Source organism: Flavobacterium sp., assembly GCF_035292545.1.
Lineage (GTDB): Bacteria > Bacteroidota > Bacteroidia > Flavobacteriales > Flavobacteriaceae > Flavobacterium.
In genome coordinates, this window is the sequence record NZ_DATDPV010000040.1 from 57,672 (window position 1) to 115,342 (window position 57,671).

49 protein-coding genes and 3 tRNA genes (2 of these 52 cut by a window edge) are annotated in these 57,671 nt (G+C 34.6%); 20 read left to right on the forward strand and 32 right to left on the reverse strand.

Annotation, left to right across the window (positions count from 1 at the left end; genetic code table 11):
- On the reverse strand, positions 1-3,289 hold the 5' portion of the coding sequence (locus tag VI621_RS06915) for a T9SS type B sorting domain-containing protein (RefSeq protein WP_324217649.1). Its footprint begins 2,534 nt before the window's first position; the window shows 3,289 of its 5,823 coding nt (coding positions 1-3,289); the start codon lies at positions 3,287-3,289; the stop codon falls past the left edge of the window.
- A 349-nt stretch (positions 3,290-3,638) separates the two neighbouring features.
- On the opposite strand from VI621_RS06915, the gene VI621_RS06920 reads away from it, so the two are divergent.
- The 4 genes from VI621_RS06920 to VI621_RS06935 all read left to right on the forward strand — a co-directional run bounded on the left by VI621_RS06920 (position 3,639) and on the right by VI621_RS06935 (position 9,416).
- Positions 3,639-5,831, forward strand: coding sequence for a B12-binding domain-containing radical SAM protein (locus VI621_RS06920; protein ID WP_324217650.1), 2,193 nt, complete (start codon positions 3,639-3,641; stop codon positions 5,829-5,831).
- Positions 5,832-5,938: 107 nt separating this feature from the next.
- The gene (locus VI621_RS06925) at positions 5,939-6,424 is read left to right on the forward strand and encodes an acetyl-CoA carboxylase biotin carboxyl carrier protein subunit (RefSeq protein ID WP_324217651.1); all 486 of its coding nucleotides are present in this window, start codon (positions 5,939-5,941) and stop codon (positions 6,422-6,424) included.
- Positions 6,425-6,428: 4 nt separating this feature from the next.
- On the forward strand, positions 6,429-7,871 hold the full coding sequence (gene accC, locus VI621_RS06930) for an acetyl-CoA carboxylase biotin carboxylase subunit (RefSeq protein ID WP_324217652.1): 1,443 nt from the start codon (positions 6,429-6,431) through the stop codon (positions 7,869-7,871).
- Positions 7,872-7,874: 3 nt separating this feature from the next.
- Positions 7,875-9,416: an acyl-CoA carboxylase subunit beta gene (locus VI621_RS06935; RefSeq protein WP_324217653.1), complete on the forward strand. Its 1,542-nt coding sequence runs from the start codon at positions 7,875-7,877 to the stop codon at positions 9,414-9,416.
- A 124-nt stretch (positions 9,417-9,540) separates the two neighbouring features.
- Here the strand turns inward: VI621_RS06935 and VI621_RS06940 are convergent, their stop codons facing one another.
- From VI621_RS06940 to VI621_RS06960, 5 genes are all read right to left on the reverse strand, one after another.
- Positions 9,541-10,350 (reverse strand): hypothetical protein, encoded by an 810-nt coding sequence (locus tag VI621_RS06940; protein ID WP_324217654.1) that lies wholly within the window; start codon positions 10,348-10,350, stop codon positions 9,541-9,543.
- Positions 10,351-10,467: 117 nt separating this feature from the next.
- Positions 10,468-11,010, reverse strand: a complete 543-nt coding sequence (locus tag VI621_RS06945) for a YfbU family protein (protein ID WP_324217655.1) — start codon at positions 11,008-11,010, stop codon at positions 10,468-10,470.
- Positions 11,011-11,500: 490 nt separating this feature from the next.
- Entirely contained in the window at positions 11,501-12,814 is a 1,314-nt protein-coding gene (gene rimO / locus VI621_RS06950; protein ID WP_324217656.1) for a 30S ribosomal protein S12 methylthiotransferase RimO, read from the reverse strand.
- 202 nt (positions 12,815-13,016) lie between these two features.
- Positions 13,017-14,555, reverse strand: coding sequence for an OmpP1/FadL family transporter (locus VI621_RS06955; protein WP_324217657.1), 1,539 nt, complete (start codon positions 14,553-14,555; stop codon positions 13,017-13,019).
- A gap of 83 nt (positions 14,556-14,638) precedes the next feature.
- Positions 14,639-15,592 (reverse strand): hypothetical protein, encoded by a 954-nt coding sequence (locus VI621_RS06960; RefSeq protein WP_324217658.1) that lies wholly within the window; start codon positions 15,590-15,592, stop codon positions 14,639-14,641.
- 99 nt (positions 15,593-15,691) lie between these two features.
- On the opposite strand from VI621_RS06960, the gene proS reads away from it, so the two are divergent.
- The 6 genes from proS (at position 15,692) to typA (ending at position 19,985) form a co-directional block, all read left to right on the forward strand.
- On the forward strand, positions 15,692-17,170 hold the full coding sequence (gene proS / locus VI621_RS06965) for a proline--tRNA ligase (RefSeq protein ID WP_324217659.1): 1,479 nt from the start codon (positions 15,692-15,694) through the stop codon (positions 17,168-17,170).
- A gap of 78 nt (positions 17,171-17,248) precedes the next feature.
- Positions 17,249-17,320 (forward strand) — tRNA-Glu (locus VI621_RS06970).
- A 47-nt stretch (positions 17,321-17,367) separates the two neighbouring features.
- A tRNA-Glu gene (locus VI621_RS06975) sits at positions 17,368-17,439 on the forward strand.
- A gap of 47 nt (positions 17,440-17,486) precedes the next feature.
- Positions 17,487-17,558 (forward strand) — tRNA-Glu (locus tag VI621_RS06980).
- A gap of 158 nt (positions 17,559-17,716) precedes the next feature.
- Positions 17,717-17,968 carry a 30S ribosomal protein S20 gene (rpsT, locus tag VI621_RS06985; RefSeq protein WP_144265612.1) on the forward strand — a complete coding sequence of 84 codons (252 nt, stop codon included), beginning with the start codon at positions 17,717-17,719 and terminating at the stop codon, positions 17,966-17,968.
- A gap of 220 nt (positions 17,969-18,188) precedes the next feature.
- Positions 18,189-19,985: a translational GTPase TypA gene (gene typA, locus VI621_RS06990; RefSeq protein ID WP_324217660.1), complete on the forward strand. Its 1,797-nt coding sequence runs from the start codon at positions 18,189-18,191 to the stop codon at positions 19,983-19,985.
- Positions 19,986-20,086: 101 nt separating this feature from the next.
- Here the strand turns inward: typA and VI621_RS06995 are convergent, their stop codons facing one another.
- From VI621_RS06995 to VI621_RS07080, 18 genes are all read right to left on the reverse strand, one after another.
- The gene (locus VI621_RS06995; protein WP_324217661.1) at positions 20,087-20,521 is read right to left on the reverse strand and encodes a hypothetical protein; all 435 of its coding nucleotides are present in this window, start codon (positions 20,519-20,521) and stop codon (positions 20,087-20,089) included.
- Between the two features lie 176 nt (positions 20,522-20,697).
- Positions 20,698-23,091: a T9SS type B sorting domain-containing protein gene (locus VI621_RS07000; protein WP_324217662.1), complete on the reverse strand. Its 2,394-nt coding sequence runs from the start codon at positions 23,089-23,091 to the stop codon at positions 20,698-20,700.
- A 38-nt stretch (positions 23,092-23,129) separates the two neighbouring features.
- On the reverse strand, positions 23,130-28,181 hold the full coding sequence (locus VI621_RS07005; protein WP_324217663.1) for a T9SS type B sorting domain-containing protein: 5,052 nt from the start codon (positions 28,179-28,181) through the stop codon (positions 23,130-23,132).
- Between the two features lie 29 nt (positions 28,182-28,210).
- Positions 28,211-30,520: a choice-of-anchor L domain-containing protein gene (locus VI621_RS07010; protein WP_324217664.1), complete on the reverse strand. Its 2,310-nt coding sequence runs from the start codon at positions 30,518-30,520 to the stop codon at positions 28,211-28,213.
- 16 nt (positions 30,521-30,536) lie between these two features.
- On the reverse strand, positions 30,537-31,376 hold the full coding sequence (locus VI621_RS07015) for an ABC transporter permease (protein WP_324217665.1): 840 nt from the start codon (positions 31,374-31,376) through the stop codon (positions 30,537-30,539).
- 21 nt (positions 31,377-31,397) lie between these two features.
- Positions 31,398-32,294 (reverse strand): ABC transporter ATP-binding protein, encoded by an 897-nt coding sequence (locus VI621_RS07020; RefSeq protein ID WP_324217666.1) that lies wholly within the window; start codon positions 32,292-32,294, stop codon positions 31,398-31,400.
- 66 nt (positions 32,295-32,360) lie between these two features.
- Positions 32,361-32,762 carry a response regulator gene (locus VI621_RS07025; RefSeq protein WP_324217667.1) on the reverse strand — a complete coding sequence of 134 codons (402 nt, stop codon included), beginning with the start codon at positions 32,760-32,762 and terminating at the stop codon, positions 32,361-32,363.
- The gene (locus VI621_RS07030) at positions 32,752-34,581 is read right to left on the reverse strand and encodes a PAS domain S-box protein (RefSeq protein ID WP_324217668.1); all 1,830 of its coding nucleotides are present in this window, start codon (positions 34,579-34,581) and stop codon (positions 32,752-32,754) included. The genes VI621_RS07025 and VI621_RS07030 overlap by 11 nt, the downstream gene beginning before the upstream one ends.
- 199 nt (positions 34,582-34,780) lie before the next feature.
- Positions 34,781-35,020: a hypothetical protein gene (locus VI621_RS07035; RefSeq protein WP_324217669.1), complete on the reverse strand. Its 240-nt coding sequence runs from the start codon at positions 35,018-35,020 to the stop codon at positions 34,781-34,783.
- Positions 35,021-35,323: 303 nt separating this feature from the next.
- Positions 35,324-36,382, reverse strand: a complete 1,059-nt coding sequence (locus VI621_RS07040; protein ID WP_324217670.1) for a nucleoid-associated protein — start codon at positions 36,380-36,382, stop codon at positions 35,324-35,326.
- A gap of 141 nt (positions 36,383-36,523) precedes the next feature.
- Positions 36,524-37,063 (reverse strand): IS1096 element passenger TnpR family protein, encoded by a 540-nt coding sequence (locus tag VI621_RS07045; protein ID WP_324217747.1) that lies wholly within the window; start codon positions 37,061-37,063, stop codon positions 36,524-36,526.
- A gap of 132 nt (positions 37,064-37,195) precedes the next feature.
- Positions 37,196-37,792, reverse strand: a complete 597-nt coding sequence (locus VI621_RS07050) for an HPP family protein (protein WP_324217671.1) — start codon at positions 37,790-37,792, stop codon at positions 37,196-37,198.
- 6 nt (positions 37,793-37,798) lie between these two features.
- On the reverse strand, positions 37,799-39,079 hold the full coding sequence (locus tag VI621_RS07055; protein WP_324217672.1) for a chloride channel protein: 1,281 nt from the start codon (positions 39,077-39,079) through the stop codon (positions 37,799-37,801).
- Positions 39,080-39,206: 127 nt separating this feature from the next.
- Complete coding sequence (locus VI621_RS07060) at positions 39,207-39,596, reverse strand: VOC family protein (protein ID WP_324217673.1); 390 nt, start codon at positions 39,594-39,596, stop codon at positions 39,207-39,209.
- A 1-nt stretch (position 39,597) separates the two neighbouring features.
- Positions 39,598-39,858, reverse strand: a complete 261-nt coding sequence (locus tag VI621_RS07065; RefSeq protein ID WP_324217674.1) for a hypothetical protein — start codon at positions 39,856-39,858, stop codon at positions 39,598-39,600.
- Positions 39,859-39,926: 68 nt separating this feature from the next.
- Positions 39,927-40,322 carry a hypothetical protein gene (locus VI621_RS07070; protein WP_324217675.1) on the reverse strand — a complete coding sequence of 132 codons (396 nt, stop codon included), beginning with the start codon at positions 40,320-40,322 and terminating at the stop codon, positions 39,927-39,929.
- A 189-nt stretch (positions 40,323-40,511) separates the two neighbouring features.
- Positions 40,512-40,862, reverse strand: a complete 351-nt coding sequence (locus VI621_RS07075) for an MmcQ/YjbR family DNA-binding protein (RefSeq protein WP_324217676.1) — start codon at positions 40,860-40,862, stop codon at positions 40,512-40,514.
- A 3-nt stretch (positions 40,863-40,865) separates the two neighbouring features.
- Entirely contained in the window at positions 40,866-41,324 is a 459-nt protein-coding gene (locus VI621_RS07080) for a YciI family protein (RefSeq protein ID WP_324217677.1), read from the reverse strand.
- A 157-nt stretch (positions 41,325-41,481) separates the two neighbouring features.
- Here VI621_RS07080 and VI621_RS07085 point away from each other — a divergent pair, with 157 nt between their 5' ends.
- The 6 genes from VI621_RS07085 (at position 41,482) to VI621_RS07110 (ending at position 47,407) form a co-directional block, all read left to right on the forward strand.
- Positions 41,482-43,638, forward strand: a complete 2,157-nt coding sequence (locus tag VI621_RS07085) for a TonB-dependent receptor (RefSeq protein WP_324217678.1) — start codon at positions 41,482-41,484, stop codon at positions 43,636-43,638.
- Positions 43,639-43,846: 208 nt separating this feature from the next.
- A complete protein-coding gene (locus tag VI621_RS07090; protein ID WP_324217679.1) occupies positions 43,847-44,470 on the forward strand; it encodes a hypothetical protein in 624 nt (207 codons plus the stop codon).
- Between the two features lie 75 nt (positions 44,471-44,545).
- Positions 44,546-45,874: a 2TM domain-containing protein gene (locus VI621_RS07095; RefSeq protein ID WP_324217680.1), complete on the forward strand. Its 1,329-nt coding sequence runs from the start codon at positions 44,546-44,548 to the stop codon at positions 45,872-45,874.
- A gap of 2 nt (positions 45,875-45,876) precedes the next feature.
- A complete protein-coding gene (locus tag VI621_RS07100) occupies positions 45,877-46,182 on the forward strand; it encodes a 2TM domain-containing protein (RefSeq protein WP_324217681.1) in 306 nt (101 codons plus the stop codon).
- Positions 46,183-46,254: 72 nt separating this feature from the next.
- Positions 46,255-46,590: a 2TM domain-containing protein gene (locus VI621_RS07105; protein WP_324217682.1), complete on the forward strand. Its 336-nt coding sequence runs from the start codon at positions 46,255-46,257 to the stop codon at positions 46,588-46,590.
- Between the two features lie 61 nt (positions 46,591-46,651).
- Positions 46,652-47,407, forward strand: coding sequence for a LytTR family DNA-binding domain-containing protein (locus tag VI621_RS07110; RefSeq protein ID WP_324217683.1), 756 nt, complete (start codon positions 46,652-46,654; stop codon positions 47,405-47,407).
- Positions 47,408-47,514: 107 nt separating this feature from the next.
- Here the strand turns inward: VI621_RS07110 and VI621_RS07115 are convergent, their stop codons facing one another.
- The 5 genes from VI621_RS07115 to VI621_RS07135 all read right to left on the reverse strand — a co-directional run bounded on the left by VI621_RS07115 (position 47,515) and on the right by VI621_RS07135 (position 51,895).
- Positions 47,515-47,697 (reverse strand): CsbD family protein, encoded by a 183-nt coding sequence (locus VI621_RS07115; protein ID WP_073207301.1) that lies wholly within the window; start codon positions 47,695-47,697, stop codon positions 47,515-47,517.
- Positions 47,698-47,915: 218 nt separating this feature from the next.
- A complete protein-coding gene (locus tag VI621_RS07120) occupies positions 47,916-48,689 on the reverse strand; it encodes a CDP-alcohol phosphatidyltransferase family protein (RefSeq protein ID WP_324217684.1) in 774 nt (257 codons plus the stop codon).
- Between the two features lie 58 nt (positions 48,690-48,747).
- A complete protein-coding gene (locus VI621_RS07125) occupies positions 48,748-49,770 on the reverse strand; it encodes a COX15/CtaA family protein (protein ID WP_324217685.1) in 1,023 nt (340 codons plus the stop codon).
- 38 nt (positions 49,771-49,808) lie between these two features.
- Entirely contained in the window at positions 49,809-51,236 is a 1,428-nt protein-coding gene (locus VI621_RS07130) for a CCA tRNA nucleotidyltransferase (RefSeq protein WP_324217686.1), read from the reverse strand.
- A 98-nt stretch (positions 51,237-51,334) separates the two neighbouring features.
- Complete coding sequence (locus VI621_RS07135) at positions 51,335-51,895, reverse strand: L-threonylcarbamoyladenylate synthase (protein ID WP_324217687.1); 561 nt, start codon at positions 51,893-51,895, stop codon at positions 51,335-51,337.
- A gap of 198 nt (positions 51,896-52,093) precedes the next feature.
- Between VI621_RS07135 and VI621_RS07140 the strand changes: the two genes are divergently transcribed.
- The gene (locus VI621_RS07140) at positions 52,094-53,059 is read left to right on the forward strand and encodes a hypothetical protein (protein WP_324217688.1); all 966 of its coding nucleotides are present in this window, start codon (positions 52,094-52,096) and stop codon (positions 53,057-53,059) included.
- 8 nt (positions 53,060-53,067) lie between these two features.
- Here the strand turns inward: VI621_RS07140 and VI621_RS07145 are convergent, their stop codons facing one another.
- A complete protein-coding gene (locus tag VI621_RS07145; RefSeq protein ID WP_324217689.1) occupies positions 53,068-53,994 on the reverse strand; it encodes a glycosyltransferase family 2 protein in 927 nt (308 codons plus the stop codon).
- Positions 53,991-54,788 carry a glycosyltransferase family 2 protein gene (locus VI621_RS07150; RefSeq protein WP_324217690.1) on the reverse strand — a complete coding sequence of 266 codons (798 nt, stop codon included), beginning with the start codon at positions 54,786-54,788 and terminating at the stop codon, positions 53,991-53,993. The genes VI621_RS07145 and VI621_RS07150 overlap by 4 nt, the downstream gene beginning before the upstream one ends.
- A 59-nt stretch (positions 54,789-54,847) precedes the next feature.
- Here VI621_RS07150 and VI621_RS07155 point away from each other — a divergent pair, with 59 nt between their 5' ends.
- The 3 genes from VI621_RS07155 to VI621_RS07165 are packed head-to-tail and all read left to right on the forward strand — an operon-like array spanning position 54,848 to position 57,334.
- Entirely contained in the window at positions 54,848-55,702 is an 855-nt protein-coding gene (locus tag VI621_RS07155) for a hypothetical protein (RefSeq protein WP_324217691.1), read from the forward strand.
- Positions 55,703-55,717: 15 nt separating this feature from the next.
- Positions 55,718-56,479: a lipopolysaccharide kinase InaA family protein gene (locus VI621_RS07160; protein WP_324217692.1), complete on the forward strand. Its 762-nt coding sequence runs from the start codon at positions 55,718-55,720 to the stop codon at positions 56,477-56,479.
- 42 nt (positions 56,480-56,521) lie between these two features.
- Entirely contained in the window at positions 56,522-57,334 is an 813-nt protein-coding gene (locus VI621_RS07165) for a glycosyltransferase family 2 protein (protein ID WP_324217693.1), read from the forward strand.
- On the opposite strand, the gene VI621_RS07170 is transcribed toward VI621_RS07165, so the two are convergent.
- Positions 57,331-57,671, reverse strand: partial view of a glycosyltransferase family 9 protein gene (locus VI621_RS07170; protein ID WP_324217694.1) — the 3' portion only. Its footprint extends 739 nt past the window's final position; only the last 341 of its 1,080 coding nucleotides appear in the window; its start codon lies off the right edge, out of view; its stop codon occupies positions 57,331-57,333. The two genes, VI621_RS07165 and VI621_RS07170, sit on opposite strands and share 4 nt — an antisense overlap.

Genomic DNA, 57,671 nt, shown 5'->3' on the forward strand with positions numbered 1-57,671 from the left:
TTGTAGCCCCACAGCTGGTGGGCTGAACAAAAGTTACAGAAGGAGCGGAAGGAGTTGGGGAGGTAGAATATATATATACATATTGAGCATATGAAACACAACCTAAAGCATTTTTTATTAAGATATAATAATAACCTGAAACTAGATTGGAAGCAATAGGATTAGTAGTCCAAGTTGATCCATTGTCAAAACTATATTGATCAGAAGGTGTTGCTATGGTAATACTGCCTCCGTTGCCACAACTCGGTTGAGTAACAGTAAAAGTTGGATCGGGTAAATAAAATTGATCTAAGGAGGCATACTGATTATAAGAAACACAACCCAAACTATTTTTAATCAAAATAGAATAATAACCAGAAGCCAAATTGGATGCTACAGGATTAGTAACCCAAGTTGTTCCGCCATCAAAGCTATATTGTGCAGATGGTGTGGTTATTGTGATAGTCCCTCCTGTTCCGCAACTGGGTTGAGTAACAGTAAAAGTTGGATTGGGTAAATAAAATGGATCTAAATAGGCATACTGATAATTAGAAACACAACCCAAACTATTTTTAATCAAAATATAATAATAACCGGAAGCTAAATTGGATGCTACAGGATTAGTAACCCAAGTTGTTCCTCCATCAAAGCTATATTGTGCGGATGGTGTGGTTATTGTGATGATCCCCCCTGTTCCGCAAATTGGCTGAACAATTGTAAATGTTGGATTGGGTAAATAATAAGACTCCATGTAAACGGATTGATATGATGATACACATCCCGAGCTATTTTTGATAATAACATTATAGTAACTTCCAGGAGCAAGATTAGAAGCTACAGGATTAGCAGTCCAAGTATTTCCGCCATCAAAACTATATTGCGCAGCAGTTGTAGTAATTGTAATACTTCCATTTGTGCCACAACCCGGCTGAACTACAGTATAATTTGGGGTTGCCAAATAGGTAGAATCAAGATAAGCATAAACATAATTGGACTCACAACCCAGAGCATTTTTTATTTTTATGTAATAATAACCTGCTTGCAAATTATTAGCTACCGGATTAGTTGTCCACGTGTTTCCTCCGTCAAAACTATATTGAGCAGCTGGTGTAGTAATAGTTATACTTCCAATGTTTCCGCAGGAAGGATTTACCGCTACAAATGTTGGATTTGGTAAATAAAAATAATCAAGATTTGCATACTGATAATTGGATCTGCAACCCAAGCTATTTTGAATCATTATATAATAAGTCCCTGGCGCTAAATTGGATGCAATAGGATTTGTAGTCCAAGTATTTCCACCATCAAAACTATATTGATCAGAAGGTGTCGTAATTGTAATTGTCCCACCTATACCACAAACGGGTTGTACAATAGTATATGTTGGATTTGGTAAATAAAAATAATCAAGATTTGCATATTGATAGTTTGAGATACAACCCAAACTGTTTTGTATCATTATATAATATGTTCCAGGTGCTAAATTTGATGCAATAGGATTGGTCGTCCATGTAGTTCCTCCATCAAGACTATATTGGGCAGCAGGTGTCGTAATTGTAATTGTTCCGCCTGTACCACAAATAGGTTGGATAATGGTGAAGGTTGGGATAACATTTAAATAAAAAGTGTTTAAAAAAGCATATTGAGTATAAGATTCACATCCCGCAGCATTCCTTATTTTAATCAAATAGGTACCCGGTGCCAAATCGTTTGCAATAGGATTTGTAGTCCACGTCACTCCATCATCAAAACTATATTGTGCTGCTGTTGTTGTAATATTTATTGTTCCCCCTGTGCCACAAACTGGTTGGGTTACCGTAAAAGTTGGATTCCCCAAATAAATTGTATTTATAATTACAAATTGGGACGAGGATTGACAACCGGCCGCATCTTTAACTCTAATAAAATAATTGCCTGGAATTAAGTTAGTCGCTGTTGCATTTGTAGTCCAAGTCACTCCATCATCAAAACTGTATTGAGCAGCAATACTTGAATTTATTGTTATAGATCCTGTGCCATCGCAAGTGGTGGGCTGAGTAACCGTAATATTTGAATTTCCTAATAATTGAGGTTCAGTAATACTTACCCCTGAAGCTGAAGAAACACAGCCGTTGGGTGTTTTTATTTTAATATAATAGGTTCCAACTGCCAACATATTTTTAGTTGGGCTAAGTTGCCATGTGGCTCCGTTATCAAAACTGTATTCGGATGCAGGTGTAGTTATTGTAATTGATCCGGATGTTACTATACAATTGGGAGGTACAGTAGTGAAACTAGGGCTGGAAATTATGTTGTTAACCATAAAATTAGAACTTATATAACAAGTAGAGCCATTTGTTATTTTCACAGAATAATTCCCTAAACTTGTTGGAAAAGAAGGAATACTATAGGTGCTATTTGTTGCTCCGGCAATGGCTATTCCGTTATGATACCATTGATAGGTTGTTCCTGTTCCGACATTTGCAGTAATATTAGCATTTAACACCAAATTATTATCGCAAAAATTTCCACTTTTAGTTATGTTTACGCCAAATGATGAGGCTGTGTTTAAAAGTAAATTATCATATAAAAAATAAGGATAAGACACTCCGGTATTGCTTGGATACGATAATGGTAAAACAGGTGGAGGACCTAGCATAATTGCATTTACATTTATGCTGGGAGTAAATAAAATAGTAATTTCACCCCAATTCGATACAGGGTTATATGTAGCATGACCAATTTCTATCCAAGATGGATCTAATGAAGTAGGGTTGTAAGTTGTATTTATCGGTAAATTAGCTCCATTAGTACAGCCATAAAGTGTTAAATTAACTGGCTCAAGGGTATTTACATTTATTCCCGCTGGACTTCCGTCGTCAAAACACATTATTCCTGCTATCTTGAATGTTAATTGATAATTTGTTCCGGCAATCATAGGCGACAGTAATGTGGCTCCTAAATATTCATTCCAATCGCTTAAATATAAAGCACCCACAATACCATTTCCATCGGGAAAGTTCTGAAGTCCGGCAGCAGAAATTGCGGGCATTATAAAACCACAAGTATTGTAATAATCAGTGGTAGCTTCTGTAGCTTGTATCCAAGGTGTTGCTAAATTTAATTGTGAAAATTGAGTTGGACAACTGGTATAAGTCTCAAACGAAGGATTTGGAATTATTGATGTAATGGATGATGTATTACAAATACAATCTGGATCATTCAAATCTATTTTTCCATCGCCATCATCGTCAATACCATTGCTACAGTTTTCTTGGGCACTTCCAATCAAAGTAAACAATAAGGTAAAAAATAAAAAAAATGCTCTCATTGTATTTCTATTTGATAGGTGTATCATTGTTTATGATTCATTTTCAGAATCTATTTTTATTATAAGCAATATAATTCTTACTTTTTTTAAATTCAATTGATTTATTCTTACTTTGATCAAATAGTTGACAAGAAAATAATGAAGAGGAATTTATGTTTTGCTATGGAAAATTTAAATCAGCGCAAATGTAGGTAAATTTATACAAATGAATATTATAAAATCATTATTTGAATTCATTTGTAATAAGGTGTAAATGCGATAATAATTTTAATTTCATAAATAAAAATGTCGTTGTAAACTTTTGTAAAAAAATGATAAATAACCCATATTTTTGCATAAATAATTTTTCTTGAAAACCAATATTTTCCTCATCACGCCACCCTTTACCCAACTGAACACTCCGTATCCGGCAACGGCCTATATCAAAGGTTTTTTGAATACCAAAAACATAGCGTCTTTCCAAGCGGATTTGGGTATTGAAACGATTTTGAAGTTATTCTCCAAACAAGGACTGATTGATTTATTCGAATATATCGAATCTAAAAATCAGGAAATTTCCGAAAACAGTCAGCGTATAATTGCTTTACAAGACGATTACATCAAAACCATTGATGCTGTAATTTTGTTTTTGCAAGGGAAAAATCCAACATTAGCTTTATCCATTTGTCAGGATGATTTTTTGCCTGAAGCTTCCCGATTTGCACAACTGGAAGAATTAGATTGGGCTTTTGGAAGTATGGGAACACAAGATAAAGCCAAACATTTAGCAACTTTATATCTCGAAGATATTTCTGATTTGATTATTGAATGTGTCGACGAAAACTTTGGGTTTAGTCGCTATGCTGAGCGTTTAGGACGTTCGGCCAATAGTTTTGATGAATTATATGAAGCATTGCAACAAGAATACACGTATATAGATGATATTCTGATTTCGATTTTAAAAGAACGAATTGAATCTATTCAGCCTTCTTTATTTTTGATTTCAGTGCCATTTCCCGGGAATTTATACGCAGCTTTTCGATGCGCACAATGGGTAAAAAGACATGATTCTAATATAAAAATTTCGATGGGCGGCGGTTTTCCTAATACGGAATTGCGTTCGCTTTCGGACAAAAGAGTGTTTGAGTTCTTCGATTTTATTACTTTGGACGATGGCGAAATGCCAATCGAAGAGTTAATTTCTAATATCGAAAGCCCGGATTATAATTCGTTTAAAAGAACGTTCCTTTTAGAAGAAGATAAAGTTATTTATAAAAATAATTCCACCAAAAGCGACTACAAACAATCTCAAGTCGGTACGCCGGATTACTCGGATTTGTTACTGGATAAATACATTTCAGTTATCGAAATCGTCAATCCGATGCACCGCATGTGGAGTGACGGACGTTGGAATAAACTTACGATGGCACACGGGTGTTATTGGGGGAAATGTACTTTTTGCGATATCTCTTTGGATTATATAAAAGTCTACGAACCTGTTGCTGCCAGTTTATTGTGCGACAGAATGGAAGAAATGATGGGCCAAACAGGACAAAATGGTTTTCATTTTGTAGATGAAGCCGCGCCGCCAGCTTTGATGCGCGCGTTGGCTTTGGAAATTATGCGTAGAAAACTAACGGTTACGTGGTGGACAAACATCCGATTCGAAAAAAGTTTCTCCAAAGATTTGTGTTTACTGCTCAAAGCTTCCGGTTGCATCGCTGTTTCAGGCGGATTGGAAGTGGCATCAGATCGATTGTTGAAACTAATAGACAAAGGCGTAACGGTAGAGCAAGTGGCAAAAGTTACCCGAAATTTCACTGAAGCAGGGATAATGGTCCATGCCTATTTGATGTACGGTTATCCCACACAAACGATTCAAGAAACTGTGGATAGCCTAGAAATGGTGCGGCAATTATTTGAAGTTGGCGTGTTGCAATCCGGTTTTTGGCATCAATTCGCCATGACGGCGCACAGTCCCGTTGGAATGTATCCTGAAAAATTTGGTGTTGTAAAAGAAACCGAAATCCTTGGCACTTTTGCCAATAACGATATTAATTATAAAGATTCAACAGGAATTGACCACGATAAATTCAGTTTTGGACTCAAGAAATCCTTGTTCAATTTCATGCACGGAATCTGTTTTGATTATGAATTGCAGGATTGGTTCGAGTTTAAAATTCCGAGGACGAAAATTGCTCCCGATTTTATTTTTGATGCCTTACAGGAAGAGGAAGATTTTAATATCAAGTCTACAGCAAAAATCGTTTGGTTAGGAGGAAAGCCATCAGCAGAATATTTTACCAAATCCAAAAAAGGAAATTCTTGGGAAATGATGACGCTAACTTTTCACGACAAAAAGGAAAGTTTCAGTATTCAGCCTAATAGAAACGAAGGCGAATGGCTTGTAGAAATTCTGCATAAAATTTCGGTTTCGAATGTTAAAATCCATACATTTCAGGAAATAAAATCCAATTTTGAACTCCATTTGGAAGACTTCGAATTGTTTTGGTTTTCAAAACCAGTTAAAACATTAAGAGAATTTGGTTTATTGGTATTGTAAAAAACATTTATTTTTCAGGAAACTATATTATTTAGCATAAAACTTACATTTTACATTTACGAAAACGTTTTCTTTTGCCTATTTTTACTACCATAAAATAGAAGCAAATGAGTATTGGTTATAAAGTAAATGTAAATGACACTTTTCATTTTGATTTGGAAAAGGAAAGTATTTCGAAACTGGATGCAGTGAGTGTGGAAGCCAATAAATTTCATATACTTCATCAAAACACTTCTTATAAAGCGGAAATCGTAACTTCGGATTTTCATCAAAAAAGCTACACCGTTAAGGTGAATAATAGTACCTACACCGTTGCTATTTCAAATCCTTTGGATATTCTTATTAAAGAAATGGGATTCGAAACCGGCCTTACCAAACAAGTCAATTTTATCAAAGCGCCCATGCCCGGATTGATTCTCGAAATCAGTGTGATTGTAGGTCAAACCGTAAAAGAAAACGATAGTCTGATTATTTTGGGTGCCATGAAAATGGAAAACAGTTTTCTTTCGCCACGCGATGGAATCATTAAATCAATTTCGGTGGTAATGGGAGATGCGGTAGATAAAGGGCAGTTATTAATTGAATTCGAGTAAAATCATGAAAAAAATATTAGTAGCCAATAGAGGGGAAATTGCCATCAGGGTGATGAAAACCGCACAAAAAATGGGCATAAAAACCGTCGCAGTGTATTCAACTGCAGATAGAAATGCACCGCACGTAAAATTTGCCGATGAAGCCGTTTGGATTGGGGAATCCCCTTCAAGCCAATCCTATTTGCTAGGAAGTAAAATTATTGAAGTTGCCAGAGCCTTAAACGTGGATGCGATTCATCCTGGTTACGGGTTCCTGAGCGAAAATGCTGATTTTGCCGAAGAAGCAGAAAAAAACAATATTATATTTATTGGTCCCAAGTCGAAAGCGATAAAAATAATGGGTAGTAAATTAGCGGCCAAAGATGCCGTTAAGCAATACAATATTCCAATGGTTCCAGGTTTTGACGAAGCCATTACGGATGTGGAAAAAGCAAAAGTCGTTGCTAAAGAAATTGGGTTTCCAATATTGATTAAAGCCTCTGCCGGTGGTGGTGGAAAAGGAATGCGTGTGGTAGAAAGCGAAGCTGATTTTGAATCTCAAATGGATCGCGCCATCAGTGAAGCGATTTCCGCTTTTGGTGATGGTTCCGTTTTTATAGAAAAATATGTGGCTTCACCAAGACATATCGAAATTCAAATTATGGCGGACAGTCATGGTAATGTTTTGTATTTATTCGAAAGAGAATGCAGCATACAAAGACGTCATCAAAAAGTAATAGAAGAAGCACCTTCTTCGGTTTTAACACCTGAATTGCGTAAAAAAATGGGCGAAGCTGCTATTTTGGTGGCTAAATCCTGCGATTATTTAGGAGCAGGAACGGTCGAATTTTTATTGGACGAAAACAATAATTTCTACTTCCTTGAAATGAATACCCGTTTGCAGGTGGAGCATCCCGTTACGGAATGGATTACGGGAACTGACTTGGTCGAACTGCAAATCAGAGTGGCAAGGGGAGAAGCATTGGTAATCAAACAAGAAGATTTGAAGATAAAAGGTCATGCCATGGAATTACGTGTGTATGCCGAAGATCCATTGAATGATTTCTTACCAAGTGTAGGTCATTTGGATGTGTATCAATTGCCTGTTGGCGAAGGCATTCGCGTAGATAACGGTTTTGAACAAGGCATGGATATTCCGATTTATTATGATCCAATGTTGGCCAAATTGATTACCTATGGCGAAACCCGTGAAGAAGCTATTCAAATTATGCTCAAAGCTATTGAAGGCTATCATGTTGAAGGCGTTCAGACGACTTTACCTTTCGGGAAATTTGTTTTTGAACACGAGGCTTTTCGTTCCGGGAATTTTGACACGCATTTTGTGAAGAAATATTACAATGCCGATATGTTGAAAAATCAAATGGCACAAGAAGCCGAAATCGCTGCTTTGGTGGCGTTGAAACAGTATTTTGAAGATCAAAAAATCGTACGCTTACCAATTCAGTAAATTATGGAATCTAAGATAAAAACATTAAACGATAAAATTGCCGAAGCTCATTTGGGTGGTGGTAAAAAACGTATTGAAAGACAACATTCCAATAAAAAACTAACCGCAAGGGAACGCGTCAATTATTTGATGGACGAAGGTTCTTTTGAAGAAATCGGTATGTTGGTTACGCACCGAACCTCGGATTTTGGAATGGAAAAAGAACTGTATTACGGGGATGGGGTCATTACCGGATACGGAACCATAAACGGACGATTGGTCTATATTTTCGCTCAGGATTTTACGGTTTTTGGTGGTTCGTTATCCGAAACGCATGCCGAAAAGATCTGTAAAGTCATGGATATGGCAGTCAAAATGGGTGCGCCCATGATTGGACTGAATGATTCTGGTGGAGCACGTATTCAGGAAGGTGTTCGTTCTTTGGGCGGTTATGCTGATATTTTTTACAGAAACGTTCAAGCTTCGGGAGTAATCCCACAAATCTCTGCTATTATGGGGCCCTGCGCCGGTGGAGCCGTGTATTCGCCTGCGATGACTGATTTTACGATGATGGTCGAAGACACCAGTTATATGTTTGTAACTGGGCCGAATGTGGTAAAAACCGTGACCAACGAAACCGTGACTTCGGAGGAATTAGGTGGAGCGAGCACACATTCTACTAAATCCGGTGTGGCGCATTGCACATCTACAAATGATGTGGAATGTCTTGAAGACCTCAAGCGATTGTTGAGTTATTTGCCACAAAGCAATAAAGAAACGCCTCGTAATTTACCATACGAATTGAATGATGAGGTTCGGGAACAATTGGCGAATATTATTCCGGATAATCCGAATAAACCATACGATATGCATAGTGTGATTGGTGGTATTATTGATGAAGATTCATTTTTTGAAATCCATAAAAATTATGCTGAAAATATCCTTGTGGGTTTTGCCCGATTGGGCGGAAGAAGCATTGGGATTATAGCCAATCAACCGATGATTTTAGCAGGTTGTCTCGATGTGAACAGTTCGAAAAAAGCGGCAAGATTTACCCGTTTTTGCGATTGTTTTAATATTCCGTTATTGGTTTTGGTAGATGTACCGGGTTTTTTACCGGGAACCGACCAAGAGTGGAACGGGATTATTGTTCACGGTGCGAAATTGTTGTACGCACTAAGTGAAGCAACAGTACCAAGAGTGACCGTTATTACCCGAAAAGCTTATGGTGGTGCTTATGATGTTATGAACTCAAAGCATATTGGTGCAGACATGAATTTTGCATGGCCTACTGCCGAAATTGCCGTTATGGGAGCCAAAGGGGCAAGTGAAATTATCTTTAAAAAAGAAATTAACGAAGAGCATGACCATGAAGCAAAACTCTTGGAAAAAGAAACGGAATATGCAGAATTATTTGCCAATCCTTACACCGCAGCGCAACGTGGCTTTGTTGATGAGGTCATCTTACCGCAAGACACCCGAAGAAAATTGATAAAAGCATTTAGTATGCTCGAAAATAAAGTGAGTGCGGTACCTAATAGAAAACATGGTAATATTCCTTTGTAGATAATAGGGTTATTTTATATTTTCAATAAAGAACCTCACGATTTTCATCAAACTTTATCGCTTTCCCTAAAAGAGATAAAATGTTTGAAGTCCAACGTGAGGCCTTTTCTTTACTGTAGTATTATTATATTTTTTCAGAATGGGTGATAAGGTCTTTTGCCCATTTTTCAATTTCCGGATTTCCTTCGATTACGAAATCGTGTCCAATTCCTACCGAATTAAGAAGCATTTTATCTTCTCTTGTTTCGATGTTTTTATCTGAATGTCTGCTTATTTGCGTTCCGTTTTTTGGATGAAAAATCATGGGTAATTCCCATTGACTTTTTGAATAACCTTCACGTGTTAAGACTAATTCGTCACGATATTTGAATGTTCCATAGCCATTTTCATCTTTTGCAATATAAACGGTATTGCTGTTTTTATAATGATCAGCATTTTTAAAATGGGGGTGTGAATTATAAATGACGTTTTCTGGATCGTCATGTGGGTTCATGATTTTATCAATTATCAAATAACCAAAAATGATATGTCTTTCATTATCTCTTTCAAATTTCAGTGTTTTTTTATGATAAGTTCTTTTGAAAGATCCGAAAAACAAGAAAAGATCTCCTTCTTCTAAGGGTGTTTTTTCTAAATGTGACAAAGCATAACCATTCTGTCCAAAGATTCCGGTCCAGTTTGGTTCTCTTTTGACAGCATTTTGAATTAAATCCGGATCAAAGTGACAATCTTCATCTTTTGGGATTTTTAAACCCAATTCTTTCATTAATTCTAAATAGGATTTTGTTCCATAATTTATTTCAGAATATGCCGTGCCGATTTCATTATTTACACTTGGAATAGGTATGGATATTAAGTCCCCATTGGGCATTATTGGACTTGCTCCGCCGCCATAACTGCTGTCATATCCCTTTCTGCTTAAAATTATTTTCATAATGTTTCCGTTTACTATTAACTGAGAAAAGTCATTACTTTTGTGTATGAAATGATATTACTTCTGTAAAAAAAATCAAATTATAGCTTGATGTTCAGAATAAAATAAGATTTATACTTATGAAACTTTTTTGGCGCCAACACTAATGAACAAGCCAATTAGGTGTTCTAAATCTTCTTTTTCTAAGTCGTACTGATCATTCTCTAATAAATGGTTTTGGTATCCCAGCATTTTTCTGTATTTCGATAACTGGAATTGGCAATGCGAGTTTAGGTAGGTTCCTTTGTATTCTTCCCATAAATTCATTTTTTCAATCATAAATGTCATGTAGTGGAAATGAGGATCATGATTGGCATCAAAACCTTCAAATTTTATGATGTCCAAATCTAATTGCATTTTTTCTTCTTTAGAAAGTATCTCAGTTGCATGATTAATACGTCTGTACATATTCAATATCTGACTTGTTTCTTCACATATTTCAAAAGGAATTTCTTCGGTATTAACATCAAAGACTTCATGATATTTTTCTGTAAAGCCATGTTCTAAAATGTCTGCTTTGGTATCATAAAATTCATTATTTCCTTCAATTTTAGAAAGAATTCGAAATTGATTGGCTAAAATTTGTCTTTCGACAATGGATAAGGTTTCTGGAATCATCATAATTTATTTTTTGAAGATTGGGTTATTTTCATCAGTAAATTTTGTGTCATTTAAATCTACTCAGCAAATAAAAACAACTCTTTTCAGTTATCTTTACGGTTTTCCGTAAAAACACAAAAAAAATAAGTTTAAAAATGAATCTAAAATCAGAAATTGCGATTTTTTAAAAAATAAACAACTGATAAACAATGTTTTAATGAATTTTGCTTATCGATAATTATTTTTTACTTATCAAAAAAGAATTTTAAAATAATTTCATTTCAAGAAATCTTTTTCTTACTTAAATTTAATGAATATATGTGAGTTAAGATCAATATTGTCCATTAATTTTTTACATAGTATTAATTTCCACTTGTAATTGGTTTCAAAGCATAAAACAATAACAAGTTAAAATTTGTAAGTAGAGATGCAAAAATAATTTTAGAATTTGAACAAAAAAAAAACTCCAAAACGAGAAACGATCTGGAGTTTTTTATAAAGTTATTTAAATTTAAACCGGCTCTGCATACAAGTCAAATTCTGTAGCATCCGTAATTTTAACCATTACAAAATCCCCGGTTTTCACATAGTGTTTCGTAGCATCAATTAATACTTCATTATCAACGTCCGGACTGTCAAATTCAGTTCTTCCCACAAAATGACCACCTTCTTTTCTGTCGATAATGCAACGGAACGTCTGTCCGATTTTCTCCTGGTTTAAATCCCATGAAATTTGCGATTGAATTTCCATGATGTCATTGGCACGTTGTTGTTTTACCTCTTCAGGAACATCGTCTTCTAATAAATAGGCATGTGTATTTTCTTCGTGAGAATAGGTGAAACAACCCAAACGCTCGAATTTCATTTCCTGAACCCAGTCGCGCATGATTTCGAAATCTTCCTGAGTTTCTCCAGGATATCCTACGATTAAAGTCGTACGAATGGTCATTCCGGGAACTGCTTCACGGAATTCATTTATCAATTTGGTTGTTTTTTCTTTAGTAGTTCCACGACGCATTGATTTCAAAATACGATCTGAAATATGTTGCAACGGAATATCAATATAATTACAAATCTTTGGTTCGCGCTTCATGATCTCCAAAACATCCATCGGGAAACCGGTAGGGAAGGCGTAATGCAAACGGATCCATTCGATTCCTTCTACTTTTACCAATGCTTCCAGTAATTCGCCTAGATTACGTTTCTTGTAAATATCCAAACCGTAATACGTCAAATCCTGAGCAATCAAAATCAATTCTTTTACACCGTCTCTGGCCAAACCTTCTGCTTCTTTAACCAATTTTTCAATGGTTTGCGAAACGTGTTTGCCTCGCATAATCGGAATGGCACAAAAACTGCATGGACGGTCGCAACCTTCGGCAATTTTTAAATACGCATAATTTTTAGGAGTCGTTGTCAAGCGTTCGCCCAACAATTCGTGCTTATAATCGGCACCCAAAGCTTTCAATAATCCTGGCAACTCTGTGGTTCCGAAATATTGGTCTACGTTTGGAATTTCTTTTTCTAAATCTGGTCTGTAACGTTCCGATAAACATCCGGTTACAAACACTTTGTCTACAAGACCTTGTTCTTTTTTCTCAACATATTCTAAAATGGTATTTATCGATTCCGCCTTAGCATTATTGATAAATCCACAAGTGTTGATGACGATAATGTTTCCTTCCTCGGCAGCAGGCGCTTCGTGAGCCACATCTTTTCCGCTGGCACGCAATTGCCCCATAAGGACTTCGCTGTCATACACATTTTTCGAACACCCAAGAGTGATTACGTTGATTTTGTTCTTTTTTAAAGACTTGGTTCTCATAGAATTATAAATTGGAGTGCAAAATTACGCTTTTTATGAATAGGAGCACCATGGTTTAGGAAATTTTATGAAGCTATTCCTGCTGTCCACTATATCTTTGCTTGCTTAAAGGAAGCAAACAAAGGATGCCGTTTCCATCAGGGCTAAAAAAAATCCGTTCCAAATGAATGAAACGGATTAATAATTATTTAGCGACAATTAGTTATAACTCAAAAGCTAAAGTAAGCGTAACATTATCATTTATAGTATTGATTTTGGCACTATCTGTTAAGCCTTGAGAGAAAAATTGTTTTTGGGAATCTCTTTCTGCATGCGAATAAGCCAAATCCAATCGGGTAGATCCAAAATTATAACCGAAACCAGCAGAATATCCTATTAAATCTCCCATCGTATTATCATCTTTATATGGACTTTGTTCAAAACGATATCCTCCTCTTAAACTCCATTGTTTAATTTTATATTCGCCACCAATTCGTAATTCACTTGTGCTATTAAGTTGATTAGACATGTCATTATTGATGTTTCTAAAGTCGTCTTTAGGTCTAAATTGGGTATTGCTGTAATCTTTCAGGGCATAATCAATACTTAACAATCCTGATTTTCCGAAAACATAAGCAAAACTTCCCGTCCATTTGCTTGGTGTTTGTAATTCATAAGGTGCATAAACATTGATCACTTGTGGATTAACAAAATCTGTTGGAAATTCCCCGGCTGCATCGGCACTTACGACCGATAAACCTTGTGCTAATTCATCATATAATTCATACCAGGTCGGAGATTCGTATGCTAATCCCAAACGAACCGCTTTAGTAACTTTTACTATAGTACCTAATTGGAAAGAAAATCCGGTTCCGTAAGTATACAATTCATTATCAAAACGCAACCGTTGTACGCCTGATGTTAAATTATTAGAGTTCTCTTCGTAAAAACTGGTTAACTGGGTGTAATCGGTAAAATGAGCATTTAAATTTAAACCAAAGTAAAATTGATCTCTGTATTGAGTGGCAGCATTAAATGACAATTTGCCGTTAAATCCTGTTGATTCAAAAGAGTTTTCCTGATAATAATTTCCTCCGGCAGGAACAAGGGAAACATAATTTCTGTTGGTATTTTCATCATAATCAGTTGCTGGATCAATGATAAAACCCTGGTAACCCAAAAATGCCTGTTGGGCACCGAAACCATAATTTGAACCTAAAAAACCATACAGATCGGTTACGCTTTCTCCGGACTGTAATTGTAAGTTAGTCAAAGAAACACCTCCGTTTTGATTGGCAAAATATAAGAAATAGTTATCAATGGAATTTGTGGGATTTGTTCCTGCAGTAAATAAGGAGTTGTTGAAATTGTTTATATTCTCATAATTTAAGGCGAGAGTAAATTTTTTCCAATCGCTTTTTTCACTATAATCGTCAAAAACAAAAACGCCACCAAGCTGATTCAAATCGAGGGTACTATTATTTTCGGTGGTTTTAGTGCCAAAATAATTCGATTGATTTTCTGTATTGTAATTGTTTAATGTGAAAGCGATTTGGTTATTTGTAAAAACCGCCGATCCTGCCGGGTTTACATTCAAAGCGGAGAAATCTCCGCCAAGTGCTCCAAAAGCACCACTCATTGCTCTAAACCGAGCTGTTCCGCTCAAATCGTTTTGCGCATAACGCAATGCATCTGAGATATCTTGTGATTGTACAGCAGTAAGTGATAATCCTGCTATAATAATTGATAAAAATTTTTTCATTTTCAAATCTTTTATAGTTTTAAAAAAAATACCTATGTAAATAACGTTTAAGTTAAAACATAGGTAAGTTATTATTTTGGGAATTATCTTCCGCTACGACCGCCGCCATTTGATCTTCCTCCACCAGAACTTTGGCTGGAGCCAGAACTTGGGGAATAACTTCTTGGTGATGATGTTTCTGTTCGTGTTGGAGCGTTGTTTCTTGGCGCAGAATTTTCTGATCTTGATGGGGTATAATTTCTTGGTGCAGAATTGTTATTTCTTGGTGTATAATTTCTTGGTGTATAATTTCTTGGCGTAGTGGTTTCGTTTCTTCTAGGCTGATAATTGTTATTTGGATTTCGGGTGCCATTATAAGAAGGATTTCTTCTTACGCCGTTGTAATTGTTGGTTCTTGTTCCGGTTGTATTTCTTCGGCCTATAGTAGATCTGTTACCATCACTTCTAAAAGAAGAGCCTCTAATTCCGCGATTGTATACATGGTGGTGATTGTAATATCCGTAGTAGCCACTGTAATAGTTGTTCCAGCCCCAGCCATAATAGCCATAACCAGGTCCGTACCAGCTATTCCATCCCCATCCATAACTTGGTCCATACCAATTGTTCCATCCCCAACCATAACTTGGGCCGTAGAAATAATTGTTCCAGCCATTCCAAGCCCAATTGTTATCATAAATAGTAACAGTTACGTTTTCGGGATTGCTTCCCCAACCGGAATAACCGGATTCGTAACCTTCATTTCTGTTGTCTTGATTGGTGTAATTGTCCGAATTGTAGCTGTCTACGTCAGTAAAAATTTCCACTTCTTCATTGTCTTTTTGTAAGGAACCGAAGTAATCTTTATACTGATTGTTCTCTTTTGAGTCACTTTGAGGTCTGCTATTGGTGTTTTTTACTTCCGAACTACCATATATTCCATCACCGTCATAATAGGAACTGTTTTTATAGGAGCCACAGGATGCCATTACAACACTAATCAATCCCATTATTGAAAAAATGGAAATCGATTTTGCTGAAGAAAAATAATAAGTTTTCATATCTGTGTATTTTTATTGTTGGTCAAAACAAAAATAGTTAGTTTTGTCGAACTATTTAGTTAAATAAATCAAAACAAATTTTGTGCCAAATTATACAATATGAGCAAGAACTTAACAACACGATCAGAAGATTATTCAAAATGGTATAACGAGCTGGTTGTCAAAGCTGATTTGGCTGAGAATTCTGGCGTTAGAGGCTGTATGGTTATCAAACCGTATGGATATGCCATTTGGGAAAAAATGCAGGCTGAATTAGATCGAAGATTTAAAGAAACTGGTCATCAAAATGCCTATTTCCCGCTGTTTGTTCCTAAAAGTATGTTTGAGGCCGAAGAGAAAAATGCAGAAGGTTTTGCCAAGGAATGTGCCATCGTAACCCACTATAGATTAAAAAATGATCCTGACAGACCGGGAAAATTAATGGTTGACCCTAATGCAAAATTAGAAGAAGAATTAATTGTTCGTCCTACCAGTGAAGCGATTATCTGGTCTACCTATAAAGGTTGGGTGCAATCTTACAGAGATTTGCCTTTGCTGATTAATCAATGGGCGAATGTTGTACGTTGGGAAATGAGAACCCGATTGTTCTTGAGAACGGCTGAATTTTTATGGCAAGAAGGTCATACGGCTCACGCAACAAAAAAGGAAGCTATTGAAGAATCTGAAAAAATGATGCATGTATATGCTGAATTTGCCGAAAACATCATGGCAATTCCAGTGATTAAAGGATTGAAAACCGAAACAGAACGTTTTGCAGGAGCTGAAGAAACCTATTGCATCGAAGCTTTGATGCAAGACGGAAAAGCATTGCAAGCGGGAACGTCCCATTTTTTAGGGCAGAATTTTGCCAAAGCCTTTGATGTGAAATTTGCCAATGCCGAAGGAAAACAAGAATACGTTTGGGGAACTTCCTGGGGCGTTTCCACCCGTTTGATGGGCGCGTTGGTTATGACGCATTCTGATGATCAAGGATTGGTTTTGCCTCCAAATTTAGCCCCGATTCAAGTGGTAATTGTGCCAATCCATAAAACGGATGAGCAATTAGCAGAAATTACCACAGAAGTAAATGTTTTAATCGCAGCATTGAAAAAACTGAATGTTTCTGTGAAGTATGATGACAGAACCACCCAAAAGCCAGGATTTAAATTTGCGGAATGGGAATTAAAAGGGGTGCCAATTCGAATTGCAGTTGGTCCGAAAGATTTAGAAAACGGAACTTTTGAAGTGGCCAGAAGAGATACTTTGACCAAAGAAGTCGTTTCTAAAGATGGAATTGCAACTTATGTCAGCGATTTATTAGCGCAAATACAAAAAGATTTATTCGAGAAAGCCTTAAATTATAGAGACACCCACATTACAGAAGTAAATAGTTTTGAGGAGTTTAAAGAAGTGCTTGATGGTAAAGGTGGCTTTATATCAGCACATTGGGATGGAACTCCGGAAACTGAAGAAAAAATCAAAGAATTAACCAAAGCCACCATCAGATGTATCGCTTTAGATAGAGTTGAAGAGGCTGGAAGCTGTGTGTTTACTGGAAAACCTTCAGTTGGCAGAGTGCTTTTTGCGAAAGCATATTAAAAAAAAAGAAAAAAAAATACCTCAGCTATTGTGCGAATAAAAAATAGTTGTATTTTTGCATCCGCATTAGAGAAGTAAGGCCCGTTCGTCTATCGGTTAGGACGCATGGTTTTCATCCATGTAAGAGCGGTTCGATTCCGCTACGGGCTACAATTTTTTTCTGCAGATTAAAGTCATCCCGAACTTAGAGGGAAAATGGCCCGTTCGTCTATCGGTTAGGACGCATGGTTTTCATCCATGTAAGAGCGGTTCGATTCCGCTACGGGCTACAATCTCAATTTATATTGGGCATAATTCCAAAACTTAGAAGGATAATGGTCCGTTCGTCTAGGGGTTAGGACTCCAGGATTTCGTCCTGGAAACAGGGGTTCGATTCCCTTACGGACTACAATTAGTTGTAAATAAGTTTTGTAAAACAGAGGTTGGTGTCTCCAATCGTTGTTTTATTAGTTAAAACCGAAGTGATTGATTAACAATTGTGGGAGGTTTTTCTTTTTTAACTAATAGTTTATAACAATTATTACAATTAAAAAAAAATAAAATAAAATGGCAAATCATAAGTCAGCTCTAAAGAGAATCAGAAGTAACGAAAAGAGAAGAGTATTAAACAGATACCAACACAAAACTACTCGTAATGCTATCAAAGCATTAAGAATAGCAACTGATAAAACTGATGCTTCATCTAAATTATCAAGTGTAATTTCTATGATTGATAAATTAGCTAAGAAAAATATCATTCACGATAACAAAGCTTCTAACTTAAAATCTAAATTGACTAAGCACGTTGCGAAATTGTAATTAGCTCAATAATTTTATATAATAAAAAGCTCCTATTTTTTATAGGGGCTTTTTTGTATTAAACCCATTTTTGGATTAAGAAAAATCTTGACTTAGTTTTAAATTTTTGTTAAGTTTTAGTTCTTAATTCCCGTATTATCACAGAAAGTACTCCAGCATAAATAATTAATGTTTTTTATGTTAAAAAAAAGCGTACCTTTGCACCCATTAAAAATCACAGATGGAATCTATTAGAAACATTGCAATTATTGCCCACGTCGATCACGGTAAAACAACTTTGGTTGATAAAATTATGTATCACTGTCAATTATTTCGTGACAACGAAAATACAGGTGACTTAATCCTTGATAACAACGACTTAGAGCGTGAAAGAGGTATTACCATTACTTCAAAGAATGTTTCTGTAATGTACAAAGGAACAAAAATCAACATTATCGATACTCCTGGTCACGCCGATTTTGGTGGTGAAGTAGAGCGTGTTTTGAATATGGCTGACGGAGTTTGTTTGTTGGTAGATGCTTTTGAAGGACCAATGCCACAAACACGTTTCGTTTTGCAAAAAGCAATCGATTTAGGTTTGAAACCTTGCGTTGTTATTAATAAAGTAGATAAAGAAAACTGTACTCCTGAAGAAGTTCACGAAAAAGTTTTCGACTTAATGTTTGAATTAGGCGCTGAAGAATGGCAGTTGGATTTTCCAACCGTTTATGGTTCGGCTAAAAATAACTGGATGTCTGATCATTGGGAAAACGTAACTGATAATGTGGAAGCATTGTTGGATATGGTTATCGAAAATGTACCAGCTCCTAAAGTATCTGAAGGAACACCACAAATGTTGATTACTTCTTTAGACTTTTCAGCTTTTACAGGTCGTATCGCGATCGGTCGTTTAGAAAGAGGTGTTTTAACTGAAGGGATGCCAATCTCATTAGTAAAAAGAGATGGTACTATATTTAAATCACGTATCAAGGAATTACATACTTTTGAAGGTCTTGGTCGTAAAAAAGTACAAGAAGTAATTGCTGGAGATATTTGTGCAATTATTGGTGTTGAAGGATTTGAAATTGGAGATACTATCGCTGATTTTGAAAACCCGGAAGCTTTAAAAACTATTGATATCGATGAGCCTACTATGAGTATGTTGTTTACAATTAATGACTCTCCTTTCTTTGGTAAAGAGGGTAAATTTGTAACTTCTCGTCATATTAGAGATCGTTTAACAAAAGAATTAGAGAAAAACTTAGCAATGAAATTGGGTGAAACCGATTCAGCTGATAAGTTTATGGTTTTTGGTCGTGGTGTACTTCACTTGTCTGTTCTTATTGAAACAATGAGAAGAGAAGGTTATGAGATGCAAATCGGTCAACCACAAGTTATCATCAAAGAAATTGATGGTAAAAAATGTGAGCCTATTGAGGAATTAACAATCGATTTACCAGAAACACTTTCTGGAAGAGCGGTAGAGTTTGTTACTTTACGTAAAGGAGAAATGCTTTCTATGGAAACTAAAGGGGAGCGTATGATTATAAAATTTAATATTCCATCACGTGGAATTATTGGATTGCGTAACCAACTACTTACTGCAACAGCTGGTGAGGCTATTATGTCACACCGTTTTATAGGATATGAGCCTTACAAAGGAGAAATTTCTGGACGTAATAAAGGATCATTGATTTCTATGGAAAAAGGAAAAGCTATTCCTTATTCTATCGATAAATTGCAAGATCGTGGTAAGTTTTTTGTTGAACCAAATGCCGAAATTTACGAAGGTCAAGTAATTGGAGAAAACTCTCGTGGTGATGATATGTGTGTAAACGTAACAAAAGAGAAAAAACAATCTAACGTTCGTTCTTCTGGAAATGATGAAAAAGCAAGAATTATTCCACCGATTATTTTCTCTCTTGAAGAAGCTTTAGAGTACATTCAGAAAGATGAATATGTTGAGGTTACTCCAAAATCTATTCGTTTGAGAAAAATATATTTGACAGAAACAGATAGAAAAAGATTTAAATTCTAATTAAATTTAATTTTATAAATGAAAAAGCCATTCGAAAGAATGGCTTTTTTTATGGAGTTTTTTAAGAAGAACTTGGTTTATTTAACTTGTGAAGTGTTTTTTTAAGCTTGTATTTTAGCTTGCTTATATCTACATATATTGATAGCTTTTTTTAATCGGGGTCGGTTGTAGCGTTGTAAAATAATTGGATAAACATTTAATACAATATTTAAAATTAAAAGCCACAGTGATTCTGTAATTCCAAATTTAACAGCCACGAAAATGGTGAACGGTATTACGATAAAAAATATAATGATATGACCCAATTCAGATTGTTTGGTGACATATTCCAAATGGATTAAAGCGTCCAAATCCTTTTTGACAGGATTTGCTTTTTTATGGTGTTTTTCCCAACCAATCAAAACGAGTAGCTTTCTGAAAACATTTACTCCCAAGGATTCATAGATTTCTCCTTTCTTTTCCCACTTTTTTTCGTTGTAATACGTAGATTTAAATTCAGGTTTTAGCGCTTGGGTAAATTGGAAAACGCACATCATTAACATCAGATTTAGTATCCAAGCGAATAAAAAACCTTGTAATCCTACCCAATTGATGAGACCACAAACCATCAAAATTGTGCTAATTATGATGAGACAAATGATTAAACTTTTTCGCATACTTCAATTTAAGGTTTATAGAATGTTTGTACAACCGGAAACAACGTAAAATATATTTATCGTTTCAATGCAAAATGACCTTTGACAATTCTACCGTCTTCCAGATATATGGCATACCAATAATCGTTTCCAGGAAGCATGTTTCCATTGTATATGCCGTCCCAACCATCTCCGATAGGATTAATTTGCTTCAATAATTTTCCATATCGGTCATAAATATGGATGGTGCTGTTGCTGTAAAATTTTTGGGTAAGCCCAATTATTTTCCACGTATCATTATAACCATCTGCATTAGGAGTAAAGAATTTCGGGATTCCTACTACGGAAATTTCTTTGGAAATTATTCCGCAACCCTCTTTATCAGCTATGTATATGGTATGAATTCCAGCTTCTACATTTTCAAATTGATTACTGTTCTGAAATGGCCCATAAGGCAAATCAATACTGTACTCAAATTGGTTTTCGTCCCCAATCACAAATATAGTTACCGTATTATTATCGGATAAATCTATGATTGCTATGTTTTCAATTGTGGCTAAATCCGAGTTGCTTACGGTTATAATTCTATCCTTAAAACAACCAAAATTATTTGAGACACGAACCGAATATTGTCCTGCTGCTAAAACGCTAATTGTAGGTGTCGTTTCTCCATTTGGTGACCATAAATATTGTAATGTGTTTGGGTTTCCGGAAATTAAACCAGCATCCAGAATCGTTGGCGTATTTGGAGTGTTTAAACAAAAAATAGCGGTATCTGTAATCTCAATATTCGGTAAGGAACGCACAAATAGGTTAATCACGTTGATTCCGGAACAGGCATTGTTGTTTTCGATACGTGCGTAAACCGTTTGTTGGTTTATCGTTGTATTGGTGAAACTTGCAGCAATTGGATTTTGTTCTATTAAAGCATCGTTCAAATTTTCAAAGTAAGTAACCGTGTTTCCTGTAGTTTCAAATCCGGCATCTGCTAAATTGAATTCGAAAAAACCATCTTCTGTTGCGTCATCATCACAATGTTCTAAAACTATCGTAACCGTTGGATTTGTAGTTACATTCAATGTTAAGGTAGTTATGGTATAACATCCGGTAGTGTTGTCAATCACTCTGACACTTATAGTTTGCGGGTTTGTAATATTCAAATAGTTTGTGTTTAACACACCTGTGTCATTTTGTGCGGCTATTGGATTTATATAGAATTTTGTAGAAAGATTACTGTCATTACCGGTTAAATCAGGATTTGCTTCGGCTAAATTAAAAGTAGTTAATCCATCTGGAAAAAGCCCAAAATCACATTGGGTTAATTGTGATGGTGTCGCATTTGGGATGGTTTTAATTATTATGTCAAATGGTTTATAAGTAAAACAACCGGTTGATGTGTTTCGGATTTTCGCCCAAAGCGTTTCGTTTGTAAATGGAAGCTGATTGGTGTAAATGCTTGGTAAAATGGCAGTGTCATTATCCGTTGGATGATAGGAAACCACGGTGTTAGAATTTCCATTTATGAGATTTGCATCGTTATCCGTTAAATTAAAAGTTACAAAACCATTGTTATCCAAATCACAGCCGGTCAAATTTATAGGGTCAGGAGTTACAAATGGAGTTACCGTTACATTAAATGAAGCGGTAGAAAAACAGCCTGTAATATTGTTTGTTAATCTCAGATAAATTTGTTGCGGATTTGTTGTGTTTTGAAAACTATTTGGATTTACAATTGGATTCTCTCCAGTCACAACGTCATTAGAAGAAGTGTGAAAAGTAGGAGTAGTGCCTGATTGACTTCCAATGGCAATTGCTGAACTAGTCGTTAAATCAAAAATGGTCTTATTGTCTTGTGAGGCATCAGAATCACATTTTTCAATATTAAGTGTCGTTCCTGCAGTTGTATTATTAAATACTGGTGGTTGATTGAAAGTTGCTGAACCAGTCCAAGCCAGTGAGAAGTTACTGGTTCCGATAGGTCGGTCAATTACTATAAAATAGGTTTCGTTGTCCAGAACGGTGAGCCATTTGACAAAATTGTTTCCCGATATACCGGGGCCTTCACTTAGGTCAAATTCTGTTGCATTCATGCCTGTCATATTACTGGTCGAGCCAGCAGCTTCCGGATTTGTGGTGGAGCATCTTATGGCCTGGCCAATGTTTCCACAAGTTGCATTTGGACCAAAAACAAAAAAATCGAAATCAACAGTGATATTATTGCTAGTAGGAGTTAAAATAAAACCCAATGTTCCTCCGGTCAGGATATTTACTTTAAGCCAGAGACTGTTATTTTCCGCACTAGCGCAACTATTTGATCCTGAAAGTTCTTGAATTCCAGCGCCTGTTGCTGATAAATCTGCGTAATTGTTGTTTCCACAAATGATTAATGCATTCGAACAATCATTTTGCGAACAAACAGATTGGAGTACAAATAAAAAGAAAATGCTAATTGAAAATTTTAAACGGCTCATATTTAACTTCATAGGAATATATTCACAAAAGTAGTGTTTTACCGCTTCAATGCAAAATGTCCTTTGGCAATTCTTCCATCTTCGAGATATACTGCATACCAATAATCGGCGGAAGGCATGGGTTGGTCATTTAAGGTTCCGTCCCAACCGTTTCCAGTGGTCCCAATTTGTTTTAAGAGTTTCCCATATCTGTCAAAAATATAAATTGTCGAATTATAATTAAATTCTGTGCTCACGCCTTTTATATTCCAAGTGTCATTAAATCCATCTCCGTTTGGAGTAAAATAAGGAGGAGCACCAATTACGGAAATAATTTGACTCACCATTCCGCAATCATTTAAGTCTTTTACGAATACTTCATGAATACCGGCTGCTACATTAGTGAAGACATTTGAGTCTTGAAAAACATTGGTATAATCCATACTGTATACATAATCGCCCTGCCCAGTTACATTTACGGTAACCGTATTTACATCTGACAAATCTACAATTGTGGCCACGCTAAAATGAGCAATGTCAGAGGCAACAACCGTTATTGTTCTAATTCTGCTGCATCCAAATGCGGTTATTACTTCTACCGTATAAACACCTTCCGTGTTTACATCTAATGAAGATGTTGTTACGCCAGGGATAACGATTCCGTCTTTAGTCCAAATGTAAGCGTAATTACTTTCTGGAGTTCCGTCCTGAATACCAGCAGTTAATGTTACAAAAATGTCAGGAAGATTGGTGCAAACCAGTTCATTATGTTCTAATGCTATATTTGGTAGGGGATTTGCAACAAAATGCAATGTTGATGTTGCCACACAAATGGTATTTAAAGGGTTTTCTATTGTTACCGTTACATTTTGTGTAGCTGTAATAAATGGATTTGGTAACGGACTCGTTAATGGATTTCCATTCGAATCAAAATATTTCACAACCATTCCTATCTGTCCGTTTAGAATATTACTTTCAATTAAAGTGGTATCAAAACTATTCAAACCATCAGTATCACTTGGATTATTATCATCACAAGCGGTAATAAATACTTCTGGATCTGCAACGGGGCTAGCATCTACAATAAAATTAATCATTACTTCATCATAACAAGGAATTCCATTAACAGTATTTGTATTATTGTTAGTGACTCTCGCTTGTATAGTTTGTGATGCAGTTGTAAATGTGTTAGGAAATGGGCTCGGTAAAGGCAGGTTATTTTGATCTAAATAAGTAGCCGTGACATTGGTTTGCCCTTGCAATAAATTGGATTGCAATGTTGATGTGTTAAAAGTAAAGGTACCATCGTTATTATCATCACACATTTTAAAATCAGCAATAAGATGCGCCACTGGTAATGCTTCAACGGTTAAAGTAACATAAGCACCAAGACCAAAACAGGCATTATCAATATTGCTATCAACACGAACCCAAATATCCTGCTGGTTTAAAGTTACATTTCGATAATTTGAAATATTGGTTATTTCATTAATTTCCGCAGAAGCATCTGGTTCATTTTTATAATATTTAATGGTATATAAAGAACTTGGTGGTGGAAGAATACTTTCAATATCCGCAGTAACGCTGCTGAAATTAAATTCGGAAACACCATCAGTATCATCATTTCCTGCATCTAAATAATCATCACAAACTGTAAATGAACGATGGAATGAAGCATTTATTTGTGTTGCAGAAACAACCAAATTCAATTGCGCAACTGTAAAACAATTATTTGCATTTTCAATTCTAACCCAAACTACCCCGTTTGCACTTGAATAAACCGTTGGAGTTGCAATCAAAACAGATGAATCTGCTGTATTTGCCCCAGTTGAAGTAGTATAATAGGTAAATGTTTCATTCAGATAATTTGCTGAAATAAAACTGTTTTTTGCTGTTAAATTAATGTTTGAAATACCATCACTGTCATCATCACATTGAACTAAGGTTACCGGTGAAGTTATTGCCGGCAATGCAAAAGTATTCAAGGTCGCAAAGTCTGAAGTCAATCCGCAGGAATTACCATTTTTACTCAAAATCAAGCGGTATTTATAGCCATTCATAACTGGAGAAACACTGGTAATTTGCAAAGAAATTGTTGTTGTTCCGGAATAGGTTGCGTTGTCACTAAGGTTTGTCCAAGTTATTCCATCGGTAGAAACTTGCCATTGATATCCATCTACCAGAGTTGAACTTATGGTAAATGTTGCATTTTGAAGTTCACATTGGGTTTGATCCGTTGGTTGCGTTGTAATTGAAATTGGCGCGGCAGTTATATAGTTATTATTTGGTGGGGTATAACCATTGGTTCCATTAGTCACCATACCACTAGCGTTTACTGTTGCTGGAATATTTCCTAGATGCGAGTCATTATTTCCATCGGTAAAGCCAGCTTCAATAACATCCGAACAGCTATCATTATCACTATCCAAATCAACATAATTAGCTAGTCCGTCACTGTCAGTATTACTAATAGTGTAGTTCAAAATGCCATTGTCTGTTGTAGTTTCCAAACTGTTTGAAAGGCCGTTGATTCCAAAAGAAACTTGGTTTCCATCAATAATTCCATCATAATTTGCATCAATAGCATTGCTTCCTGATTCAGCTAAATCATAAATCCCGTCATTATCTGAGTCTAAATCATAATAATCGGCAACTCCGTCTAAATCTGCATCCGAAGCAATTATTGTCACTTCATAAGCATCATCCAATCCATTTTGATTGACATCAATATTTGAAATCGGAATATAATTTTGACTCGTAAATTCGGTATTATCCAAAATCCCATCATTTTCAGAATCCAAATCCAATTGATCAGGAACGCCATCTGAATCGTTGTCTTTAGGAACACAAGAGGCAAAAATGGAAAAGGTTGCCTTATTTATGCTGGCATCCGACAAGTTTTTTTGAGTGAAACTAAATGAAGTTGTAAGATGAGATCGAAAACTAAATGTCCCCGTTCCTGCTGCCAAAGGAATGCTGCTGTTGACCCTAAAGCGGATTTCAAATGAAGAATATTCAGTGATACCGCTTTCATAAATCCCGTCATAATTAGTGTCAATCAATAATTGATTGCTTGGATTAAGTACGGTTATGGTTTTATTTATAGGTGATTTTACAATAAAATCAGCATCAGAATTAATTAAATCACTGGCATTAGCCGTAGTTACATATTCTAACGCTACAGAAATTGGCTGTGCAAAATTCATTTGATAGGTAACTGAATTTCCTTTTCCAATGGGAACTTCTGTAATAAAAGTTCCATTTGCAATTCCGTTAAAAGTTCCCAATGGTGTTCCGGTACCATCAGTAGTAATTGTACCTGTAAAAGAATTTGAATAATTTCCGACAGTGATGTTTCCGGCTGAAGCATTAGAGATATCTATATTTGAATTCCCATACGATTCCAGACAATTGGGTAAACCATCATTGTCCAAATCTAAATCGATATTGTCATTTGCTAAATCATTATCCGAATTTGTTGGGCAATCACTGACTGGAATTTTATCTGAATTTAGAATAGTTCCACAAACTGTTATGGCAGCGGATACAAAATAATAACCAGGTTGAGTAGGTGTATAATTACCGGATGTTGCTCCTGTGATTGGTAAATCATTAAAATACCATTGAAAAGTGTCAAATGCTGATAGCGTATTCACATTTAATTCTATGTTAGGAATACAGTTGATTTGTGTAATATCCAATGGTTGGAAAGTAACTTCCGGTTTAAAAGTAAAACCCGAATAGAATCCGCCATAAGTCGCCGCACCGCTGGAACCAAAATAAGATAAGTAAACTTGTTTTGTCGAAAAAACGGATATGTTTCCAGTCAATCCCTGAAAAGTATAGGTTACAAAACCGGAATTTCCTAAAACATTTAAAGGCCCATTTACCGTTATATTGGAAGGCAAAGATGCCAATGGATATGAAATGCCATTGATAATGAAGTTTAAATCGGCGCCAGTTTCAGTTACAATGCAAACCGTTCCGGTAAAACTAGAGTTGCTTCCTACCTCGTTGATAAAAGGAATATTATTGATTATTTTTGGTGTTTCGCAGCTCAATGGCGGTACAAAATGCATGTTTTGATTGGCTTGGTCATTCGTTCCTCCAATTCCCTGATAGGCAAAAACATTTTTTGAAGCGCTAACATAAAGATTGCCAACTGAAGAAAATTGTGAACCGTCAAAAGCAACATATTCACCTGCATTAAGTGTTATAAAAGGAGTTGTATTCCCATTTACAAAAACATCGGTATTGTTTTCATTTGCAACAATCAAAGGACGTTCCGTAGCATTAGGGCCATTTCCTTTTATAAAAATATAATCTGTTCCTGTTCTTTCCGCGGAAACAATTTGGTCAAAACCCAAATCTAAATTACTGGTGGTGCCGTTACTTCCTGCAAAAGAACCGCAATTCACCGCGATTGGTTTTGTAGCAGTTATAGACGCACCAATTAGTCCGTCCCTGTTAGCATTATTTGGACCTTCGACGGCAAACACATAACTTTCGCCTCTGTTTAAGGTGATACTGCCCGGTGTATTTCCAGCACCTGTGTTATTAATTAAAGAAACACCAATTTTTATATCATTAAAAGAAACCGTTGTGTTGTTCTCTGTAGCTAAAATCGAAGCAAAAGTGTAATGATTATTACTTGTATTTGCTACACCAGTATTAACAAATGCGCCAATTCTAAACTGAGTTCCTAATGCGGCCAATCCTTTAGAAACTAATCCTCCGGCTTGATAATTTTGTGGGGTAGCGATAAGTCGAACAGTAACATAAACCAAATCTTCGGCTTCGACAATGTAACCCTTATCATTTCTGACAGAACTAACATTGATTCTACTAACGAGAAGTTGTGTATTGAAACCCGCACCAATGTTCAGGATATATGGATTGTCTCTTGAAACGGTTCCTATTATTATTGAGCCACCCAATTCAAAAATTTTGAAATTTACCGGCGTCAGACTTGGACAGGAAATATACATAAATTGTCCTTGCGGAGCCTGACTGTCAGAATTTGATAATGGCGGTATATAGTGCGTTTTGCTAAACTGAGAAAATGCGGTGATTGAAAATAAAAACAGTAAGATTTGTATTGTTTTTTTCATAGGTCAAAAATGTCCTTAAAAGTAACACTTTATCTTATAAGGCTAAAATTTCCCTTGATAATTCTTCCGTTTTCGAGAGATACTACAAACCAATAATCGGTGGAAGGCAAATCCTGAGCATTTAATTTTCCATTCCAACCAGAATCATTTCCTTGAAAATTATAAATTAATTTCCCGTAACGGTCAAAAATTGTAACCGTACTATTAGGTTGAAAATTTAAAAAAGGGATAGACCAGGTATCATGAAATCCATCTCCGTTCGGAGTGAAATATCTTGGGTAATCCAAAACGGAAATGCGGATAGGAAGTGTAGTTCCACAACCATATGTATCTCTAATATAAACCCAATACACACCAACTGAAACATTATCAAATAAAGGGCTGTCTTGAAAAGAAGTTCCGTCAAGCGAAAATTCATAAACGCCACTACCGGAATAGTTGATTAAAACTGAGTTCTGGTTTCCCGAAAAATCAACAATATCGATTGAGGTTACAGTTGCAATACCGGAATTTATCACATTGAATTTTTTGATGGCAAAACAGCCATTGGCATTGGTTACCGTAATCGTATAATTTCCGGCTGTCGTAACTTCTGTACTAAAATCAGTATCACCGTTACTCCATGAATAACTTGAAAAATTACTGGAAACGGCTAGTGTTTTTGGTGTTCCATCGCATAAATAAACCGTTTGATCTTCAAAATTATTTGGTTCAAAAGTATTTACAATAAGCTTTATTGGCGTAATTCCGTAGCAGTCAGGTCCATTTACAATTCGGGCATAAATCGTTTGTTGATTTGCAACGGTGTTACTGAAAGTATTTGGCAACGGATTGTTTTGCAGGACTGCATCGTTTTCAGATAAATAAAATTCGACAATTAATCCTGATGGCAAACCAGCTAAAATTTGTGGAGTTGCCTCTTGGTTTAAATCAAAAATTGAAAACCCATCTTGATTATCAATGTCATCACATTTTGAAATTGGACTTTGATTGGCAATCGTGTTGTTTGAAATTTGAAGATTTATCTCAACAAAACTATTACAACCATGAGTATTTGATACAAGTGCATAAATCGTTCTTGGTGCTGTAGTCTGATAAGCATTTGGGTTTACAATCGGATTGGTATCGGACTGATTTTCATAATAAACGGAACTTAACACACTGGAATCACTAGCAATGATTAATGCATCAACTTTCGCTAAATTAAAAATGGTTACGCCATCATCATTATCATCACATTGCACTAACGTTTGGTTGCTTGGATTTGGCAGGGCTGCAAACTCGACTTTCACTTCTCCATAAGAAGTACAGGTGCTTGTTCCAATAATTATTTCGACAGAATAAATTACTTCTGAAGCATTTGTATTATCGGTAATAGCATAAGTTGCATTGGTTTCACCTATAATTTCAACCCCATCTTTAAACCATTTATAACTATTTATTCCTGGTTGTGTGGCATTTAAAACTACGTTTTCGCCGGCACAATAAGGATTATTCGTAGCAATGAGTCTGTCTGGACCTAAATCTGTTGTACTTTGAAAACTCCCACCTCCTAAGAATATAGCCGAATCGTATAAATTATTTCCCTGATCCGCAATAACTAATTTTATATGATAGGTTGTGCCTGAAACAACATCAGCTTCGGCAGTCATAACAACGGTCTGACCATTATAATTTGTCGGATGGTTTGTTCCATTAAAACCGCCAAAATATTGCTCATTTGCAGTTGGACAAACAGTTCCTGGACCGCGCACTGTATTTATTTTTACCGGAGTACTGGTTCCTGGAACGACGGCTAAATTTTGATATTGGTTTTGGCTGCCCGCTTCTTTTAATAGAAAGGCAAAACCATCGGTGTAATTACATTGGTTACTGCTTGGGTTTGTTAAATATTGTTCGGAAGAAAAAATATAGTCAAAACTAATCTTATTGGTAACCGGTGTGAAATCAAATTCAAGAACGGTAGCATTTATGGATCCTGAAATATTCAAAGCTTGTTCTAAATCATTATCACCTGTCCAGCTTGTTGAGCCTTCACTTAATATTGAACTATTTGGGCCAATGCTTGAAGAAGCTTTTCCGGTACTCAATACAACTCCGTTTAGGAATGGAAAACTACTGGTTCCGTTATCAAAATAACCAAAACTCTGTTGTCCGTTTCCAAAATCACCACCTGTAACACTCACATTGCTGATGGAAGCACAAGTACTGTTAACCAGAACATCTTCAACCAATTGTTGTGCCGTATACGTATCGTTAACCTGAATGTATTGGGCTGTAATTGTTCCTGAGAAACAACAGGCAAGAATAATAAAAAGAATCTTTTTTATGAATTTCATAGCATCCGCAAAGATACTATAAATCTCGTTTTTCCAGTAATTTGTAAGACATTAACATAAATATAACAGTCCAGGCCAAAACGATAAGGATGGAAGTGAAGTGAACACCATAGTCTTTTACATTTCCAGCTCCACCAATGGTTGTTTCTATGTTTTTGATAATGGATAATCTCGTAAAAGGTTCCACGATTAAATTGCTCATTGATTCTAACGGCATGAATTGCGTAATATTTGAGGCTATTTTGCTATCCGGAAAGATTTTGAAAGTTAAAACACCTTTGATAATTCCTTCAATAATATTCCAAACAAATAAAAACCCAATAGCAAAAGCTGAACGTTTTACCAAAATTCCCAAGAACAAACAAAAGGAGAAAAAGCCAACTAATTTTACGAAATAAGCCAAAATATACTCTAAATCAGAGAAAATAATACCCATTTCGGTATATGAAGAAAAACTAAAGCCTAAAATCAAGGACATTATAAATACAAAAACGGTTGAGCCTAAAGCAAATAAAACTACGGTCAGGAACTTCGACAAAATGAATTCCTGCTTGCTCATGCCATCAATAAGATTTTGTTTCAAAGTACCGTAACTGTATTCATTCGCCATCATCGAAACAATAACAATAGCCAAAAAGAATTTGAGAACGGCTGCGATATACGTATTAAAATGCCAAATATAAGGGAAGTTAAAAATACCCTGTTCGGCGATGTGTAATTTAAAACTTCCGATATTAAATTCAATAGATGCAATTAAAGCAATAAAAGAAAGTAATACAAAGTAGCTAATAGTTAATACTTTACTAGCTTTATTTTTCCAGATTTTTTGTAATTCTATAGAGAGTAATCGTTTCATTTGATGCGTGTTGATAGATGATTATTTATTATTGGTTAGTTCCAGGAATTGTTCTTCCAGGCTGTTTTTTCGTTTTACTAAATGATTCAAACAGATATTTTTCTCAAACAGAAAACGATTTAAATCACATGGTTCCAATGGAGCATGCAGGTAAACCAATATTTTTCCTTCCTCTTCCACTACTTTTTCAATTGCGGGATGTGTACTTAAAACGGTTTTCAAAGTTGCATTGTCATCAGATTGCAATTCGAAGAATCCTTCGTTAGACGTCATACCGTCAACAGTTCCTGAATATAAAATTTCGCCTTTTCTTAAAACCAAAACATGCGAACATACTTTTTCGACTTCATCTAATAAATGAGAAGCCAGTAAAATTGTAGTTCCCTGAGAGGCAATCAATCTAATAATATCACGGATTTGGTGAATGCCCTGAGGGTCTAAGCCATTGGTAGGCTCATCAAGAATAAGAATTTCGGGATCATTCAATAGGGCAGAAGCAATAGCTAAACGCTGTTTCATTCCAAGAGAAAAAGTGCTGAATTTGCTGTCTTTTCGTTCTATTAATCCAACAACTTCCAGTTTTTCCTGAACTTTGGAGTAATCGATACCTTTGATTTTACAAACCAACTGCAAGTTTTCCTGAGCGGTCATATAAGGGTAGAAGTTTGGCCTTTCGATAATAGCACCTACTTTTTTCAATGCTTCGTGGGTTTCCATGGTTCCGCCAAACCAACTGTATTCACCAGAAGTTTTGTTCACGACATTCAAAACAATACCTAAAGTTGTTGATTTTCCGCTTCCGTTCGGACCTAGAATTCCGTAAACATTGCCTTTGTGTATTTCGAGGGAAACATTTTTTACGGCTTGTAATAAGCCAAAACGTTTGTTGAGGTTTTTAATAGAAAGTATAGTTTCCAAATTGTTCGTTTTTTAGGTTGTATATTAGGACGAACAAGATAAGAATTTGTTACTGTAAAATTAAAATTAGTTTATTTCATCAATTAACATGCATAGGGCATTCAATTTTTCATTGGTAATAGGTTTCATAATGTAGCTTTTTACCACATCATATTTTTTTGCCATCTCTATATCCGCAGGATCAATTGATGAAGTGACAATAAAAATTGAAATTTCTTTTTTTATAGGCAAAAGAATAAACTCATCCAGAAATTGCCAACCGTCCATGACCGGCATATTCAAATCTAGGAGTATGGCGTCAGGGAGTCTTTTGTTTTCTGCATGATTTTTTATCAATTCATCTAAAGCAACTTGAGGATTAAAAAAAGGATGGATTTCCTCGCAAAACTCATTTTTAGCAATCAGTAGGCTCATTAATTTCACTGATAATTTATCGTCATCAATAATATAAGTTAATTTATTTTTCATTTAAATATATTTTAAAAATTGAACCCATACCCACTTTACTTTCGACTTCAATTTTTCCATCCATAGCCTCAAGTTGGTTTTTGGTAATAAATAAGCCAATGCCCCTTGCATCATCATTGCCATGAAAGGTTTTATACATACCAAAAATTTTGTGTCCATTTTTTTCTAAATCTATTCCTAAACCATTGTCCTTAAAGGTTATGATGGTGTATGATTCATCGATTTCATAGCCAATTTTTAAAATGGCTTTGCGTTCCGGGTGTCTGTATTTTATAGCATTTGTAAACAAATTTAGCAAAATACTGTCCAAATAAGCCGGAATAACGCATACCGTTAAATCTTCCGGTATAGTATCAATTATTGAGATCTGACTTTCTTTGATAGACAAACTCAAGGCGTATTTTGTTTTTTCGATTTCGTCTTTCAAACGAATTTCTTTTTTCTCAATATTCGTATTTTTCTGAATAGTGATAATTTCGTTCAGATATTCAATGGTTTCCGAAAGCTTCTCCGTTCCTTCTTTAAACAATTCAAAGTAGGATAATTTTTCGGCGGTATTTTCCGTGTTTTCAATTACATCGACTACCATAGATAAATTGCTGGCGTGCGAACGAATGTTGTGGGAAACAATATGAGCAAAGTTAAACAATTTATTATTTTGATGGCTCGTTACTTCCAGGAGTCCTCTGAGTTCGAATTCTTTTTCCTTCCGGGCAGTAACATCGCGTCCCACACCAACAAAATTGATACAATTGTTATTATTGTCAAAAATGGGAGTGATATTCAACTCAAACCAATATTTTTCTTTTTGTTTGTTGTAATTCAGGATAGTAACTTTTATACTTTGTTTATCCTGAATGGCTTTTCTAATTTTATCAGTTGTTCGCTTATCAGTTTCAGGACCTTTTGATAAATATCCGGCTTTTTCCCCTAATATTTCTTGCAGGTTGAAACCGGTCAGTTTCAAATAGGCATTGTTAGCCCAGACTGCTTTGCCTTTTGGATTTGCGATCACAATGGTATCGGTAGTTTCTGAAGCAGCAAGAGACAGCATATTCATGTTTTCTTCGACATTTCTTCGTTCGGAAATGTCTCTGAAAAAGCAAACCGAAAACGTCTGATCTCCAACTTTAAATTTTTTACCGGAGGCAACTTCAACAGGAATTGTAAGGCCAGATTTGGTTTTTATATAAGTTTCATTAACAATATAATTGTCTTTTGTCAAGTGACTCTTGAGAAATACCCTAACTTCTTTTCTGTATTTAACAGGAAATAATTCGGAATTATGAATACCTACTAATTCAGAATTATCATATTCTGTAAGCTCTGAAGCTCTTGGATTACAATTGGTAATGATGCCATTTGAAATGTCAATAATAAAAATGGCATCGTTGGCACTCGAAAAAATGGAAGAGAATTTTTCAACACTTTGTTGAAGCTCATTAATGAGATTCTGCTCTTTTGTTATGTCTTGAAAAGTGCCAAGTAATCTGATGGGTTTTTTATTTAGGAATTCAATCTGACAAATACCTTCTACATATTTGATGTTGTTTTTAGCAGTCGTGATTTGAAATGTTTTGTTAAAAGGAGTTCCTTCAACAATGGCCCTTTCGATTAGTAATTCGATTTCATCTCTATTTTTATCTATGCTGTAAAAATCAATTGTATTTTTAGTAGTTGGAATAAATTCTTCGGAAACTTCATGAATACATCTTGTAACAGAATCCCAATAAATGAGATTAGTTTCCAAATTAATTTCCCAAATCCCAATTTTAGCGGATTGTGCGGCTTTGAAATAGAGTTTAAGCTTATTGGTCATGATAGGTAAAAGATGATTATGGGATTCCAAAATTTGAGCTATTATTTAAGATTCATTTTTTTTATAACAAATAAAAAGGTATTTTGTAAAATTTATTACAAAATAAAACTTCACAACTTACACTAAATGAGTGTGTTGTTTTTTTTAAGATTGAAATTTAAGTTTTCAGTGAAAATGTTTTTTTCACACCGAGAAATGATTAAACTATAGGGTGTCTTTTTTGATAAAAATGGATTAAGGTTTCATTAACCTCCCTAAGTTCCGGAGTAAGAAATGTTTTTTTTCCTTTTTCATCATTCGTTAATTCTAAATGACAATTCGTGCATTCGAATTCTTTAAAATGGCCTGTTACATTTCGGGTTATTATAAATTTATGTCCAAAAAAGGAACACAAAATCTTTTTAGTTAGAAATTTTTCTTTGATTGCGATTATATTCATAATCAGGTAATTTAAGTTGTGTTCCATAAACGTAATAAATAATCGACGAAGCGCCAAATAAAATCGATTAAATACATCTTTTTTGTATAATGATATATAAATACCTACAAATATGAATTTTTATCTAAATACCTGATTTTTAATTATTTTTTGAATTTTGTAGCTAAAGTCGAATTTTTATTAATTTATTAAATTCAAATTTTAATTCTGCTTAAAATTTTTTTAAGCAAAAAAAACCTTTCTCATTATAAGTATGAGAAAGGTTTTTAGCATTTTAAATTCAAATTTTATTTAAATATTGAATTAACTTTTTTCTTCTTTATTAAAATAAACCAAATAATAATACATCTGTTTTTCTTCGTCCCAACCTTTTTCCACATATTTTTCGGCACTTTCCGGATTAATGAAATCCATTTTTATTTGAATATGAGTATCGAGATTAATCACGTTTTTGATTGATTTTCGGGCATCCGAAACGGCCGCATTGGCGATAGGAAATGTAGTCACATCTTCGATGCTGTATTTCTCGCCTTTGTCTATTTTGTAGTTTTTAAATTCAGGAATCAGATCAGGATTATCCAATACTTCATTCAGGAAATTGGTTTCTTCGAACTGGTCGTTTTTAGCAAAATAATTCACCGAACGGTTCATGAACATAACTTCTTCTTTCTTGTCTTCGGCAGGAAACACAACATCTTTCGCGAAACTTTGACAGAATTTCAAATATTTTTTGGTAATGAAATTTTCATCTTCAAAGGCATCAACCGAAAGAAACTGTTCCAGCCAATAACGGGCATCATAACGATTACTGTCAACGGTTAAGATTTTATAACCTTCTTCTTTTTTGTAATTGAAAATCAAACAGCCTTTGTCGAGTTTGTTTAAGTTAATTCCATGTTGCAAAATCATATCCAGGTCAGTTCCTTTTTCTTCAAACTGTAAGAAATCAGATTGTAACTCACTTTTGAAAACCCCAATGGCATCCACGACATTGTTATCGATATTCACATTGGTTAAATAAGTGATATAAACTTCCCCGTTTTTAATATGCGGATGATTGGATTGTTCAAAAAGATGGTTGGTGATTTGTTTTGAAACATCATGTAAACTACTTGGATTCTCAAAAATTTGAGTGGCAAATTTATACATGTCATTGTAATCCAAATCTACTTCGTGTGCAAATTGAAAATAATTTTCTTCTTTTTCTCTAAAAGGTTTAAAAAAATATTCTTTCATCAAAGGCGCGATTTCATCATTTAGATTGAATGGCTGCTCCGATAAAAAAATCGCTTCGTTCCTGCTTTTGTTTCCAACTCGGTGGATGGAAAGTGTTTCAATGTGAGTATTATATAGGTTGATCATTTTTATTTTTAGATGAAAGAACCAAGATTAAAGAGCTTATATACAGTCTTTAATCTTAGTTCTTGATTCTTAAATTATTTTTTTAATTCCAAAGCAAAAACCTTTGAACCTTTGTTGCTCAGAAACTTTGTCCCTGAAAAACTAATTCCAATTTTCCTCAAACCCAAAGTCTTCAAAACTATCGTCTCCCTCAAACATATCAAGGTCATCTTCATCAAGATCATCTTCGAATTCTCCATAAATATCATCATGCATATCAGCTTCAAAGCTTTTCTCCATAGCTTCATCCGGCATTTCTCCATGTGAAAATATTGTTTCGGGATACGTATTTCCAAAAACCAGATCTTCAACAGCAGCTAATTCTACAAGAAAAGTCCACATGTTTATGAAGTCGTAAACATAAATGATTTTAGTATTCTGTTTGTCTAAAATGTCAGATAATTTGTAATCACTCATGATTTTTTGCTCGCCAGGAACATCACCAGTATCAAAAAGAGAGATTTCATCTTCCTGATTCCAAGTCTCATCGCAAGTGTAGAATGAAGCTACTTCCATTCCGTCGAACCCAAATGAATTGAAGATAGCGTTGTGTAAATCTTCTAAAGTATCGTCTTCATGTATTGCAATGTCTCTAAAAACATCCTCTTCCGCGTCTAGAATTACTCTAAATTTATAAACCATAATCTTTCCTGTTATTTGAAAGGTCAAAGGTAAAATTTAATTTTAGATTTCAGATTTCAGATTCTGTATTTGTTGATAAGATTTTTGCGTATGCATTTATAAAATTTGAAAATCAGTCGTAAGTAAATACCATTATTTTTTAAATGAACTAACTATTCTTTTTCTGAATTGGTGGTATTTTCCATGATTTGGATATTGTCTTTTTGAAGTCATATTATTAAAAATCAGCGCTACAATCAATAAAATGAATGCACCAGTCAAAACAGGGGTCACTACATACCAATATCCGAGATTTTTAATTTCCACCGAACCAGATACCGCTATCAAAGCAGTGGCGCCACCTGGCGGATGTAAAGTTTTAGTTACCTGCATCAAAACAATAGACAGCGAAACAGCAAGCGGTGCGGTTATCCAAAGAATGTCAGGTGCCAATTGCTGAACCGTAACGCCTATAATGGCAGAAACCAGATGACCGCCAATAAGGTTTCGCGGTTGTGCAAATGGACTTTGAATAATGCCATAAACCAATACGCTTGAGGCACCGAAAGAGCCAATTAAATAAACTACATCGGAATGTGGCAAGGTTTGAGACTGCAAATAAGCAATAATTGCAATACCGATAAACGACCCTAAAAATGCCCAGAAATGTTCTTTATAATCGACCAAAGTCTCTTTATAAAGAATGTATTTAGTCTTGCGGTAATTCCGTTTTAAGTTTTTAACTGGCATAAATCGTTATTTTGCTAAACTTGGAGAAAAAGTATAAACCGTGAAAGGATAAATCATTTTCGCCGTGTATTTTGAAATCAGACTAACAGCTAAAATTGGGAAAAACAAAGTATAGTCATTCGTTAATCCGCAAACCAGGAAAATTGCAGTAAAAGGCGCATGAATGCTGGCACTCAAAACAGCTGCCATTCCCATAATCATAAAATTTATTGGAATTACATTGGCATTAAAATAAGTGTTTATAACGGAAGCGACGAGTAATCCCAAAAAGGCACCAATAAAAAGACTCGGTGCAAATACGCCTCCATCTCCTCCAGAAGCAAGTGTTACTGAAGTTACGATTGGTTTTAAAATTAAGATTCCGATGAATGTTAATGCTAATGACAATGTAAGTTGTGTTTCATTTGTATGAAGAAAAATTTCTTTGATGCCGTGATAACCGTCACCATAAAGTTGTGGAAAAACATATAAGGATATGCTTAAAATTACAGAGCCCAAAACAACTTTGTAATAAGGAACTTTAATTTTTGAAAATTGAGATTTAAAAAACAAGACACAACGCGTTAAATAAACCGAATTTATTCCGGCCAAAATGGCTAAAAGGATAAAATAAGGAATGGCTTTCAGATGCCAAGTCGAAATGTTTACAGCAAACAAAGGTTTTTCATCCAATAAAAAAACTAGTCCGTAAGCAATTGAAACAGCAATCAAATTACTGATTAAAAAGACTCGGGTTACTTTTCTCGAAATGACTTCCAATGCAAAAAGAATTCCCGCGATCGGACTGCTGAATAAAGCGGTAATTCCCGCCGCAACGCCTGCACAAATCAATTCGGTTTTGTATTGTCTAAAGACATTTTCTTTTCGCTGAGCGACGGAACCTATAGTTGCAGAAGCGACAACTGTAGAAACTTCAATTCCCGTGGAGCCACCAAAAATGACTGTCAATAAGCCGTTGATGAAATGCGATGGAATTTTATAACTTGGTAAGTTCTTGGATTTAGAATTGGTGCTCTCAAAGATTTCTTTGATGCCTTTATTTTCTTTTTTCTTAAAAAGATATTCTCTAAGAAAATAAATGATAGACAATCCAAAAACTGGAAAAACAAAATAGAATAGTGGATTTATAGTAGCCTGATTAAAAAATATTTCCTCGTAATGTTCGGTTGTCTTTTTTAAAATAACTCCTAAAAAAGCAGAAAGAAAACCAATCAGGATAGAAACAATAACTAATTTTCTGAATTTAATTAATTGATAATTTTTTTTAATTAGTGTTGTTTTATTCATCTGAAAATTTATTTAAGCGTATTGCAAACTTAGAAAAAGAAAATTATAAGTGTGCTAATGAATAGAGATAATGATGATGTTTTATGATTTCTTTAAGAATTATGCAAATACAAGAGGTAAAAAGCTTTTATTTTTCATAAAATTCAATGGGAAGATTGTCCGGGTCGGCAATAAAAGTGAACCGTTTATTGGTTGTTTCATCTATTCTGATGGATTCTGACACAATATTTTTTGAAGATAAAAAATGAACGGTTTGGTCTAAATCATCCACTTCAAAAGCCAAATGGCGCAATCCTGCAGCTTCTGGTCTAGAAGTGCGTTGAGGTGGATTTGGAAAAGAGAAAAGTTCAATGGTATAAATGCCATTTAACGCCAAATCGAGTTTGTAAGATTGTCTTTCCTCACGGTAAATTTCCCGAATAATGGTTAATCCTAAAATTTCTGTATAAAAAGCTTTCGATTTTTGAAAATCGGAGCAAATAATAGCGATGTGATGTACTTTATTTATGGAAAGCATATTATTCTAAATAGGTCATTTCAGGAAGATTGGCTTTGGGATCCTGCGCTAAAGCATCCGAATGAAGTTTATGAATCAAGGCTTTGGTTTCATCAATATCACTAATTCTAAATAGAAACTGAGCTTCATTTTTGTCATCAGCATTTTGCCAGAGATGTTCTAAAAACATATTATTTTCGGCATGGAAAGCTTTATCGTTCTCAAGAAATTCTTTGATTATTTCTAAAGAAACATTTCTAAGTTTGGCTAAAAGATGTGGCATAATTGGTTTTTTAAAAACGTAAAATACTTGAAAAAAGTTAAGCCTAATCTTTTGATTAGGCTTAGTTGTTATTTTTTTTCTGCGGTGCAAAGTCCAACAATTTCGTGGTATGTGTCGTGTATATTGGTGAGTGATTTTACAATATCGTCGTCGGAAGCTTTTGAAGTAACCAATTGGTGTAATTTTTTACTTTTAAGTTGTAATTTTTCTGCAGATGCCAGAATTTGATTTGTTCTAAACTCTTCCGGAATATCTGATTTTAATAATGCGGCAGCTTTTAACATCATTTCTTCCGAACGTGCTTTTATAGGAGCAAGATTTCCTTCTTCAGCGGGATGAAAAGTTTGCGACAGTACTTCGTGAAACGCTTCTATAGCGGGCCATTTTTCGGTAACCGATTGTGCTGAAACCGTATTTACCGCAAAAACAAATGCGATGATTAGAAATGCTTTAATGTGTTTCATGATTTTTTTTATTTAGTTTTATTGGTCTAACAAATATACGCATTTTTATTCTTTTTTGCCTGCAACAATCCACCATTGGTTTTCAAATTGATCTTAAAAATCAGTAGTATAACCATATTATGGAGTAATATCATAGGGTATTACCGGAAGATAATTAGATGGTGTTTTCATAATTTTGAAATTACATTATTACAGAGAATTTAATTCTTTTTTCACTTTTGCTGGCAATTTGTCTTTAATTAAAGCATACGATTGTGCAACATAATGCTGCCATTCTGAATTTGATAAAACGTTTATGTCTTCTGCCAAAACCCATTTGTAACGTGCTACATAAGGAGCAGGTTTAAAGCCTTCTCGATGGATTATTTCTTCAAATTCTTCATCCAAAACTTTAAATGAAGCCGAAGTTGGCGATTGATTCAGGCCAACCACACAAAACATTTTTCCGCCAATGCAAAAACACAAATCATTGCCCCATTTTATATCTTCAGTAACCGCTGGAAGTGATTTGCAAAGCTGTTGTAATGCTTCTATGTTCATGAATTAAATTTTAGTTTTGGCAATCTTGTCGTGTAATTTTGAAATTTCCTGTAATGCGGCGCTGCTGTACCAAAGCGTTAAATCTACTTCAAAAATATTGGCTTTAACGGCGGGATCGGTTGCCACCAAAGCCTGAGCCTCTTCGATTGTACTGACATTAAAAATAAATATCCCACGGTAATTCTTGTCATTTTTCATAAAAGGTCCGGCAACGATAAGTTTCCCTTCTTGCGCGAGCTTATTTATATTAGCCATATGGCCTTCAAACAATTTATTCTTTTCCTCTTTTGTCGCAGTTGTATTATTTCCTGTTTTTAAAATGCAAAAAACATATTTTTTCATTCCATATTCATCTGCGTTCAATGATTTGGCTAGTTTTTCATCGTAAACAGCAGTTGTTTCTTGTGCAAAAAAGGCATTACAGCATACTAATGTGAGCAATGTGAAGAGTATATTTTTCATTATTTAGTGGGTTTTAAATCAAAAATACAAAAATAAGGATGCAATTTAATATTCGAACTAACTAAAAACAGTTCATCCCAAGAATTCTACAATTCAGTCAGAACTATTTTCATACTTTTATTTTCTGTAAGATATTTGCCTTATCAAACTAAACACGATGAAAACGCTATTTACATTTGCCATTTTTTTATTTTCAATGACACTTTTTTCGCAAACCACACTTTCCGGTAAAGTAGTTGACGAAAAAGGATTAGCTATTTCCGGAGCCAATCTATTTATAGAAGGAACTTATGACGGAGCATCAAGCGACGAAAAAGGGAACTTTAGTTTCACAACCACAACCAAAGGAAATCAAACGCTTGTAGTAACTTTTTTGCTTTCCGAAACCACTAAAACGGTTATTGATGTGGCAAATTTCCAAAACAAAATGATTAAATTAAGAGACAATGTCAATGCACTTGATGCCGTTGTGATTACTGCAGGAAGTCTGGATTCAGGAGATAAAGCCAGAGTTTCGGTTTTGAAACCACTAGATATTGTGACCACAGCTGGTTCTGCCGGTGATATTGTGGCCGCTTTGCAGACTTTGCCAGGAACCCAAACGGTTGGTGAAAGCGGCAGACTGTTTGTTCGTGGTGGCGAAGCCGATGAAACCCAAACTTTTGTAGATGGTATTCGAGTAGCGCAACCTTATGGAGCAAGTACCAATAATTTACCCACGCGTGGTCGGTTTTCTCCGTTTTTGTTTAGTGGCATTTCGTTTTCAACGGGTGGTTATTCTGCGGAATATGGTGAAGCTTTATCGAGTGTTTTATTATTGAATACCCAAGATGAACCCGATCAGAACAAAACCGATATCTCATTAATGACCGTAGGATTAGGTCTGGGAAATACACAAAAATGGAAAAAAAGTTCCTTGAGTGTCAATACGGCTTATATTGATTTAGCACCTTATCAGGTGGTAATTCCACAAAATGTTGATTGGAATAAGGCGTTTCAATCCTTGTCGGGAGAAACGGTTTACAGATATAATTTTGAAAATGGTTTGTTGAAAGTTTATGCTGCTTTTGATGCTTCCCGTTTTGATATCAATCAGGAAAATATAAACGAACCGGAACAGAAAACAAGAGTTAACCTGAATAACAATAATTTTTATTTCAATACTTCTTATAAAGGAAATTTTGGTTCAAACTGGCAGATTATAACGGGTTTAAGTTATGGATATGGTCAAAATAAAATTGGAATTGATTTGGATGATGTGAAAAATGCAGAAAATGCTTCCCATCTGAAATTAAAATTGAGAAAGAGTTTTTCAGATAGAATAAAGCTGTCTTTTGGAGCCGATTATTTTATTACCAAATTCGATGAAAATTTCAATCAAAATTCAGGTTCTAATTTTAAAAGCGGGTATGATTCGAATATTGGGGCAATTTATACGGAAGCCGATATTTTCTTCTCTAAAAAATTCGCGGCCAAAGTAGGAATAAGGGCTTCTAATAATGATTTATTAAATGAAACGAATATTTCTCCAAGAATTTCAATGGCCTATAAAGTAGCAAAGAACAGCCAGTTTTCTTTAGCTTATGGAGATTTTGCCCAAGCACCAAAACAGGAGTTTCTGAAATATTCCAATGCGTTTGAAAGTGAAAATGCCTCTCATTATATATTGAATTTTCAGTACAATAAAAACGGTAAAACGTTCCGGGCGGAGACCTATTATAAAGACTACACTAATCTGGTAAAATTCGATACAGAGATGGTAGCATACAACTCGGTTTTTAATAATAATGGTTCAGGTTATGCCAAAGGATTGGATTTGTTTTGGAGAGATGGGAAATCGTTCAAAAAAATGGAATATTGGGTTTCGTACTCCTACATAGACACCGAAAGAGATTACAGAAATTTTCCAACTGCGGTTACGCCTAATTTTGTAGCCGATCATAATTTGTCCATAGTCACCAAATATTGGATAGAAAATTGGAAATCACAGATTGGTTTCACCAACAGTTTCAGTTCCGGGAGGCCTTACAACAATCCAAATGAAACCCAATTTATGAACGGAAAAACGAAAACGTATAACAGTTTAAGTTTCAACTGGGCGTATTTATTATCTCAGCAAAAGATTTTGTATTTCTCAGTTTCTAATGTTTTGGGAACGCAAAACGTTTTTGGATATGAATATGCAAACAACCCGGATGCCAATGGAATTTACAATCGAAAAGCCATAACGCCAACAGCCGATCGTTTCTTTTTTGTAGGCTTCTTTTGGACCATCAGTAATGATAAAAAGAGTAATCAACTTGATAATCTATAGAGGTTCAAAGGTTCATAGACTCAAAGGAATAGGAGTTGATTTGTATTAGGTTTAGAACCTTTGTCACTTTGTATCTTTGAGCCTTTGAACCCTTAAAAAAACAATTCATCCATCAATATCAACAATTCAGTCAACATAAATTTTTAAACGCTTAGAATCAACATAAATTTGTCTCATCAAAAAATAATAACCTTTAAAAATAATAATCATGAAAAAAGCAATTTTAGTTTTAGCAATTTTAGTTTCAGGCTTTGTACAAGCCCAATCAGGACAATTCCAACAAGGAATGGGCAATGGTTTTAAACTTTGGGGAGAAGGAAAAACGACAGAAGCATCTGCGATGTTCGAAAGAATTGCTTCGGCAGAAAAAAACAGTTGGTTGCCGAATTATTACGTGGCTTTAGTAAACACAACAACGGCTTTTAGCACTACAGACAAAGAAACGGTAAATGCATTATTGACAAAAGCACAATCAGCATTGGATATTGAAATGGCTAAAACACCGGCTAATGCTGAGTTATTAGTTATGCAAGCGATGATTCATACGGCCTGGATTGCATTTGACCCAATGACAAACGGAATGAAATTGTCCGGAAAAGTAATGGAATTGTACACAAAAGCACAAATGTTAGCTCCGGAAAACCCAAGAGTGGTTTTTTGTAAAGCAGAGTTTGAAATTGGCGGAGCAAAATACTTTGGAACGGATACGAAGCCAATGTGTGCCCAAGTTGAAAAAGCAATCGGACTTTTTGCTACTTTTAAACCAGAAACTCCTTTTTCTCCAAAATGGGGATTAGATAGAGCACAGGAAACATTGAAAAACTGTAAATAAAACCGTTTGATTGTTTTCTAATAGTGTATTTAGAGAAACGAAATGTATCATTTTAACTGTTGAAAAAAAGGAATAATGGCTATAAAACCACATTTGCTAAAAGCTTTATTTATTGGAGGGATTATTTTTTTGATTTCCTTTTTAATCCGATTTGTTTCTGTTGGAGCCGAAGTTTTTAATCAACAGTTATATGTTTACTTTCTGTATTGCATGCTCTATAGTGTTGTTCTGTATCTTGTAAACGCCGTATTGTTTAAATTTTTGGACAAAATTTTCAAGCGTAATATTTACTCTCCTAAGCGGATAATTGTTGGATTTATCAGTTCCTTTTTTGTCTCTTTATTTGTGATTTTTTTGTTGCGCATTTTTATGAAAGTAATCGTTGAGAAAAACACATTAACGGATTTTTTAGCCAATGAAACACCTTCTGAATATGTAGAATCATCCATTTTTACTTTCATCATTTTATTAGGATTTCACGCTTTGCATTTTTACAAAGAAATGCAGGACAAAAAAGTAAAAGAACAAAAGATTATTGCGGGAACGGCTTCAGCAAAATTCGAGAGTTTAAAAAATCAGATTGATCCTCATTTTCTTTTTAATAGTTTGAATGTTTTGAGTTCTTTGATTGAGGAAAATCCTGAAAATGCACAACGATTTACGACTTCATTGTCTAAAATTTACAGATATGTTTTGGAACAAAAAGACAAAGAATTGGTTTCGGTTGAAGAAGAATTGACTTTCGCTAAAACCTATATGAATTTGCTGAAAATGCGTTTTGAAAACAGTTTGTTTTATGAATTGCCAACGGTGATTTCAAATCCGGAAGCCAAAGTAGTACCGCTGTCGTTACAACTTTTATTGGAGAACACAGTAAAACACAATGTGGTTAGCGAAAAAAGACCATTGTACATTCGGATTTTTGAAAAAGGAGATTATCTGGTTATTGAAAACGATTATCAAAAGAAAGAAGTATTACAAGACCGTCAAGGCGTAGGGCTTCAAAATATTATTAACCGCTATGCCATTCTTACTGATAGAAAAGTAAGAATTGAACAAAATCAAGAGGTATTCACGGTTTATTTGCCATTATTAACCAAACAAGTTGTAATTATGGAAACTATTAAAATCAATGACGATACAGCCTATTATAAAGCAAAAAAGAGAGTGGAAGCTCTCAAAGGATTTTACGGAAGTTTACTCTCTTACTGTTGTGTCATTCCGGTATTAATTTTTATAAATTATCGTACTTCTTCTTTTCAATGGTTCTGGTTCCCGATGACAGGTTGGGGAATTGGATTAATCATTCACGGATTTGGGGTTTTTGGTTACGGTTCCAATTGGGAAGAAAGAAAAATTAAGGAATTCATGGAAAAGGAAGATCGAAAACAAAATTGGAAATAATTATGGAACGCAATTATCAAGAAGAAGAACGCTATAATAAAGCGAAAAAAAGAGTAGAAGCAATCAAAGGATTCTACGGAAACTTAACAGCATATATTGTTGTAAATATTGGACTTCTGGTTATAAATTTAGTGACATCGCCGGAACATTTGTGGTTTTTCTGGCCTATGTTAGGATGGGGAATTGGAGTAGTCTTTCACGGAATGAGAGTTTATAATTATATGCCGTTCCTAGGGAAAGATTGGGAAGAACGCAAAATGAAAGAGTTTATGGATAAGGAAAACGAACGAAAAGATTCTTGGAAGTAATCCGAAAAATCGAATTTAAAATAAAAATTTTACGTTTGTCATTTTAATTAGTATCACTTAATAACCAACAAAATGAGCAGAAGATATAAATCGGATTTTGAGGAACATCAACCCGAAGATAAATATGTAGCAGCAGAAAGAAAAGTAAAAAGACTAAAAGGGTTTTATACCCATTTAATTGTCTATTTATGTGTTAATATTTTTATTGTTTTTGTAAATATCAATGATTTGGAGCCAGGAGAAAGTTATTTTAAAATAGAGAATTTCTTCACCGCATTTTTCTGGGGAATAGGGCTTTTAGTACATGGATTGAGTGTTTTTGGACATATTTTCTTTTTTGGAAGCCGTTGGGAAGAACGGAAAATCAAAGAGTTCATGGAGGAAGATAAGGATAGTAAATGGGAGTGATTATAAATGACAAAATTAATTCTTCAAATAATCGAGTAATCAATCAACGAATCAACTATCCATGACCACAATCATCATCGAAGACGAAAAACCAGCTGCAAGATTATTGCACCGAAAGCTTCAAAAACTAAATATCGAAGTAGGAGTGATGCTTCATTCTGTAGAAGAGTCAATCGAATGGTTTTCTAAAAATGAGCATCCCGATTTGATTTTTCTGGACATTCAATTATCTGATGGATTGTCTTTTGAAATATTTGAAAAAACAGCCATAAAATCCGCTATAATTTTCACAACGGCTTATGATGAATATGCTTTACGCGCTTTCAAATTGAATAGCATTGATTATCTTTTGAAACCGATTGATGAAGACGATTTGGAAGTGGCAGTTTCTAAATTTAAAGCTAGATTACCAAAACAAGAAACGCTGCAATTGGATTTTGACCAAATCAAAAAAATGCTTTCCAATCCATTTGAAAAAAATTACAAAAAACGATTTACGGTAAAAATCGGGCAACATTTAAAAGTCATTTCTACCGATGAAATAGAATGTTTTTTTAGTGAAAATAAAGGAACGTATATCCATACTTTTGACAACAGAAATTATTTAATCGAATCGACTTTGGAAGTTTTGGAACAAGAATTAGACCCGGCAGATTTCTATCGGGTAAGCCGAAAATTCATCATTCCGTTAAAAGCAATTAAGGAAATTGTGCTGTACAGCAACTCTCGTTTGAAGGTTATTTTGCCTTCTTATAAAGATGATGAGGTGATTGTAAGCAGAGAAAAAGTATCCGAATTTAAAACCTGGATAGGGTAATAAATTGCACAAAAAAAAACTGTTTCAAAGTGGTATCGTAAACCTCCTAAAAAGGAAATTTTGATAGTTGACTTTAAAACAGTTTGAGTAATCTGGTGGAATTGAAACTATTCAAATAATGATTTAATTTCTTTTTCCGTTTTGCCTAATTTTTGTTGCAATTTTCCCCACGTTTCATCTTCTTTTCCTTCTTCAAATAACACATCGTCATCAGTTAATTCTGCAAACTTTTGTTTAAGTTTACCTTTTAACTCATTATAATTTCCTTTAATCTCTGTTGAATTTGGCATAATGTTATAGTTTTAAATTGTTACTTATTGTTTATCAAAGTTGAGAATTTAAAACTGTAAAATTGTTGTATAATTAGTGTGGATTGTTATATAATTCTTTGGTTGTAGCTAAATAGATCAAGGTCTATGTGGCTTAAATTAATAAATCACATAAATACGTATAAGTAATTCATATTTAAAATTTTAAACATACAGTATAGATTATCTCTATGACGACTTTAGGCCTTAAAAGTTACTTTTCTGATTCCTATTATCACAAAAATAAATATACTGTAAATAATAAAAAAGGGAACGATATATTCGATTGAATTCATGGGTAACATAATGGCAATAATCATCAATTGGAAGCCCAATCCGTAAATGGAAACGAAGGTCATAAACCAATTTGGAAATGTTTTTACTTTGTAAGCATCATTGTCTAAAGCATGAATTATTTTGTCGAAAGTTCCATAAACAATCGTGTAAATTCTAAACAAAATATCGACCGATTTTTGGCTTTCCCCTGGTAAAGCTTTCGGAGATTTGTATTCAAATATTTTACTTGTGGAATCTCCACCCACTGATTTGTTTCTCAAAATCACATAGTAATAATTGTATAAAGTGCCTTGCAATTGAATGCAAAAAAAGGAAATTAGTGTGAGCCAAAATGATGTTTTTGAAACATAACAGATCGTCATCAAAAACAAAAAATTAAGTATAATATCAAAAACACTATCGAGGTATCTTCCAGTATAAGAAGGGGTGTTTTTTATTCTTGCGAGTTCACCATCGGCTGCATCAATAATTGATTTTAAAATGATGAAAAAGGCGGCTAAAAAGTAATGATTTTGCAAAATACAATAGATGGCAACCAAGCCGGAAACGCCAAAAAGCAGCGTAACATGAATGGGCGTAAAACGGGTATTTTTTAATTGATTGGCAAATAGTTTTGCAATTGGTCGTCCGTAATCGGATAAATCCAGGAATTTATCCTGAGCAGCGAGTTTAGACATTTTTGTTTATAAACAAAGAAATGCGACAATATAGTCTGAGGTAAATATAGTAAAATAATTATTTTGATAAACGATGCAAAGTGAAAGTCATAGCTGATAATAGAAAAAAAGCACCAATTTGATGCGCTAATCCCAACCATAACGGAACGCCGTACAATAAAGTAAAAACACCTAAAACAAACTGAATAAAAACCAAAATCAGCAGCAGATTAATTCCATTGGACTGGGTTTTGTTTAGCGTAAATTTTTTGCTTTTGAAATAAAGCAATGCAATCAATGCAACTACGAAGTAGGCCAAAGTTCTATGAATAAATTGAACGCCGCTTTTGCCTTCAATAAAACTCAAAAAGAGATTTTTTTGTTCCAGAAAAACACTGTCGTGAATAAATTGTCCGTCGCTCATCAATGGCCAGTGGTTGTGAATTAAACCTGCATTTAAGCCAGCAACAAAGCCGCCGTAAATAATCTGCAACAACAAGAAAACTAAAGCCACACGAGCAATTTTTTGTAATGGCAGTATGGCGTTCACTTTATTTTGGTACATTAAATCCAAAGCGACCCAAAGCGTATAGGCAAAAGTGATAAAAGCAAAAGTTAAATGCAACGACAGTCTAAAATGACTTACATCGGGATTGTCAATCAAGCCACTTTTTACCATAAACCATCCAAGGAACCCTTGAAAAGCACCCATTCCCAATAGAACAACACATTTTTGAATAGTTTCTCTCGAAAGGCGTTTTTTAATCAGAAAATAGATAAAAGGAAGAATAAATACTAAACCGATTATTCTTCCGATAAAGCGGTGAAACCATTCCCAGAAATAAATGAATTTGTAATCACTAAGCGTAAAATCGTTGTGAATATTCACCTTTTGGTATTCTGGAAACTTTTTATATTCTTCAAAAGCTTCAGACCATTTTTCAGCACTTAGAGGCGGAAAAGTATCTGTAACCAAATGCCAATCCGTCATTGAAAGTCCGGAATTCGTCAATCGGGTAATTCCTCCAACCACAACCATTATAAATAATAATGAGCATCCTGATAACAACCAAATAATAACTGATTTATTCTCTTTTTTCATTGAACTTGCAATTTGTGATATAACTTTTCAATTCTTGACTAAACTTTTTCCAATCCCAATTTCTCTGCTCTTTTCATCATGAATCCATAAGCGGCATCGTACTCATTTGGAATTTCTCCTTCCAGAATCGCTTCTTTAATGGCTTCTTTGAGCATTCCGATTTCACGGGAAGGTTTCAAATTGAAAATTTCCATAATCTCTTCTCCCGAAATCGGCGGTTGAAAATTACGAACATGATCGCGTTCCTCCACTTCCACAATTTTCTTGCGAACGATTTCAAAATTTTGATGGTATTTTTTGAATTTATTCGGGTTTTTAGTCGTGATATCTGCTTCGCACAAAGTCATTAAACTCTCGACATCTTCGCCGGCATCAAAAACCAAGCGACGTACAGCAGAATCTGTAACGGTATCTTGCGACAAAACGATGGGACGAGAACTCATTACGACCATTTTTTGCACAAATTTCATTTTCTGGTTTAATGGCATGTGCAAACGTTCGAAAATTTTCTTTGCCATTTTTCCGCCAAGAAATTCATGTCCGTGAAACGTCCAGCCTTGTTTCTTATTGAAACGTTTGGTTGGTGCTTTCCCGATATCATGAAGCAAAGCGGACCAGCGTAACCAAACATCATCTGTATTTGGACAAATGTTATCGACTACTTCCAGCGTATGATAAAAATTATTTTTGTGGGTTTGCCCTTCAATTTCCTCAACCTCATTTAAAGCGGTTAATTCGGGTAAAATAATATCTAAAAGTCCGGTTTTGTATAATAGTAAAAATCCAACAGAAGGCTTATCCGTTGAAAGGATTTTATTTAATTCATCAACAATACGTTCTCCGGAAATAATTTTGATTCGCTCTTTATTTTTCTCGATTGATTCTAATGATTTTTTATCAATTTCAAAACCCAATTGATTGGCAAAACGGATGGCTCGCATCATCCTCAAAGGATCGTCAGAATAAGTTATATCCGGATCGAGTGGTGTTCTGATTATTTTGTTTTTCAGATCTTCTAATCCATTAAATGGATCGGAAAGTGCTCCGAAATTATTTTTATTTAATGATAAAGCAAGCGCATTTATAGTAAAATCACGACGATTTTGGTCGTCTTCCAGCGTTCCGTTTTCTACAACCGGATTTCTGCTTTCAAAATGATAGGATTCTTTTCGGGCACCTACAAATTCAATTTCGGTATCTTCAAAACGCAACATAGCCGTCCCATAAGTTTTGAAAACCTGAACTTTTGGTTTTTTAGGAAGTAATTCTGAAACTTTTAGTGCTAATTCGATTCCGCTACCTACAGCTACAACATCTATGTCTTTTTTGAAATCCCTGCCAAGTATCAAATCCCTCACGAAGCCACCAATAACATAACTTTCTATGTTAAGTTCTTGCGATGCTTGCGAAATGACTTCAAAAATTTTATTATTTAAGGCTTCTTTATAGGAAGTTTTAATGTCCATTCTTTTTTGTTTAAAGTTTAAAGTTTAAAGTTTCTTTCAAAACTGAAATCTAAAAACGGCAATCATTTTTATTCCTCGTGACCAATGGGGTAGAAGACTTATTTACGGATTACTTTTACCTGCGAATCATTCGTCAATTTTATAATTGTAGAAGGGTTAGAGGTAGTTTTATCGCGGTGCAAATTTACAACATAGTCCACACCTTTTATAATCTCAGGACTAATTTCTTTGAAACTTTTTGGAGTAGGCTGCCCCGAAATATTTGCTGAGGTCGAAACCAATGGTTTTCTCATCTTTTCCATTAATTTAAAACAGAAAGGTTCTTTGACGAGTCGAATTCCCAATGTATTATCGGGTGCAATTAAATTTGGCGCCACATTTCGCGGTTTGTCCAAAATTAAAGTCGTCGGTTTCTCTGATAAATCCATGATTTGCCAAGCTGTTTCCGGAATATCTTTAAAAACGTTGTACATCATTTTTTCGCCATTCATCAAAACAATCATGCTTTGCGTTTCGGCTCTTTGCTTGAGTTTGTAGATTTTGGCAACGGCTTCCGGGTTTGTGGCGTCGCAACCGATTCCCCAAACGGTGTCCGTTGGATAAAGGATAATACCGCCTTCTTTTATAACTTCGTAAGCGTTATGGATTTCTTGATTCATTATAATTTGTTATTGATAAAAAATTTTCTGCTTTGTAAGGTTCAAATTTTAACAAAGATAACAATAATGGCAAATAGACTTAGCTGTAAATAATTTAAATGACTTCGATTCACCTAATTTGTATTTTTTTGTTCAATATAATTTCGAAATAATCTGAGAAAACAGAGTTATATTTGCCATTAGCAAAACTCTTTTAGTATGAAAATCATTTTTCACGAAAATCAATTGTCTTACAGAGGCACATCAAATGCGGTGTATAATTACGCACTTTTCAATGAAGAAATTTTAAATAATGAATCTGTTATTTTATACAATAAAAACAATAAGCAAAATTTTGATTCCGCTATTGATCAGTTCAAAAAGAGATTTAAAGTAATTGGATATAGCGATATAAAAGATTTAGAGAAAATTGTTGATGATGAAAAAGCCGCTCTTTTTTATGCTATCAAAGCAGGTAAAAAAGACGGCATTGAAGTTTCTAATTGCAAAACCGCGATTCATACCGTATTTAAATATAATGAACCGCACGGCGATGTATATGCTTATGTTTCTGAATGGCTTTCACAGGAAATGAGCGGTGGAAAAGCGCCTTTTGTTCCGCACATGATACATGTAGAAAAAAGTGATTTTAACTTACGTAAGGAATTGAATATTCCGGAAGATGCGATTGTTTTTGGACGACATGGCGGTGCTAAAACATTTGACCTTGCTTTTGTAAAATCGATTGTGAAACAGATATCGAGAAAGAGAAAAGATATTTATTTTTTGTTTTTAGGGACTAATTCATTTGTTTTCAAAAACATTTTCAGACCCTATAAAAACATTATATTTTTACCGGCAACTGTTGATGACGTTTATAAAGCAAAGTTCATTAATACGTGTGATGCCTATTTGCATGCACGAAAACAAGGAGAAAGTTTTGGAATTGCAGTTGGCGAATTCTCGGTTTCCAATAAACCAGTGGTTACTTGGGCCAATTCGGAGGAAAAATCACATATTGAGATATTGGGTGATAAAGCATTAATCTATGAAAACAAGGAGAAATTAATTGATATCATAGAAAACTTCACTCCAAACAATACTATAAATTGGGATGCGTATTCAGAAGAATATGCTCCGGAAAAAGTAATGGAAAAATTTAAAAAAGTGTTTATAGACGGATAAAACCCAGATTATAAATTCACGATTTTCTGTTTGGTTTTCAATGATTTTGATAAAGGCGCTCCGCTCAAAATCAGAAAAAATAAAGACCAGTTTTTAGGTTTAATAATACTACTGAAAAAGTATTTCACGATAAGGAATAAGGAAACGATTTTATGTCCAAAAAAGCCATAATGTTTCCGAATGATGTAAAGCAATGAAATCTTTAATTCTTTTTTGATGGCTAACGACCGCTCGGTGCTGGCTCCGTGAAAATGAACAAACTCTGCTTCGGGAATTAAATAGGCAAACTTTGACTTATTGGCCAATCGAATGCACAAATCGGTTTCTTCATAATAGAGAAAAATATTAGTGTCAAAACCTCCAACTTCATTAAAATCCTTTGCTCTAACAAACATAAAACTGCCTGGAATAAAATTCACCTGTTGTGGATTGGTGTACCGTTTTTTTCGTTTTGGATATTTTTTCGGATTGATGATTTCCAAAAATTTCCTGCCAATGATTTCTCTTGTCGGTGAAGCAAAATGATCGAGTGAAATCATGAAATCCCCATTTTCTTTAAAGGCTTGAGCACCTGCAATTCCAATGTTTGGATTCTGGTCTAAGGCGTTTTTAAGAATCGATAAACAATCATTTATAAATAGCGTATCGTTATTTACCAAAGCCAGATACTTGGCATTGGCAAATTTGATTCCAGACATATTTCCTCCGCCAAAACCAGAATTGATATGATTTCTGTGAAGTTCCAAATTATGATAATCAGCTTCATCACAAAATGATTTTAGCTTTAGATAATCCTCTTTTTCGGAACAATTATCAGTTATAATAATTTGATAACGAATATTTGTGGAGGTTTTTTCAATGATAGAACGAATGCAATTTATAGAGTGCTCGCTTGAATTGTAATTGATTAAAATAATGGCTATGTCAAACATCATAAGTATTGATTGATTCCTTTTTCGATAAAAGTCAGTTTCTTTTCAGTGGTAAGTCTTTCGATTTCATTATTGATTTCGAGATGGCTTTTGGATTGTTCTTTGTGATAAATATGATAAGCAATTCCGGCATTTTTTAATCTTTTTCCTCGAATCCCGATGTTGTGAAGTCGCTGAATCATTTCGGAATCATCAATTCCCCAACCTACTAACGACTCATTGAAACCATTAATTTTGATGAAATCTTCTCTCCAAAAAGACATGTTGCAACCCCGAAGTTTGGACGAACGCTGGTCAACACTTTTTGCGAAATTCATCAAAAATGGAATTCGGATAGTCCGGCCTCTTTTTTTAATGCCTTTTGAAAAGAAATTAAAATGGATGGTTTTTTTAGAAAATAAATCGGGCAATAACTTTTCTTGAATATTTACTCGTGAACCAAACAAATAGTGTCCTTTTTCGGCAAAAGTAAGATGGTCTTCCACAAAATGCTTGTTCATAATAATATCACCATCAATCTCAACAATATAGTCATATTTTGCTGCAGCAATGGCTTGGTTCATGATTTTTGGCTTTCTGTTTTTAATGTCTTCATGCCAGATATGAATTAATGGAACGGGAAATTTCTTTTGAAAAGTTTCTATTAGATGCCTTGTGTCTTTTCCTGAACCGTCATCGGCAATAATTACTTCGTTTGGCAAAACCGTTTGATTCATCACGCTCAACAACAATAATTCTAATGCTTCAGGCCAATTATAAGTAGGGGTTATCAGGGAACAAGTAGGAAGTTTTTCCATGGTTTTTGATTAATGAGGCAAGTTAATATTATTTTTTATATTTGTGAAAAATATTCTCCATGGTTTATGATTGTTTCCCTTTCTTTAATGAATTAGACATCCTCGAAATAAGACTGAATGAATTAAATGATGTAGTTGATAAATTTGTATTGGTAGAAGCCGACAGGACGCATCAAAATACCCCAAAACCTTTTATTTTTGAAGAAAATAAAGAACGTTTTTCTAAATTTCTGGATAAGATTATCCATGTAAAAATCACTAATTATCCCTTATTTATACCAATAATAAACCCGTTTTCTCCTTGGAAAATAGAAATCTTCCAAAGAGATTCGATTGTAAAAGGTTTGGTAAATTGTAAGCCGGATGATATTATTTTAATCTCGGATCTGGATGAAATTCCAAATGCAAGTGTCATTAAAAAACGAGTAGCTGAGGGGGTTCATGAAATCTATGGACTAAAAATGGATATGTTTATGTATTTCCTCAACAACAAACTCATTTTTGACGGAGGAAGTAACATGACAAAAGAAGAAGCTAAAAACGGAATTTGGCATTGTACCGCAGTATTGCCTTATAAACTGTTGAAAAAAAGCCCGTCTAAAATTCGTAAGATTATCATGCGAACTAAAAGAAGGGGAGAAGTTTATAAAATTATCCCTAATGCGGGCTGGCATTTTACCTATATAGGCGGTGTTAAAAAAATCATACAAAAGCTGGAAGCATTTGCGCATACGGAATATAATTCGGAAGAATATAAAGACGAAAAAAACATTCTGAAATTAATAGAAAACGGTAAAGATTTATTTGGTCGGGATTTGGAGTTTGAGATTGTGGGTGAGGATTATAAGTTTCCAAAATATCTAAAAACAGAAGAAGGTCAGAATAAGTTTAAGGAGTTTTTCTTTTCAAAATAATTTTATTTAAAAAATATGACGTTTAATTTTCAGCAACACCCTTTAGTTCCCCAAGAAGTGGTTATGGATTTGATAAAAAATTTCCAGACTAAAGGAGTCTTGTTTGGAGATGGCAAAAGAAATAAAATCAGACTTTTTGAAGTCGAGGGAAAAACGATTAACATTAAATCCTTCAAGATTCCCAATCTGATAAATAAAATAGCTTATAAATATTTCAGGAAATCAAAAGCAAAACGGTCGTTTGAATATGCCAATAAACTACTGGAAAATGGAATCGGAACACCCGAGCCTATTGCTTATTTTGAAAATTTTGATTTGATTGGAATCAAAGACAGTTACTACGTGAGTGAACATCTTCAATGTGATTTGACGTACAGAGAATTAGTCGAAATCCCGGATTATCCGGATCACGATACTATTTTGCGTCAGTTTACCCATTTTTCTTATTCTTTACATCAAAAAGGAATAGAATTCATGGATCATTCGCCAGGAAATACATTAATTAAAAAAACGGCTGACGGAAACTACGAATTCTTTTTGGTAGATTTAAACCGCATGCAGTTTCATGAATCGATGCCTTTTGAAGTTCGGATGAAAAACCTTTGCCGATTGACTCCTCATAAAGAAATGGTGGCTGTTATGAGTAATGAATATGCCAAACTTTCAGGAGAACCCGAAGAATTGATTTTTGAAACACTTTGGAAAATGACGGCTGATTTTCAGTATCGTTTTCACAGAAAGAAAAGATTAAAAAAGAAATTGAAGTTTTGGAAGTAATATTTCTGAAAAAACAGTATTTTTCACTTCTCAATAGCTTCAATGAAAGTTTCAGTAATTATTACGACGTATAATGCAGAAGAATGGTTGCGAAAAGTCCTTATTGGATTTAGCGTTCAAACAGAAACTGACTTTGAAATTGTTATTGCCGATGATGGTTCTACAGCCGCAACTCTTGAATTATTAACCACTTTTGCATCAAAATTCAAATACCCAATTGTTCACGTTTGGCAAGAAGATGATGGTTTCCAAAAATCAAAAATCCTGAATAAAGCCATTTTACAATCCAATTCCGATTATCTTCTTTTTACCGATGGGGACTGTATTCCGAGAAAGGATTTTGTGGCTACCCATTTGAAATACAAGGAAAAAGGATATTTTCTTTCTGGAGGTTATTTCAAATTACCCATGTCTATTTCTGAAGCTATTTCCGAAGAAGATATAATCAGTCAAAATTGTTTTAATTTATCTTGGCTAAAAGCCAAAGGATTTAAGACTAATTTCAAAAGCAGTAAACTCACCCAAAGTAAGTTATTTGCACGCTTTATGAATTGGGTTACGCCAACGAAACGCTCGTGGAACGGGCATAATGCTTCTGGTTGGAAAATTGATTTAATTGCTATAAACGGATTTAATCACGAGATGAAATATGGTGGTTTAGACCGGGAATTAGGGGAGCGATTGTTCAATTACGGATTGCTTTCCAAACAAATTCGGTATAGCGCCATTTGTCTGCATCTCGACCATGCAAGAGGCTATTCCAGTGATGAAATCTGGCAAAAAAACAATGCCATCAGAGTCTACAATAAGAAAAACAAAATTATAAGAATTGAAAACGGAATAGATTCGCTCTAGTTTTTCAAAAAGTTCAAATCCTTAAAATACTGCTTTAGTTTTTCTAAAATCAATTCCAAAGGATATTCATCAAAGTATTTAAAAGTATGTTCCTTGATGTATTTCTCATCATGTTGCTGATAGATTTCCGGTTTTAAATCTTTTAAATGAATGGAAAGATTTTCCTTTTCATTCTCAAAAATCTGCCATGTTTCTTTATCCACCGATGGAGAAAATAACGAAAATGTCGGAACCGATAATGCTTTGGCCATATTTACCGAACCGCCTTCATTACCAATCAATATCGAACATTGGGAAAGTAAAGCCAAAAATGATCTTAATCCTTCGCTATACAGCT

Bases quoted from the DNA above. Each gene is read 5' to 3' on its own strand.
- VI621_RS07165 (WP_324217693.1), top strand. From the start codon at position 56,522: ATGAAAGTTTCAGTAATTATTACGACGTATAATGCAGAAGAATGGTTG.
- VI621_RS06955 (WP_324217657.1), bottom strand. From the start codon at position 14,555: ATGAAAAAATTTTTATCAATTATTATAGCAGGATTATCACTTACTGCT.
- VI621_RS06945 (WP_324217655.1), bottom strand. From the start codon at position 11,010: ATGATGATTCCAGAAACCTTATCCATTGTCGAAAGACAAATTTTAGCC.
- VI621_RS07100 (WP_324217681.1), top strand. From the start codon at position 45,877: ATGGAACGCAATTATCAAGAAGAAGAACGCTATAATAAAGCGAAAAAA.
- VI621_RS07010 (WP_324217664.1), bottom strand. From the start codon at position 30,520: ATGAAATTCATAAAAAAGATTCTTTTTATTATTCTTGCCTGTTGTTTC.
- VI621_RS07045 (WP_324217747.1), bottom strand. From the start codon at position 37,063: ATGGTTTATAAATTTAGAGTAATTCTAGACGCGGAAGAGGATGTTTTT.
- VI621_RS06940 (WP_324217654.1), bottom strand. From the start codon at position 10,350: ATGAAAATAATTTTAAGCAGAAAGGGATATGACAGCAGTTATGGCGGC.
- VI621_RS06960 (WP_324217658.1), bottom strand. From the start codon at position 15,592: ATGAAAACTTATTATTTTTCTTCAGCAAAATCGATTTCCATTTTTTCA.
- VI621_RS07090 (WP_324217679.1), top strand. From the start codon at position 43,847: ATGAAAAAAGCAATTTTAGTTTTAGCAATTTTAGTTTCAGGCTTTGTA.
- VI621_RS07150 (WP_324217690.1), bottom strand. From the start codon at position 54,788: ATGGAAAAACTTCCTACTTGTTCCCTGATAACCCCTACTTATAATTGG.
- VI621_RS06925 (WP_324217651.1), top strand. From the start codon at position 5,939: ATGAGTATTGGTTATAAAGTAAATGTAAATGACACTTTTCATTTTGAT.
- VI621_RS07130 (WP_324217686.1), bottom strand. From the start codon at position 51,236: ATGGACATTAAAACTTCCTATAAAGAAGCCTTAAATAATAAAATTTTT.
- VI621_RS07070 (WP_324217675.1), bottom strand. From the start codon at position 40,322: ATGAAACACATTAAAGCATTTCTAATCATCGCATTTGTTTTTGCGGTA.
- rimO (WP_324217656.1), bottom strand. From the start codon at position 12,814: ATGAGAACCAAGTCTTTAAAAAAGAACAAAATCAACGTAATCACTCTT.
- typA (WP_324217660.1), top strand. From the start codon at position 18,189: ATGGAATCTATTAGAAACATTGCAATTATTGCCCACGTCGATCACGGT.
- VI621_RS07065 (WP_324217674.1), bottom strand. From the start codon at position 39,858: ATGCCACATCTTTTAGCCAAACTTAGAAATGTTTCTTTAGAAATAATC.
- VI621_RS07050 (WP_324217671.1), bottom strand. From the start codon at position 37,792: ATGCCAGTTAAAAACTTAAAACGGAATTACCGCAAGACTAAATACATT.
- VI621_RS07145 (WP_324217689.1), bottom strand. From the start codon at position 53,994: ATGATGTTTGACATAGCCATTATTTTAATCAATTACAATTCAAGCGAG.
- VI621_RS07075 (WP_324217676.1), bottom strand. From the start codon at position 40,862: ATGAACATAGAAGCATTACAACAGCTTTGCAAATCACTTCCAGCGGTT.
- VI621_RS07060 (WP_324217673.1), bottom strand. From the start codon at position 39,596: ATGCTTTCCATAAATAAAGTACATCACATCGCTATTATTTGCTCCGAT.
- VI621_RS07030 (WP_324217668.1), bottom strand. From the start codon at position 34,581: ATGACCAATAAGCTTAAACTCTATTTCAAAGCCGCACAATCCGCTAAA.
- VI621_RS07125 (WP_324217685.1), bottom strand. From the start codon at position 49,770: ATGAAAAAAGAGAATAAATCAGTTATTATTTGGTTGTTATCAGGATGC.
- VI621_RS07005 (WP_324217663.1), bottom strand. From the start codon at position 28,181: ATGAAAAAAACAATACAAATCTTACTGTTTTTATTTTCAATCACCGCA.
- accC (WP_324217652.1), top strand. From the start codon at position 6,429: ATGAAAAAAATATTAGTAGCCAATAGAGGGGAAATTGCCATCAGGGTG.
- VI621_RS07055 (WP_324217672.1), bottom strand. From the start codon at position 39,079: ATGAATAAAACAACACTAATTAAAAAAAATTATCAATTAATTAAATTC.
- VI621_RS07115 (WP_073207301.1), bottom strand. From the start codon at position 47,697: ATGCCAAATTCAACAGAGATTAAAGGAAATTATAATGAGTTAAAAGGT.
- VI621_RS07035 (WP_324217669.1), bottom strand. From the start codon at position 35,020: ATGAATATAATCGCAATCAAAGAAAAATTTCTAACTAAAAAGATTTTG.
- VI621_RS07095 (WP_324217680.1), top strand. From the start codon at position 44,546: ATGGCTATAAAACCACATTTGCTAAAAGCTTTATTTATTGGAGGGATT.
- VI621_RS06995 (WP_324217661.1), bottom strand. From the start codon at position 20,521: ATGATGTGCGTTTTCCAATTTACCCAAGCGCTAAAACCTGAATTTAAA.
- VI621_RS07135 (WP_324217687.1), bottom strand. From the start codon at position 51,895: ATGAATCAAGAAATCCATAACGCTTACGAAGTTATAAAAGAAGGCGGT.
- VI621_RS07120 (WP_324217684.1), bottom strand. From the start codon at position 48,689: ATGTCTAAACTCGCTGCTCAGGATAAATTCCTGGATTTATCCGATTAC.
- VI621_RS07025 (WP_324217667.1), bottom strand. From the start codon at position 32,762: ATGAAAAATAAATTAACTTATATTATTGATGACGATAAATTATCAGTG.
- VI621_RS07160 (WP_324217692.1), top strand. From the start codon at position 55,718: ATGACGTTTAATTTTCAGCAACACCCTTTAGTTCCCCAAGAAGTGGTT.
- VI621_RS07140 (WP_324217688.1), top strand. From the start codon at position 52,094: ATGAAAATCATTTTTCACGAAAATCAATTGTCTTACAGAGGCACATCA.
- VI621_RS07105 (WP_324217682.1), top strand. From the start codon at position 46,255: ATGAGCAGAAGATATAAATCGGATTTTGAGGAACATCAACCCGAAGAT.
- VI621_RS07155 (WP_324217691.1), top strand. From the start codon at position 54,848: ATGGTTTATGATTGTTTCCCTTTCTTTAATGAATTAGACATCCTCGAA.
- proS (WP_324217659.1), top strand. From the start codon at position 15,692: ATGAGCAAGAACTTAACAACACGATCAGAAGATTATTCAAAATGGTAT.
- VI621_RS06935 (WP_324217653.1), top strand. From the start codon at position 7,875: ATGGAATCTAAGATAAAAACATTAAACGATAAAATTGCCGAAGCTCAT.
- VI621_RS07015 (WP_324217665.1), bottom strand. From the start codon at position 31,376: ATGAAACGATTACTCTCTATAGAATTACAAAAAATCTGGAAAAATAAA.
- VI621_RS07110 (WP_324217683.1), top strand. From the start codon at position 46,652: ATGACCACAATCATCATCGAAGACGAAAAACCAGCTGCAAGATTATTG.
- rpsT (WP_144265612.1), top strand. From the start codon at position 17,717: ATGGCAAATCATAAGTCAGCTCTAAAGAGAATCAGAAGTAACGAAAAG.
- VI621_RS07080 (WP_324217677.1), bottom strand. From the start codon at position 41,324: ATGAAAAATATACTCTTCACATTGCTCACATTAGTATGCTGTAATGCC.
- VI621_RS07085 (WP_324217678.1), top strand. From the start codon at position 41,482: ATGAAAACGCTATTTACATTTGCCATTTTTTTATTTTCAATGACACTT.
- VI621_RS07040 (WP_324217670.1), bottom strand. From the start codon at position 36,382: ATGATCAACCTATATAATACTCACATTGAAACACTTTCCATCCACCGA.
- VI621_RS07000 (WP_324217662.1), bottom strand. From the start codon at position 23,091: ATGAGCCGTTTAAAATTTTCAATTAGCATTTTCTTTTTATTTGTACTC.